The sequence below is a fragment of the Paraburkholderia sp. SIMBA_027 genome (assembly GCF_046535315.1).
GTDB classification, from domain to species: Bacteria; Pseudomonadota; Gammaproteobacteria; order Burkholderiales; family Burkholderiaceae; genus Paraburkholderia; species Paraburkholderia tropica.
In genome coordinates this window covers 286224-343894 of sequence record NZ_JAWRWY010000009.1, presented here as the reverse complement: position 1 = coordinate 343894, position 57671 = coordinate 286224, and the positions used below count along the sequence as shown (strand labels likewise).

At 64.0% G+C, this 57671-nt stretch carries 39 protein-coding genes (1 of these 39 only partly in view); 11 read left to right on the top strand and 28 right to left on the bottom strand.

Annotated features, from left to right (window positions below):
- Nucleotides 1-269 carry the 5' portion of a dTDP-glucose 4,6-dehydratase gene (gene rfbB, locus SB764_RS19300; protein ID WP_410864363.1) on the bottom strand. The gene continues 793 nt to the left of window position 1, outside the view, so 269 of the gene's 1062 nt are visible here — the first part of the coding sequence; it begins with the start codon at nucleotides 267-269; its stop codon lies off the left edge, out of view.
- A 385-nt stretch (nucleotides 270-654) separates the two neighbouring features.
- On the opposite strand from rfbB, the gene SB764_RS19295 reads away from it, so the two are divergent.
- On the top strand, nucleotides 655-1506 hold the full coding sequence (locus SB764_RS19295) for a symmetrical bis(5'-nucleosyl)-tetraphosphatase (protein ID WP_410864361.1): 852 nt from the start codon (nucleotides 655-657) through the stop codon (nucleotides 1504-1506).
- A gap of 45 nt (nucleotides 1507-1551) precedes the next feature.
- Here the strand turns inward: SB764_RS19295 and SB764_RS19290 are convergent, their stop codons facing one another.
- The 9 genes from SB764_RS19290 to SB764_RS19250 form a co-directional block, all read right to left on the bottom strand.
- The gene (locus tag SB764_RS19290) at nucleotides 1552-2367 is read right to left on the bottom strand and encodes a 2OG-Fe(II) oxygenase (protein ID WP_410864359.1); all 816 of its coding nucleotides are present in this window, start codon (nucleotides 2365-2367) and stop codon (nucleotides 1552-1554) included.
- Nucleotides 2368-2427: 60 nt separating this feature from the next.
- Nucleotides 2428-3189: a lysophospholipid acyltransferase family protein gene (locus SB764_RS19285; RefSeq protein ID WP_080180168.1), complete on the bottom strand. Its 762-nt coding sequence runs from the start codon at nucleotides 3187-3189 to the stop codon at nucleotides 2428-2430.
- 10 nt (nucleotides 3190-3199) lie between these two features.
- On the bottom strand, nucleotides 3200-4489 hold the full coding sequence (locus SB764_RS19280) for a dihydroorotase (protein WP_074981697.1): 1290 nt from the start codon (nucleotides 4487-4489) through the stop codon (nucleotides 3200-3202).
- Nucleotides 4490-4524: 35 nt separating this feature from the next.
- On the bottom strand, nucleotides 4525-5544 hold the full coding sequence (locus SB764_RS19275; protein WP_110325568.1) for an aspartate carbamoyltransferase catalytic subunit: 1020 nt from the start codon (nucleotides 5542-5544) through the stop codon (nucleotides 4525-4527).
- Between the two features lie 99 nt (nucleotides 5545-5643).
- The gene (gene pyrR, locus SB764_RS19270; RefSeq protein ID WP_410864356.1) at nucleotides 5644-6186 is read right to left on the bottom strand and encodes a bifunctional pyr operon transcriptional regulator/uracil phosphoribosyltransferase PyrR; all 543 of its coding nucleotides are present in this window, start codon (nucleotides 6184-6186) and stop codon (nucleotides 5644-5646) included.
- Between the two features lie 10 nt (nucleotides 6187-6196).
- On the bottom strand, nucleotides 6197-6640 hold the full coding sequence (gene ruvX, locus SB764_RS19265; protein ID WP_205991955.1) for a Holliday junction resolvase RuvX: 444 nt from the start codon (nucleotides 6638-6640) through the stop codon (nucleotides 6197-6199).
- Nucleotides 6637-7215, bottom strand: a complete 579-nt coding sequence (locus tag SB764_RS19260; protein WP_065057249.1) for a YqgE/AlgH family protein — start codon at nucleotides 7213-7215, stop codon at nucleotides 6637-6639. Before SB764_RS19260 ends, ruvX begins: the two co-directional genes overlap by 4 nt.
- A gap of 299 nt (nucleotides 7216-7514) precedes the next feature.
- Entirely contained in the window at nucleotides 7515-9143 is a 1629-nt protein-coding gene (locus tag SB764_RS19255) for a hypothetical protein (RefSeq protein ID WP_410864354.1), read from the bottom strand.
- Between the two features lie 389 nt (nucleotides 9144-9532).
- Nucleotides 9533-9703: a rubredoxin gene (locus SB764_RS19250; RefSeq protein WP_008342674.1), complete on the bottom strand. Its 171-nt coding sequence runs from the start codon at nucleotides 9701-9703 to the stop codon at nucleotides 9533-9535.
- Nucleotides 9704-10046: 343 nt separating this feature from the next.
- Here SB764_RS19250 and SB764_RS19245 point away from each other — a divergent pair, with 343 nt between their 5' ends.
- Entirely contained in the window at nucleotides 10047-10883 is an 837-nt protein-coding gene (locus SB764_RS19245) for a hydroxymethylpyrimidine/phosphomethylpyrimidine kinase (RefSeq protein WP_410864352.1), read from the top strand.
- A gap of 180 nt (nucleotides 10884-11063) precedes the next feature.
- Here the strand turns inward: SB764_RS19245 and groL are convergent, their stop codons facing one another.
- Together groL and SB764_RS19235 are read right to left on the bottom strand one after the other, a co-directional pair.
- Nucleotides 11064-12704 carry a chaperonin GroEL gene (groL, locus tag SB764_RS19240; RefSeq protein WP_065057246.1) on the bottom strand — a complete coding sequence of 547 codons (1641 nt, stop codon included), beginning with the start codon at nucleotides 12702-12704 and terminating at the stop codon, nucleotides 11064-11066.
- 44 nt (nucleotides 12705-12748) lie between these two features.
- The gene (locus tag SB764_RS19235) at nucleotides 12749-13039 is read right to left on the bottom strand and encodes a co-chaperone GroES (RefSeq protein WP_027816722.1); all 291 of its coding nucleotides are present in this window, start codon (nucleotides 13037-13039) and stop codon (nucleotides 12749-12751) included.
- Between the two features lie 448 nt (nucleotides 13040-13487).
- Here SB764_RS19235 and SB764_RS19230 point away from each other — a divergent pair, with 448 nt between their 5' ends.
- Complete coding sequence (locus SB764_RS19230) at nucleotides 13488-14720, top strand: glycosyltransferase (RefSeq protein ID WP_321871065.1); 1233 nt, start codon at nucleotides 13488-13490, stop codon at nucleotides 14718-14720.
- A 145-nt stretch (nucleotides 14721-14865) separates the two neighbouring features.
- Here the strand turns inward: SB764_RS19230 and SB764_RS19225 are convergent, their stop codons facing one another.
- The 4 genes from SB764_RS19225 to SB764_RS19210 all read right to left on the bottom strand — a co-directional run bounded on the left by SB764_RS19225 (nucleotide 14866) and on the right by SB764_RS19210 (nucleotide 20391).
- Nucleotides 14866-15750, bottom strand: coding sequence for a cupin-like domain-containing protein (locus tag SB764_RS19225; RefSeq protein WP_110325558.1), 885 nt, complete (start codon nucleotides 15748-15750; stop codon nucleotides 14866-14868).
- Nucleotides 15751-15836: 86 nt separating this feature from the next.
- Nucleotides 15837-16823 (bottom strand): cupin-like domain-containing protein, encoded by a 987-nt coding sequence (locus tag SB764_RS19220; protein ID WP_074981686.1) that lies wholly within the window; start codon nucleotides 16821-16823, stop codon nucleotides 15837-15839.
- A gap of 495 nt (nucleotides 16824-17318) precedes the next feature.
- Nucleotides 17319-19193: an HAD-IIIC family phosphatase gene (locus SB764_RS19215; RefSeq protein WP_410864349.1), complete on the bottom strand. Its 1875-nt coding sequence runs from the start codon at nucleotides 19191-19193 to the stop codon at nucleotides 17319-17321.
- 259 nt (nucleotides 19194-19452) lie between these two features.
- A complete protein-coding gene (locus SB764_RS19210; RefSeq protein ID WP_110325552.1) occupies nucleotides 19453-20391 on the bottom strand; it encodes a glycosyltransferase family 2 protein in 939 nt (312 codons plus the stop codon).
- Nucleotides 20392-21051: 660 nt separating this feature from the next.
- Here SB764_RS19210 and SB764_RS19205 point away from each other — a divergent pair.
- The 5 genes from SB764_RS19205 (at nucleotide 21052) to SB764_RS19185 (ending at nucleotide 37078) form a co-directional block, all read left to right on the top strand.
- On the top strand, nucleotides 21052-21768 hold the full coding sequence (locus SB764_RS19205) for a 4'-phosphopantetheinyl transferase family protein (RefSeq protein ID WP_410864347.1): 717 nt from the start codon (nucleotides 21052-21054) through the stop codon (nucleotides 21766-21768).
- Nucleotides 21769-21920: 152 nt separating this feature from the next.
- Nucleotides 21921-23060 carry an acyltransferase gene (locus tag SB764_RS19200; protein WP_336752885.1) on the top strand — a complete coding sequence of 380 codons (1140 nt, stop codon included), beginning with the start codon at nucleotides 21921-21923 and terminating at the stop codon, nucleotides 23058-23060.
- A gap of 300 nt (nucleotides 23061-23360) precedes the next feature.
- A complete protein-coding gene (locus tag SB764_RS19195; RefSeq protein ID WP_410864345.1) occupies nucleotides 23361-33419 on the top strand; it encodes an amino acid adenylation domain-containing protein in 10059 nt (3352 codons plus the stop codon).
- A 51-nt stretch (nucleotides 33420-33470) separates the two neighbouring features.
- A complete protein-coding gene (locus tag SB764_RS19190) occupies nucleotides 33471-35831 on the top strand; it encodes a condensation domain-containing protein (protein ID WP_410864343.1) in 2361 nt (786 codons plus the stop codon).
- A 20-nt stretch (nucleotides 35832-35851) separates the two neighbouring features.
- Nucleotides 35852-37078: an SGNH/GDSL hydrolase family protein gene (locus SB764_RS19185; protein WP_410864341.1), complete on the top strand. Its 1227-nt coding sequence runs from the start codon at nucleotides 35852-35854 to the stop codon at nucleotides 37076-37078.
- A 30-nt stretch (nucleotides 37079-37108) separates the two neighbouring features.
- On the opposite strand, the gene SB764_RS19180 is transcribed toward SB764_RS19185, so the two are convergent.
- Nucleotides 37109-38077 (bottom strand): FkbM family methyltransferase, encoded by a 969-nt coding sequence (locus SB764_RS19180; RefSeq protein ID WP_410864339.1) that lies wholly within the window; start codon nucleotides 38075-38077, stop codon nucleotides 37109-37111.
- 252 nt (nucleotides 38078-38329) lie between these two features.
- Here SB764_RS19180 and SB764_RS19175 point away from each other — a divergent pair, with 252 nt between their 5' ends.
- The gene (locus tag SB764_RS19175) at nucleotides 38330-39589 is read left to right on the top strand and encodes an acyltransferase (protein WP_321892792.1); all 1260 of its coding nucleotides are present in this window, start codon (nucleotides 38330-38332) and stop codon (nucleotides 39587-39589) included.
- A 207-nt stretch (nucleotides 39590-39796) separates the two neighbouring features.
- Here SB764_RS19175 and SB764_RS19170 read toward each other — a convergent pair whose 3' ends face one another.
- From SB764_RS19170 to SB764_RS19140, 7 genes are all read right to left on the bottom strand, one after another.
- Nucleotides 39797-40873 carry a glycosyltransferase gene (locus tag SB764_RS19170; RefSeq protein ID WP_161495532.1) on the bottom strand — a complete coding sequence of 359 codons (1077 nt, stop codon included), beginning with the start codon at nucleotides 40871-40873 and terminating at the stop codon, nucleotides 39797-39799.
- A 23-nt stretch (nucleotides 40874-40896) separates the two neighbouring features.
- Nucleotides 40897-41997 (bottom strand): glycosyltransferase family 4 protein, encoded by a 1101-nt coding sequence (locus SB764_RS19165; RefSeq protein ID WP_410864337.1) that lies wholly within the window; start codon nucleotides 41995-41997, stop codon nucleotides 40897-40899.
- Entirely contained in the window at nucleotides 41994-42890 is an 897-nt protein-coding gene (locus tag SB764_RS19160) for a glycosyltransferase family 2 protein (protein WP_065057235.1), read from the bottom strand. Before SB764_RS19160 ends, SB764_RS19165 begins: the two co-directional genes overlap by 4 nt.
- A 19-nt stretch (nucleotides 42891-42909) precedes the next feature.
- A complete protein-coding gene (locus tag SB764_RS19155) occupies nucleotides 42910-44208 on the bottom strand; it encodes an oligosaccharide flippase family protein (RefSeq protein WP_074981671.1) in 1299 nt (432 codons plus the stop codon).
- Entirely contained in the window at nucleotides 44205-45596 is a 1392-nt protein-coding gene (locus SB764_RS19150; protein ID WP_110325538.1) for a hypothetical protein, read from the bottom strand. The genes SB764_RS19155 and SB764_RS19150 overlap by 4 nt, the downstream gene beginning before the upstream one ends.
- Nucleotides 45597-45712: 116 nt before the next feature.
- Nucleotides 45713-46930 carry a glycosyltransferase family 4 protein gene (locus SB764_RS19145; RefSeq protein WP_065057367.1) on the bottom strand — a complete coding sequence of 406 codons (1218 nt, stop codon included), beginning with the start codon at nucleotides 46928-46930 and terminating at the stop codon, nucleotides 45713-45715.
- A 32-nt stretch (nucleotides 46931-46962) separates the two neighbouring features.
- The gene (locus tag SB764_RS19140; RefSeq protein ID WP_110325537.1) at nucleotides 46963-48066 is read right to left on the bottom strand and encodes a glycosyltransferase family 4 protein; all 1104 of its coding nucleotides are present in this window, start codon (nucleotides 48064-48066) and stop codon (nucleotides 46963-46965) included.
- A 392-nt stretch (nucleotides 48067-48458) separates the two neighbouring features.
- Here SB764_RS19140 and SB764_RS19135 point away from each other — a divergent pair, with 392 nt between their 5' ends.
- Nucleotides 48459-49529: an acyltransferase family protein gene (locus SB764_RS19135; RefSeq protein ID WP_176080418.1), complete on the top strand. Its 1071-nt coding sequence runs from the start codon at nucleotides 48459-48461 to the stop codon at nucleotides 49527-49529.
- A gap of 318 nt (nucleotides 49530-49847) precedes the next feature.
- On the opposite strand, the gene SB764_RS19130 is transcribed toward SB764_RS19135, so the two are convergent.
- The 3 genes from SB764_RS19130 to SB764_RS19120 all read right to left on the bottom strand — a co-directional run bounded on the left by SB764_RS19130 (nucleotide 49848) and on the right by SB764_RS19120 (nucleotide 54609).
- Entirely contained in the window at nucleotides 49848-52088 is a 2241-nt protein-coding gene (locus tag SB764_RS19130; protein ID WP_074981664.1) for a GNVR domain-containing protein, read from the bottom strand.
- A 56-nt stretch (nucleotides 52089-52144) separates the two neighbouring features.
- On the bottom strand, nucleotides 52145-53362 hold the full coding sequence (locus SB764_RS19125) for a polysaccharide biosynthesis/export family protein (protein ID WP_124263307.1): 1218 nt from the start codon (nucleotides 53360-53362) through the stop codon (nucleotides 52145-52147).
- Nucleotides 53363-53493: 131 nt separating this feature from the next.
- Nucleotides 53494-54609: a sugar transferase gene (locus SB764_RS19120; RefSeq protein ID WP_065057229.1), complete on the bottom strand. Its 1116-nt coding sequence runs from the start codon at nucleotides 54607-54609 to the stop codon at nucleotides 53494-53496.
- Between the two features lie 554 nt (nucleotides 54610-55163).
- Between SB764_RS19120 and SB764_RS19115 the strand changes: the two genes are divergently transcribed.
- Nucleotides 55164-56507 carry a calcium-binding protein gene (locus tag SB764_RS19115; protein ID WP_322005726.1) on the top strand — a complete coding sequence of 448 codons (1344 nt, stop codon included), beginning with the start codon at nucleotides 55164-55166 and terminating at the stop codon, nucleotides 56505-56507.
- 68 nt (nucleotides 56508-56575) lie between these two features.
- On the opposite strand, the gene SB764_RS19110 is transcribed toward SB764_RS19115, so the two are convergent.
- Nucleotides 56576-57619: a glycosyltransferase family 2 protein gene (locus SB764_RS19110; protein WP_408583053.1), complete on the bottom strand. Its 1044-nt coding sequence runs from the start codon at nucleotides 57617-57619 to the stop codon at nucleotides 56576-56578.
- Nucleotides 57620-57671: the final 52 nt, after the last annotated feature.

Genomic DNA, 57671 nt, shown 5'->3' with positions numbered 1-57671 from the left:
TGAATTGAGCGGTCGACGTGGCTTTCCGCGGCGAAATGGAGCACGGCGCGCGGCTTGTGCTCGGCGAACAGCGCGTCGAGCGCCTCGCGGTCGCAGATGTCCACATGGGCGAACACGTGCTTCGGGTTGCCCTGCAACGACTTCAACGTCCCAAGATTGCCCGCGTAGGTCAGCTTGTCTACGTTGAGAACGGCTTCGTCGGCCTGGCTCAGCCAGTCAAGCACAAAATTGGCGCCGATAAAGCCGGCACCGCCCGTTACGAGAATCATGGAACTCCTTTCTTGTCGCGTGTTGGATTGCAGGTCTGGCGTTACCACCCCGGCCGCCAGATGCGCGAAAGAATGCTGTAAAAAAGGGACTTTTGACGCCAAAAACGCCAGAAATTACCCACCCAGCATACTCTGGCTCTGATTTTATCCTTGCAATTATAAGGCCAGCGGAAGCGAAAACCATACCGCTAACATCTTGAAACAGCTTGACAAAATTTAATCCGACACTTACCGCGCCTTTTCTACGCTGCCTCGCGGCTCATCTGTCTCGATGATGTCAAATTCAGGTGCGATCACGCGACAAAAGTATTCCTGTGATACCGTCACTCCCTTCTTCGTGCGCACCGCGTTGTACTGCAACTTGTACTGCAACTGATTCCGATTCATGACCAAGCACGCGCCGTCTCCCGCTCCTCTTGCCTTCGGCGATCTCCAGGGTTGCCTCACGCCGTTTCGCGAACTGCTCGCCAAGGCCGCGCCCTCGCCCGACACGCCGCTGTGGTTCGCCGGCGACCTCATCAATCGTGGCCCCGAATCGCTGGCGACGCTGCGCGAGGTGATCGCGCTGGGCGAGCGCGGCGTGGCGGTGCTCGGCAATCACGATCTGCATCTGCTGTCGGTGTCGGCGGGCATCCGCAAGTCGAAAAAAGGCGACACGATCGACGACATTCTCAATGCGCCTGACGCCGACGATCTGCTGCACTGGGTCCGTCATCGCCCGATCGCGCACTACGAGAACGGCATGCTGATGGTGCACGCGGGCGTGCTGCCGCAGTGGGACGTCGATCTGACGATGGAACTCGCGCGCGATCTGGAAAAAGCGCTACGGCGCGACAACTGGAAGGAAACGCTCGCGGGTCTATACGGCAACGAGCCGAGCCGCTGGTCGAAGAATCTCAAAGGGATCGAGCGTCTGCGGGTGACGTGCAGCGCGCTCACCCGCATGCGTTTTTGCGATCGCGACGGCGTGATGGATTTCAGCGCGAGCGGCGGTCTCGATTCCGCGCCGCCGGGCACCCTGCCCTGGTTCGACGTGCCCGGCCGCAAGACGGCCGATATCACGGTGGTGTTCGGCCACTGGGCGGCGCTTGGCCTGACCTTGCGTCAGAACCTCGTCGGGCTCGATTCGGGCTGCGTGTGGGGCGAGCGGCTCTCGGCCGTGCAGCTGGTCGCCGATCCGGTTCAGCGCGTGCTCACCCAGGTGCCCTGCGAAACCTGCCGCGCGGTATCGGGTTGAACCGGCCCCGGCGCGCCTGCATGACGCGCAGCGCGCCGGTCGGCATCAGCGCTTCTTGTTGTACACGTGCGTGGTCGCCGCCACGCCCTTCGGGAATACGCGGCGTACGAGACCCCGCGCGGCGGCGTCGGCCTGCAACACGACATCGCGCACCGGTTCGTCCGGGCGACCGCGAAACGACGTCGGATGAAAATACGCGTCGTCGCCGACCGGATGATCGGAGAAGTAGTAATTCGACACGCAGCAGCGCTGCTCGGCGCTCTGGTTCTTCGACACCGAATGCCACGAGTGCTGGTTCGTCACCATCACGGCGAGGCGATTGAAGCGGCTCACGATCGTGGTCGGTTCGGCCTTCGTGCCCTGCGGCCACACTTCGAGGTTGCCGCCCTTCTCCAGCGCCCAGTCCGGCGACACGTAATACAGCAGATTGAGCACGCGATAGTGCGCGCGATCCTTGTCGTGCGAGTTGTCGAGATGCGGGTTCAGGAAGTGGCCCGGCCCCATCATCGAAATGCCGCCCGCGTAGAGATGCTCGTCCGGATAGAGCGAGCGCAGTCCCGTGATCTCTTTCACCAGATCCACCACGCGCGGCATCTGGAACGCGAAGATGATCTCTTCGAGCAGCGGCGCGTGCGCATCCATTTGCGCCGACACGTACTTCAATTCGCGCAGGCTCTTACGCAGCATCATCTTCGACGCATCCGGAAATGCGGCGCGAATCTCGTGCGCGACGTCGTCCGGCAATACGTCGTCGATATGGAAATGGTTGATAGGCGCCGTCTGCGTCCACTGCTCACGCAGCCGCGCGAGTTCCGCTTCGAGGCGCCGCGCGATGCGCGCGCCCAGTTCCGTACGATCCATGATGTCTGTCCTGCTTTCGCTGCTGGTTCGCTGATTATCGGCGCGCACGCTCATGCGCGCTCACGCCCGCTCCGCCACGTTCTGCCCTTGCGAGCGCATCGTCTCCAGCGCCACACCCACCGCCTCCTGCGCGCGCGCCGCGAGCTTGCGGCGATCGTCGCCGGGTTCCAGCGCGTCGCCGACATAGACGTGCGCGGTCAGCGGCCCCGACTTGAGCATCGCGTCGAGCGAATCCTTGAGCGACAGATCGTCGATATACGCCGGCGCGAGCGACTGACGCCCCTGCGCGTCCTCGTACATGATGCAGATCGGCTGCACCGGCGTGCACGCCGTCACCGGCGCCTGGAACATGTTCGAATGAAACGGCTTGAGCCCGAGACCGTCCGTCGTCGTGCCTTCCGGAAACACGCACATCAGTTCGCCGCGCTGCAGCCGCTCGGCCAGTTCCTGCATGATGCGGCGCGCTTCGCTGCGCTTTTCGCGTTCGATGAACACGGTGTCGAGATTCTGCGCGAACCAGCCGATCAGCGGCCAGCTACGCACCTCGGCCTTCGAGACGAACGGCGTCGGCCGCCACGCGTTGATCACATAGATGTCGATCCACGAAATATGATTGCTGACGACCAGCGCGCCCGCGTCGAGACGCGCGGCGTCGTTGTGCACGACGAGCTGCAAGCCGCACAGCTCGAGCATCCGCAGCGACCAGGCGCGATTGAGCGCGTGACGTTTTTCGGGCGTCGCGCGCGGAAAGCGCATCGCGACGGTCCACGCGCCGCGCAGCAGATGCGAGAGCAGACGGGCTTTGCGAAAGAAGAGACTCATGTCGATGCGCTCAGTTACGTTCGATATGACGTTCGAAGCCGATGCGCCCCGCCACGAGCGTCGCGCGCACCACGGCGGGCAGCTCGTAACCGAGGAACGGCGTGTTGTGGCCCTGGCTCTTGAGCGCACGCGGCTCGACGTGCCAGTGCGTGTTCGCGTCGAACACACACAGGTCCGCACGCGCGCCCACGCTCACACCGCCCGCCTCGTGCGCCATCACGGCGGCCGGCGCGGACGTGATGCGCGCCAGCGCCTTCGCGAGCGGCACGCCCGCTTCCTGCGCCCACTTCACGGTCAGCGAAAGCAGCAGTTCGAGACCCGTCGCGCCCGGCGTCGCTTCGCCGAACGGCAGCAGCTTTTCGTCGTCGTCCACGGGCGTGTGCTGCGAGCAGATCGCGTCGATCGTGCCGTCGGCGAGACCGGCGCGCAGCGCCTCACGGTCGCGTTGCTGGCGCAGCGGCGGATCGAGGCGGAACTGCGCGTCGAAGTAGCCGATGTCCATGTCGATCAGATGCAGATGGTTCGCCGTGACGTCGCAGGTCACCGGCAGCCCTTCGGCCTTCGCCGCGCGCACGAGCGCGACGCCCGCCGCCGACGACAGATGCTGCACATGCACGCGCGCGCCCGTCACGCGCATCATCTCGAACAGCGTGAAAAGCGCGATGGTTTCCGCGCTCTGCGGCACGCCCGACAGCCCGAGCCGCGACGCCAGCGCGCCGCTCGCGGCCACGCCGCCCTTCGAGAGATACGCATCCTGCGGACGCAGCCACACCGCGTAACCGTACGTGCTCGCGTATTGCAGCGCGCGCAGCAGCACCGAGGTATCGACGATCGGCTGATCGGCTTGCGTGAAGCCGATACAGCCCGCCTCGGTCAGCGACACCATCTCGGTGATCACCTGCCCCTTGAGCCCGACCGTCAGCGCGCCGAGCGGATGCACGTGCGCGCGTTCGAGCTTGCCCGCGCGGTACTTGAGCATCTCCACGAGGCCCGCTTCGTCGAGCACCGGGTCGGTGTCCGGCGGACACACGAGGCTCGTCACGCCGCCCGCCAGCGCGGCCGCCATTTCGGAGTCGAGCGTCGCCTTGTGCTCGTAGCCCGGCTCGCGCAGCCGTGCGCTCAGGTCGACGAAACCCGGCGCGACCATGAGTCCGTTCGCGTCGATCGTGCGATCCGCGTGAAAGCCCGCGGGCGCGTCGCCGAGCGCGGCGATCTTGCCCGCTTCGATGAACACGTCCCGACGCGTCTGTTCGCCGCTCGCCGGATCGATCAGCGTGCCGCCTTGAATATGAATCTTCATGCGCTGCCCTGTCTGCCCTGCTGCATTAATCGTTGTCAATCGTTGTTACCGGCGACGATGCCCATCACCGCCATACGCACCGCGATGCCGAAACTCACCTGATCGAGAATCACCGACTGCGGGCCGTCCGCGACCTGCGAGTCGATTTCGACGCCGCGGTTCATCGGACCGGGGTGCATCACGATCGCGTCGGGCGCGGCGAGCGCGAGACGCTCGGGCGTGAGCCCCCAGCTCTTGAAATACTCCTGCGCCGACGGCAGCAGCGCGCCGCTCATGCGCTCGTTCTGCAACCGCAGCATGATGATGACGTCCACATCCTTGAGCCCTTCGTCGAGGTTGTGGAACACGCGCACGCCCATCTGTTCGAGGCCGCCCGGCAGCAGCGTGCGCGGACCGATCGCGCGCACTTCCGGCACGCCGAGCGTGGTGAGCGCGTGAATGTCCGAGCGCGCCACGCGCGAATGCAGGATGTCGCCGACGATCGCCACGCGCAGATTCGTGAAATCGCGCTTGTAGTGGCGGATCGTGTACATGTCGAGCAGACCCTGGGTCGGGTGCGCGTGACGGCCGTCGCCGGCGTTGATGACGTGCACGTGCGGCGCGCAATGCTCGGCGATCAGATACGGCGCGCCGCTCGACGCGTGACGCACGACGAACATGTCGGCGTGCATCGCGGAAAGGTTGCCGATGGTGTCGAGCAGCGATTCGCCCTTGCTCGTCGACGACGCGTTGATGTTCAGGTTCAGCACGTCCGCCGAGAGACGCTTGGCGGCAATCTCGAACGTCGTGCGCGTGCGCGTCGAGTTCTCGAAGAACAGATTGAACACCGACTTGCCGCGCAGCAGCGGGACCTTTTTCACGTCGCGGTCGGTCACGCTGACGAACTGCGTGGCCGTGTCGAGAATGTGCGTGAGAATCTTGCGCGGCAGTCCTTCGATCGAGAGCAGATGCTTGAGCTCGCCGTTTTTCGTGAGCTGCGGATTGCCCTTCAGAAAGCCGTAGCGAAAGCGCGAGTCGCCGCGATCGGGCGAAGCGGGCGTGGGCTGTGTGTTCATCGCGATGCGTCCTGCGGTGAGATCGGAGTCGGGAGAAAGTTGGGGGTGTCTGAGGCGGGCCACGTCGCACGCACTGCGCGGCGCGCGTGGCCTCGCGGATCAGGCGGCGTTCGCGTCGATCCTGAACGCGAAGCGGCCCTGATCGCCATCGTCGCCCACGCGTGCGAGCACGAGCGTCGAGCCTGCGGGCACGGCCAGTTCGGCGCCCACGAAACGCGCCGACACCGGCAATTCGCGGCCGCCGCGATCGGCGAGCACGGCCAGTTCGACAGACGCGGGACGGCCGTAATCGTAGAGTTCGTTGAGCGCGGCGCGCACGGTGCGGCCCGTGTGCAGCACGTCGTCGACGAGCAGGATGCGGCGGTTCTCCACCTCGAACGGCAGGGCGGTCGGGCTCGCCTCGCTGTGCAAGCCCTTTTTCGCGTAGTCGTCGCGATGCAGCGAGACGTTCACCACGCCATGATGCGGCGCGCCGAGATCGCGCGCGAGCCGTTCGGCGAGCCACGCGCCGCCGCTGTGAATGCCGGCGATGGCGATGCCGCCGGCGGCGCTGAAGGCGTTGCTCGCCGCATCGCTGAGATACGCCGCGCGGATCTGGTCGAGAACGGCGCGGTACAGCGCCTCGGCGTCGGGTGGGCTCATCACGGGCGCGTCAGAGGGGTTGCGACGAATGTTCGTCGAGATATTGCTGCAGAATCACGCAGGCGGCTTCGGCGTCGATGTGCTCGGCGCGTTCGCCGCGCTCGCGCAGACGCGCCTCGGCGTCGACCGACGAATAGCGCTCGTCCACCCACACGACGGGCAGATTGAAGCGGCCATTCAGTTGATTGCCGAAGCGCGTGGCGAGCTGCGTCATGGCGTGCGGCGTGCCGTCGGGATGGCGCGGCAGGCCGACCACGAGCATGTCCGGCTGCCACTCGCGCAGCAGCGCGCCGATGGCCTCGAACCGATATTCCCTGCTTTTGTTGGGAATCACGGTGAGCGCGCGGGCGCTGTGCGTGAGCACGTTGCCGAGCGCGACGCCGATGCGCTTTTCGCCGTAATCGAACGCCAGCAAGGTCGCCTCGGCGGCGCCTCGCTTCGCGGCCACGCTCATGCGTGACCCGCTTCGCCCGAGAGCATCGTCGAGGAAATGCCGAGCAGCGCGAGCGCCGCTTCGAAGCGCTCTTCGGCGGGCACGTCGAAGACGATCTTGGGGTCGGCTTCCACGGTCAGCCAGCCGTTCTTCGAGATTTCGTCCTCGAGCTGGCCCGCGCCCCAGCCTGCGTGGCCGAGCGTGAGCAGGAACTGCTCGGGACCGCTGCCGTTCGCGACGGCTTCGAGCACGTCTTTCGACGTGGTCATCTCGAGCCCGCCCGGCACCGCCATCGACGAGGTGTAGTTCGTGCCCGATCGCGGCGCGTGCAGCACGAAGCCGCGCTCGGTCTGCACCGGGCCGCCGAAATAGACGGGCACGTGCAGCAACGGTTCGATTTCGAGCTTGAGGTCGATGCGCGAGAACAGCGCTTCGAGGTCGATGTCGGTGGGACGATTGATCACGAGACCGAGCGCGCCGCGCTCGGAATGATCGCAAAGGTAGACCACCGTTCCTGAAAACGTGGGGTCCGCCATGCTGGGCATGGCGATCAGGAACTGGTTGGTCAGATTGATGCGATCGTTACTCTTGGACATGGTTTGAATTCTAGCAAAGACGATACGGAATGGCGGCGGCCCGGTGCGCCGGACGCGCGAGGTCCCGTGGACCTGCATCGCGCCCTGCTTGCGGCGTGTTCGCGGCCGGTTTCAGGCTCGCTCGAGGCCGCCGCTTTGAGGCCGATCTGCGCCTGGTTTGCAACCTGCTTCCAACCCGCCAGAGACCTGCGCGCACGCGACCCGCGCTCCGTATAGCGGGGAATTGCTCACTCTAACACGCCAGCGCGACGCGCCCGGCAGGCCGACCGGCGCTAACCGCAGTCAAGGGCGCGCACGCCTTAGCGCGGAAGCTCGGCATCCACACCGCCTGGTGCGGATGACACCGCGTCTGGCGAGACGACTGCGGCGCTGCTACCGGTGGTTTCGGCTGCATTTTGACTCGTGCCGCTGCCTGCGGTGTTGCTTGCGTTGTTGCTCGCATGACTACCCGCCCCGCTCGCGATGGCCGCGCCGAGCACGCGCACGGTCGGGGTCGCGTCAGGCTGCGCAACGCCTGCCGCCACTTTGTGCAGCATCGCGCGCAGCGCTTCGTTGGCGTACTCGATCGCCTCGACGGACGGCGCGGGATTCGCCGTGCTCGCGCCATACGCGTCCCGTGCAGCGGGCGTACTGGTCGCGTGCGCGGCGCGCCGCCAGGCCAGCCCGAGCGCATCCGCCAGCAGCGCCACGTGGCCGAGCCCGAGCGCCCAGGCCGCCGCGCCGATGCGGTACGCCGCCTCGGCCGCCAGCAGCGAGGCCGCCGGATCGCCATGCGTCCCATCGGCGCGCAGCGACAGCGCCCGCGCCTGGGTGCCGAGCGCGAGCATCGCGGCATCGGCGGTCTGCAGGAAATCCTCGTAAGCATTGCCGTTGACGACGAGCGCCCCGAGATCGCGCGACGGCGCCACCCGCGCCGCGAGCGCGCCGGCCTGCGCGCTGCCAGCCTCCCAGAGCGCCTCGGACGCCTGCGTACCGGCCACATGCCAGTCGACGGTCAAACCATAGTCATGCAGCAGCTCGACGTCGGCGGTGTCGTCGGCCGACGCGCCGAACAGCGCGTAATCGCGCCACAACAGCGCGAGCGCCGTGCGCACGAACGATTGCGGCACGATGCGCAAGCCGCGTGCGTGCTCGCTGAGCAGCAGATTGCAGCGTGCGTAGAAACGCCGCACGTCCTCGTCGCCCCAATACGTCACGCCGCGCCGCAGCGCGCGTCCGCAGGCGACGGCGAGACGCCAGAAGTCGTAGGGATCGGGGCCGGTCAGTTCGGCGAAACAGGCGTCCATCTCGTCGAAAGCGGCCTCCGCGAGCGCGTTGGCCGCGCGGCTGCCGTTGCCGAGACGCGCCTTGAGCGCGGGCAGCAGGGCCGCCTCGAAGCGCGCACGCGCCTGTGCGAGCCGCTGCGCAGGCTGCGGACTCAGAATCGCGCCGACGATCGGACGGCCATGCAGCGCCACGTCCTCGTAAGCGAGCGAGACGCCCGGCGCGTGCTCCGCGATGATGTCGACAAGCGCGCGCTGATGCGCGTAAAGCGCCGGAGAACAGGCCAGCTCGCGCAGATTGCGGCGCTCCAGCACGGTGGAAAGCTCGATCAGCGCATCGCGAAACGCCGTGCGGATGTGGCTGTCGTCGGGACCGTCGTGTTCGTGCGCGGGACGCGCGGGCAAGCCCGGCGGCGGCGCGACGGCGACGGAAGCCGCCAGCGCGAGCGGCGAAGCGAGCAGCAGCGTATCGGCGAAACGGGCGGCGGCGAGCCAGCCCGCGTCACGCAGCGTGCGCGTGGCCTGGCGCAGCGGACGCGCGACGTCGCGCTGCTCGTCGAGCGCGGCCAGCGCCTGCGCGAGCGCCGCGAGGGCGAACGGCACGCTGCCGCCGCGCGGGTTGGGCAGCGCGTCGAAAGGGGCGACCGACGTTGAACGTAGACTCATGATGCAGCGCCGAGAACAGTTGCAATGCGGTTGCAGTGCGGGTTGCAATGACCGCGGCCCGGCGAGACGGGCGAACGCGGCGCGAGCGGGCCGCACATCGGGCGGCGCGGGGGCGTGGCGGCCTCGACTACGCTCAGGCGGCCCGCGGACGAGCCCTCACTGAGCAATTTGCGCGCCGCACGCCGGTCGTGCGAGTGACGCACGGCGAAGTGCGCGAAGCAGAAGCAGCCGGTGCGCCATTGGCATCATCGTGCGGCATCCGCGAAAACCATGCGGATGAAATCGAAACCGCCGAAGCGCCAGCCTGCGCCGCGACTTGGGTGCCAACTTCGGCGCCAGCTTCGGCACCGATCTTCGGCCAGCCGGAAGCGATGCTCCCGGCCCGTGCCTCAGATCTGGACCATCTCGAAGTCTTCCTTGCGCGCACCGCACTCGGGGCACGTCCAGTTGATCGGCACATCCTCCCAGCGCGTACCGGGCGCGATGCCTTCGTCTGGCAAACCGGCTTCTTCATCGTAGATCCAGCCGCAGATCAGGCACATCCAGCTTCTATATTCCATTCTTATGCCGCGTCGAAAAGTCCAAAAAACCGCACGCCCGCACCCGTCGATGACCCTGCGGGTGCGAGGTGGAGGCGGTTGGGGAAACCTGCCAGGAAACAAGAGCCATGATGGTACCGTGTTGCCGTTTTTATGCCTAGCAACCGTGACGCCGCGCGCCTCGCGTGCGCGCCAACTGCGCGCTGTGCGGCGGCCATGCGAAATTCCCTTGCGCGAGACGGCTCATCCGGCCCCTGTGAGCGCCGCCAGGCGGCATAATTGAACGGACAGCGGCAAACCGGCGTTTCGCCGGTCGCCGCAACCGCCTTGCATTTGCAGCGAGCCAACCTTTCTCGTCACGTTCATGCCCAGCGACACCCCTCCCATCGTCCTTACCTTCGGCCTCTCCGATCCGACCAGCGGCGGCGGCCTGCAAGCCGATCTGCTCACGCTCGCCAGCATGGGCTGCCACGGTGTCACCGCGTTGACGGGTTACACCGTGCGCGATTCCGCCGGCTGCGACGAAGTCACCGGCCTCGATCCCGAAACCGTCGCGAGCCAGGCGCGCATGCTGCTCGAGGACATGCCCGTCGCGGCGTTCAAGATCGGCGCCGGCACGCGCGCGGAAGTGGTGAGCGCGATCGCCGAAGTCGTCGCCGATTATGACGAGGTGCCGCTCGTGCTCGCGCCCGACTTCACGCTCGACGACGAACATGTGCTCGCCGCCGACGAACTGCGCGAAGTGGTCGCCGACCTGCTCGTGCCGCAAACCACGCTGCTGGTCGCCGACGTCTCGGTCCTGCTCGCGCTCGCGCAGCCGGACGGCGACGCCGAAGCGCCCAGCATCGACGCCGTGATCTCGCATCTGCTCGCGACGGGCTGCGAGTACATCCTCGCGATGGAAACCGGCTCGCACCGCGTGGTGAACACGCTCTACAGCGAGGAAGGCCAGTTGCGTCAGGACTTCTGGGACCGCGCGAACAATCCGGTGATGGGCGTGACCGACACGCTCGGCGCAGCCATCGCCGCCCTGCTCGCCAACGGGCAGGAGCCGCCCGAGGCCGTGCGCGAGGCGCAGGAGTATCTCTATCAGACCGTGCAGGGCGCGTTCCGCCCGGGCATGGGCGCGTGGGTGCCGGACCGCTTCTTCTGGGCGCGCAGCAACGACGCCGAAACGCCGGACGAGGAAGGCGAGGCGTAACCGACCTACGCGGATCGACCCGCGCAGCAGCTCCGGCTCCTGCGCGAGACAAAAACGCTGGACGTAAAAAAACCCGCATCGCTGCGGGTTTTTTCTTTTGCGGACGATGGAAACACGCCGCGAGGCGCATTTCCATCGGCACGTCGATGTAAATCGCGGCGGTCTTTCGACCCGCCGAACTTACATGTCCATGCCCATGCCGCCCATGCCGCCGGGCATGCCGCCGGGCATCGGTGCATCTTCCTTCGCGACTTCGACCACTGCTGCGTCCGTCGTCAGGAGCAGGCCGGCGACCGAAGCTGCATTTTGCAGCGCCGTGCGCGTAACCTTCGTCGGGTCGACGACACCGGCTTCGACCATGTCGACGTACTCGCCCGTTGCTGCGTTGTAGCCGTAGTTGCCCGAACCTTGAGCAACCGCTGCCACGACGACCGACGCTTCTTCGCCACCGTTCGTGACGATCTGGCGCAGCGGCTCTTCCATCGCGCGCAGGACGATCTTGATACCTGCATCCTGGTCTGCGTTGACGCCCTTCAGGCCCGTCACAGCAACGCGAGCACGGATCAGCGCAACGCCGCCGCCCGGGACGATGCCTTCTTCAACGGCAGCGCGGGTTGCGTGCAGCGCGTCTTCCACGCGCGCCTTCTTTTCCTTCATTTCGACTTCGGTCGCAGCGCCAACCTTGATCACTGCCACGCCGCCTGCCAGCTTGGCAACGCGCTCTTGCAGCTTTTCACGGTCGTAGTCCGACGTCGCTTCTTCGATCTGCGTGCGGATTTGCTTGACGCGCGCTTCGATGCTTGCGGCTTCGCCTGCACCGTCGATGATCGTCGTGTTTTCCTTGCCCACTTCGATGCGCTTCGCTTGACCGAGTTCGTTCAGCGTTGCCTTTTCGAGCGTCAGGCCGGTTTCTTCCGCGACGACTTGACCGCCGGTCAGGATCGCGATGTCTTCCAGCATGGCCTTGCGGCGGTCGCCGAAGCCCGGAGCCTTGACGGCGACGGTCTTCAGGATGCCACGGATGTTGTTGACGACCAGCGTAGCCAGCGCTTCGCCTTCGACGTCTTCAGCGATGATCAGCAGCGGACGGCCAGCCTTCGCGACTTGTTCCAGGATCGGCAGCAGATCGCGGATGTTCGAGATCTTCTTGTCGAACAGCAGGACAAACGGGTTGTCCAGAACGGCGACTTGCTTGTCCGGGTTGTTGATGAAGTACGGCGACAGGTAGCCGCGGTCGAACTGCATACCTTCGACGACTTCGAGTTCGTCTTGCAGCGACTTGCCGTCTTCGACGGTGATGACGCCTTCCTTGCCGACCTTGTCCATCGCTTCAGCGATACGGTCGCCGATCGACGAATCGCTGTTCGCCGAGATCGAGCCGACTTGCGCGATTTCCTTGTTGGTCGTGCAGGGCTTGCTGATCTTGCGCAGTTCTTCGATCGCGGCTGCAACAGCCTTGTCGATACCGCGCTTCAGGTCCATCGGGTTCATGCCCGATGCGACGTACTTCATGCCTTCGCGAACGATCGATTGCGCGAGGACGGTTGCCGTCGTCGTGCCGTCGCCTGCGTTGTCGCTGGTCTTGGAAGCCACTTCCTTGACCATTTGCGCGCCCATGTTCTGGAGCTTGTCCTTCAGCTCGATTTCCTTCGCGACCGAGACACCGTCCTTGGTGACCGTCGGGCCGCCGAACGAGCGCTCGAGGACGACGTTGCGGCCCTTCGGACCCAGCGTGACCTTCACTGCGTTGGCGAGAATGTTCACGCCTTCAACCATCTTGGAACGGGCGGAATCGCCGAACACGACGTCTTTAGCTGCCATCTTCTAACTCCTTGAATTCTTGATGAATGAGCGGTGGGCTGAGCTTACTTCTGCACCACGGCCATGATGTCTTCTTCGCGCATCACGAGCAGTTCGTTGCCATCGACCTTGACGGTCTGGCCAGCGTACTTGCCGAACAGGACGCGATCGCCGACCTTGACGTCGAGCGCGATCAGGGAGCCCTTGTCGTCGCGCTTGCCCGGGCCCGTGGCCAGGACTTCACCTTGATCCGGCTTTTCTGCCGCTGCGTCCGGGATCACGATGCCCGAAGCGGTCTTGGTTTCTTGATCCAGGCGCTTGACGATCACGCGATCATGCAAAGGACGAAGGTTCATGGATAGATCCTCTCTCTTGATTGGGACTTGAAGAGACTCAAGAAAACCTGGTTGGCGAAGGTGCCAGCCAGAGATATGTGTACACCGAGCGTTGTTAGCACTCTCATGCGGTGAGTGCTAATTATATGGACGGGTAGTGACAAATTCAAGAAGGGGGGCGGATGCGGGATGCAACATGGGCGGGCGCGCACCCGCCAAACTCAAGAAAATCAATGACATAAAGACGTTCACGGCGCGCAGAATGCCGCTTACGCCCCAAAAACCAGGTGTAAACACCGACGATGGCGCGCCTGCGAGGCCGCTCGCCCGCGGCCGAATATGCGCAGTGGATTTCGTGCGGTAGGTAGCAGTGTCGCGCCTGCCCTGCCGCTACGCTGAGGCCGGACACCCTCCCACCCTCTCCTCGTCGCCCGGCCGTGGCCGATCGAACTCGAATTGTCGGAAGAAAATGATGCTGGAAGCTTCGACGCCCGCTCCGGACCTCGCCCATGTCGTGCATCGCAAACTCATCCTGTATTTCAACGGCACCTTCGTCAACAACCGGAATGGCGCGCATGTTCGCGTGACGTCGCTGCTCAATCTGCTGATCAGTTACGGCTGCAAAGTCACCGTCTACAGCTATTCGAACCATGTCGAATGTCCTTGGGGCGACACCGAGCGCGCGATCTTCAGCAAGCAGTATCCAGGCGTGGCACTCGTGCTTGACCGACGTTCACCCGTGCTGCGCTATTGGGGCAAAGCCAAAAAGAAACTGAGCGGCGTGTTTCCGAACCTCATCCCGCAACTGATCGGCGCGCACCTGCCCACTCTGACGCCGAATTACGATCGGCTCCGAAAGCAGTATCCCGACGCGTTATTCATCGTGAACTACGCCAACGGCCTGCTCGAACTCAACGGCATCGATCCCGAGTGCTGCGTGATCGAAACGCACGACATCGACTTCCTGCAATTCAGCAAGCGTTTCGGGCACGCGCTCACCAGCCGGAGAATCGCCGAAAAATTTCGCAGCGAAACCGGCTTGCTGCAAAGCGCGCTTTCATTACTCTCGATTGCGCGAACGGAGGCCGGCATGTTCCGGTTGTTCTTTCCGCACAAGCCCGTATTCTTTTTGCCGAAATACAGCGTCGCGAGCCATCGCACTACGGCAACACCCCACGCTGGCCGCGATATCGACCTGCTGTTCATCGGCTCGCGCAATCCGTTCAACGTGGACGGCATACTCCACTTCATCAACGAGCAGCGCGACCTGCTGCAACGTTTTTCTCTCGCGATCGCCGGCGAGGTCAGCATGAATCCCGAGGTGGTCGAAAAGGCATCGGCAATCGGCACTATCCAGCTACTCGGTTTCGTCGACGATCTGGACGCGCTTTACCGGCGCGCGAAAATCGTAATCGCGCCGGTCGATGGAACGGGACTGAAAATCAAGGTGGTCGAGGCGTTGGCGGCCGGCAAACCGGTGTTCGGCTCGCGTCATTCGCTGGAAGGCTTGCCGCCCGGCAGCGAACGCTGTGCCTTTCTGATCGACGCCGCGCAGATCCGTGCGATGTTGTCCGATGCAGCCAGCCTGAATGCGGCGTCCGAGGCCGCGCTCGCCTATTCGCAATCGCAAACGAGCAATGGCGATATTGTGGAGTTTCGGCAGTTTCTCGACCACGAAGGCGTCTGCCAACCCGCTGCATAGCGCGTGAATCGCTCGATGAATTCTTAAGGAAGCATCGGGCAATCTTCCCGGCCAAAAGTCCTGGCGATGTCATTCGCGGCCGATATGTCGATACATCGATAAGCATTCGCACCCGGTTTTCATCGCGTGCGAATGCCCATACCGCTTATCGCTTGAGCAGCGATCGGATATTGCGCAGGCCATACACGGTGGCCGCTTTCGAGCGGTCCAGCCATTCCGATCCACCCGGCGCACGCGGCTTCAAACCCAGTTTGCGCATGTAGTGATTGGCCCGGTATGCGTCGCCATAACGCTGCGGAAATTCCATATTGAGACTCAGCGAAATCGACACGTTGTCGTGGTTCTTGACCCAGTGTGCACCGTGTGTGGGAATATGCACGGCATCGCCCGGATGGAGCGTGAATTGCCGCGCCACCTCCTCGGCATGGGGTTTATAAGTCCCTGCATTCATCGCGCCACAATAATATTGTTCGAGTTCCTCTTCCGTGGTGACGCTGCGATCCAGGGGATCGCATACCCAGAGATCCTTCGATCCTTGAATCTGCACCAGGAAATTGACTTCCGCATCGAAATGAAAAGGCGTCTTGCGCCACGGCGAAGTAATGAACACCAGCATTTCCGCATTGCTCAACAACCTCGATCCCTCCGGCCCGGCAATCTCGCGCACAAACGCTTCATACTCGTCGAGGAGCGCTTTATAAGCCGGATCTTTTTCAACGTGCTTCATCACGAGCCACGCGCCTGCTGTTTCGATTCGATCGATGATTTCCGGAATCGTCATATTGGGCGTGGGCGTGCTTCCCCACTTGTCCGCCAGCGTGAGATCACCGGCGTCGACATACACATCGCCCTTGCGCTTGCAGGCCGACTCGGCCACTTTCGTCAGCGCCTCGATCGAAAAGAGCGGATGCCCGGCGAGCGGATGGCGCGCCGCGAATGCCGTCTTGTGAAGTTGCTGGCGACATTGCGCGAGCGGATCGACAGTCTGCCAGAGCGGACGGGTCAGGACGGGAGCGTCGTTGATCAACATGAATTTCCCCCACGAACGTAAAGTAATCGCAGAAAAGTCATTTATCGCGCCGCCATCGCCCGATGCGCCGGGCGCGCTGCATTTGCTCAGCGCCTGACCATCCGCCGCGCTGCGTTCAGCGGCGATTTAAACCGGTTCAACGGCTCGTGCACGACTTCCGCAAAGGTCTTCGGATTGCGGTGTTCGAGCGTCGACATGAACAGTCGCTTCAGGTTGTCCCGGATCGGCGACACACCTGGCGAGAGCGGCTTCAATCCAAACTTGCGCAGAATGTAATTCGCCTGGTACACCCTCGCCCGACGCTCGAGTGACTTCATGCAATAGCTGATGCTGATACTCACCGACACGTTGTTGTCGTTTCTCACCCAATGCGGCGCCAGCGACGGGTGGTGCACCACATCGCCGGGTGCGATGCGGAAGATCGTGCCGCGGTCCTGCATTTCCTGACGATAATGCGCGGCTTCGAAATTGCCGCCGTAATAGCGTTCGACTTCCTGATCGGGAACCAGCTCGCGATCGGTCGCAGGGAACAGACAAACATCTTTCGCTCCCTGGATCTGAAACAGAAAGTTGGTCTCGTGATCGATATGAAAAGGCGTGGCGATCTTCGGCGACGCGATGAGTAAAGTCATCGTGCGCCACGTCATGTCCCTGCGCAGCGGAAAGTCCGACAAGCCTTCGAGTTCTTCGGTCACCTGGTCCAGCACCTTCGCGTACTCGGGGTCGTAGTACTGGGCTTGCGTCAGCTTGATCCACGTGGCGGTTTCTCCCACGTGCGCGAAGGCTTCTCTCAACTGGCTGCTGTGCGGCATGTCGCTGAACTTGCTCGCCACGGAGCCATGCCTGAAATTAATGGCGCAGAAATTGCCATTCTTTTTCATCATATTTTCAGCGACTTCCATAATTCGTGGAATCTCAAACAATCCAGATCGATGCAATGAGTGATTGAATTTGAATGGCTTACAATTGAAATTGTTTTTAAATTCCGATTTACAAGCTTGAAGAAGATTGCCGTCTGCGGGAAGCTCGTGCGGATCGAACGCCCACGTAGCGCTAATGTCGGGGGTAGACATGGCAGACCTCACGGGAAGGGGGAGATTTGCCTGTAGGCTACAATCGCCCCTACCCTGCAGATGTGCGCTGACGAACACCCGCCTTCCGACGCTTACCCGGAATTTCCCGCATTTACCATAGTGCTATTAAACACCGGCCACACGAACCCTTTCTGTTCGTAAGCGCACATTCAGATAACAGTCGGGAAAAACAAAAGAATCGCAAAGAATCTATCTGCGATTTGAAAGGCGAAGGTTCACGGACAGCCGGATAGCCGGCGTTCATTCAGTCGCGCCGCATGCGCGTGAACCGCTCGCCGCCGGCCGATGAGAGAGGGAAGTGTAGGACGCGCACCTGCGTGGCACGCACGCGCGCTTCCAGGGAGGGGAAACTGGGAACATATTTCGCGCGGTATCAGCGCAATATCGGCGCGGCATTCTCGTTCTATTTTCTGTTACCGCCGCCGTGTCGGGCATGCACGGCGCCAATCGCTCGCCGTGCGCCCCGCCTCCGCGCTACTGAATCTGCACAGGAGGAAAATCCGACGTCCCCAGATTCTCGATCTGAATGTACGAAGGCCATTCATTCGCCGCGCTGGAGAACAAGCCCGTTTGCGTCTGCGAAAAACCGATGCGCTCGAAGTAGTCGTGACACGTCGCGTTCTTGCCGGTGTCCACCAGTTCCGCGCGAATCTGCGGCTGCGCCTTCAGCGCCAGCCGGGTCGCCACCGCGCCCACCACCAGCTCCGCGCCCAGCCCGAACACGCGGCACGACAGCACCACTTGCACGATGCTTTCGCACTTGATCAGACATACGGAGATGATGCCGTTGTCGATCAGCTTGTCGCGCAGCGAAGAAACAATGCAATAGCCGCCCTTGCTGATGAACTTCTCGAACTCCGACTTCTCCCAGCGCTTGCCCGTGGTATTGAATTGATTCGTCTTGTTGATCAACTCGAATGCGCGCTCGAAGTATTTCGATTTCGGCGTCTTGATCAGATAAAACGACTGCCGAAGCTGCAACGACGCGAGCCATGCCTCGCGCGACGCTCCGCTCTCCACCTCCACACTGGCCTCGCGCTGCGAAATGGCGCGCACGAGTTCCGTGCGCCGCGCCGACTCCTCTGTCACGACCGGCACCTGCGTTTCCGCCGAACGCAAAATGATGCGCCGCCAGTCGTAGTGATTGCCGCCCAGGCAGCGAATCTCGGGGATCGCCGCCTTTACCTCCGACAATTCACGGTCGTTGTCGTCGATAAACACGCAATTGCCCGGCAGCAGATTCACTTCCTTCATGATCTCGCGAATGTTCTGCGACTTCGGCTGCCAGTTGATGCGCACGCTCGCGAAATCGTCGAGCGTGATCGCGCCGCGCCAGATCGCGTTGAAGCGCTCGATGGTCGGCGCTTCGTCGTTCTTGCTGCAAATCGCGAGCAAACCACCGCGCTTCTTGTAGAACAACAACGCTTCGACAAGTCCGATCGGCCAGCCTTCGATTCGCTCGGACGGATTCAGGCCCTCGCCTTCGGCAGCGACGCCGCGCCAAAGCGTGTCGTCCAGATCGACGATAATCAGTTTCACCGGATTACGCTGCGCCACGATCTTGACGATCGCTTCCACGCGCGCGAGCAGCGCAAGCGTGAATTCACGCGAGGCCACTTCATACGTCACCATATTGATCAGCGCTTTCGGCGCATTCAAGCGGCTGGCGTCGAGCTTGAAGTCCCAATCGTTGATAAACGAAGCGTGCGAACTGCTCAGCAGCACGTCGTCCTGCAAATGCCGGCGGCCAACGAAATTCAGAATCTCGTTGGCGTCGAGAAAGTAGCCGTTGCTCGTTTTGCGGACCGCGTCGAACAACAACCGATTGATCTCGCGCACCAGATAGCTGGGCGACGTCAAACTCGATGGATCGATCAGGTCGCCGAGGTAATTGAAACTCGGCTCGAAAAACGACATGAACAGGATCGGCACCGAGGTGATTTTCGCCGTGAGCTGGCCGACCTTCAGCGCGATGAATTCGCCGACGCTGGCCAGCAGCGCGCGCGCCTCGTCGTCGGACTTCAGGCGCGCGAAGAGCATGTCGACAGCGGGCTCGGGCGTGTTCGCGGCCTCGCTCAGAATATGCCGCAACGTCAGGTTCACCACCACCACGTCGTCGTTCGCGGCAGCGACCGGCACCGGCTCGTGACGCTTCGAGCCCATGATGATGTGCCGGATGTTGTGGCCGGTGTTCGCGCTGCGCTTGCCGAGAATCTCGACGCCGCACGTACCCAGCAGCAAAATATTGAGCTTGCGCGCATCGATGGCCAGCGACGTCGGTGGCAGCGGCAAATTCAACTGTTTATCGGCGATGGAGGTATAAAAGAAATCGCGGATAAATTGACGCATTTCGGCCCCCTCGAGTCAAAGCGTTCTGAACCGCACGGAGGCACACCGGTTGCGCAGAACAACGCGCCTGTTCTTGCGGAAGCCTGCGCAATAGCGCAAAAGTGCAATACGCACGCTTCGTCCAAACGTTGCCCGTGTGTGCTCGGCGATTACAGCAGAGACAAGCCGCGGTCTCTGTGCGCCGACATACACAAGCCCGCCCGACCCAAAACAAGCTGCACGCTTTAGATCGCCAAAACCGCCAAACCCGCCAATCCCCTCAAACCGGCAAATTGCCGGGCTGAATTCTTCTGCGCAACTGCTTGATCAGATTCACGCCGCTGCGGCCGATCACGAGCCGCGCGAACAGCGGTACGCGCCCTTTTCCCGGAATCGCGATCTCACCCGCCATGATTCGTCCGACGAAATCGAGCCGCATCACCCAGTTCATATTCTTGTAAATCAGCACGTCGAAGACGAACGAGGAAACATGCCACTTCGACATATGCTTGTGATATTTCCCGAGAAAAACCAGGCTCGGCTCACTGCTCGGCACGCGCGATATTTTGTCCACTCGGCCACTTAGTGAATATTCCACCAGCGCGTCATGTAAATACACAAACGCACAGCCCGCCATTTGCGCATTGATCGCGAAATCCCAATCCTGATGGCGGCGCAACGACCCGTCGAAACTGATGAGCGGGTAATGATGCCGCCACATCATGATCGACGAGGTCTGGATATAGCCGCGCTCCAGCAGAATGAAATCGAGCATCGACTGCCCGCCGTAAGGCGCGGCATTGCCGACCATGCGGCGGTTTCCATCGGTCAGCACCACGTTGCTGAACAGCACTTTCGCTTCGCTCTCCGACGGCCGCGCGCCAAAGGCCGCGAGACACCGTTCGAGCTTGTCGGGTAGCCAGCGGTCGTCCGCGTCCAGAAAGGCAATCAGGTCGCCGGTCGCCGCCTCGATGCCGCGGTTTCGGCACCACGCGGCCCCGCGATTCACGGTCTCGCGAATCAGATGCAACGCAATGTCGTCGCCGCAATGGCTCGGCAAGTCGAACGACATGCCCGACGCATCGTCCACCACGATGATCTCGTGCGGAATAACCGTTTGCGTGGAGATCGATTCGATCGCCATCCACAATAAATCCACACTGTTGTAGTGCGGAATTATCACACTCACGTTATAGCCGGATACACACTCATGCCGCATCCCACACCTCGGATCAAAATTTCGAAAAATCCCTCACGCGAAGAGCAAAGAAGAGCCCATCCCTGCGGCGATACCGGCGGGCGTTGAATGACACCAGGCCAATTTACGAATAACGATTCGCTTTTACGATCCGCCTGACTGCACAAATAGCGGCGACCGTGAAATCGTTTCTTCGGGCCGAGCGCGTTCCCGGTCCTGGAAAATCAACCCGGGACCGATCGATTCAATTCAAAGCCGGCCAATGGACGAACAGACGAGCAAACGCACAGACAAACGCGTGCCACGCGTGGCATACGTCGATCGCGTCCTCGAGCCGCAGCAAACCTTGCGTATTCGTGCCGACGCGCAATCCCCATGCTTTTCGGACCGGGATCGGCATCGCATCTTGTCTGGAACAGCACATGCGCCCGTTCAGCCGTCAGGAGAGGCTGCGTCTAACGGCTCGCCGCCACAGGGGAGCCGGTCGACGTTGGCGTCGAGGCACGCAACGACGCTCTGCATTTTCCCGTCGCCGCGTGCGCTATGCTGTCAAGGATCGTAAGACCGATGCCCGACGGCGTTCCGTGGGATGGCCAACAATTCGGGGGCGAATTCGCTTTCCGGATATCTAACCGAGTCTTACAATCATTTCGCTTACTGTTAACCACCCTTTAGCTTTCAATGGCCGTTTCCCCGCTCACGCCGCCCACCGCACAAGACGTCCACATCTGGCGTTGGGATCTCGATGCAGACGACGCGCAGCTCGACAGCGACTGGCAGACGCTCACCGATCACGAGCGCGAGCGCGCCGGTAAATTCCGTTTCGAACGCCATCGCCGCCGCTTCGTGGCGGGGCGCGGCGAACTGCGCCGCTTGCTCGGCGCCTATCTCGGTCTCCCCGCGCACGCGGTCGCGCTCGACTACGGCGAGCAAGGCAAGCCCTTTTGCGCAAGTCAGCCCGAAAACTGGACGCTCTGCTTCAATCTCAGCCACAGCGAAAACCGCGCGGCGCTCGCCGTGTCGAACGGCATCGAGATCGGCATCGACGTGGAAATCGTGCGGCCGTTCGAAGACAGCCTGCCTGTCGAGGTATTTTCCACGCGCGAGCGCGCGCAATTCATCGCGTTGTCCGACGCGCGTCGGCAAGCGGTGTTCTTCGAAACCTGGGCGCGCAAGGAAGCCTGTCTGAAAGCGCTCGGCACCGGCTTCATCCTGCCGCCCGATCATTTCGAATTCGATATCGCGATCAGCGGCGACACCACGCCCTGCCGCGTCGGCGGCGATGCGCAAGAAGCCGCGCACTGGCGCGTGCACGCGCTCGCGGATCTGCCCGATTGCGCGGGCGCGGTGGCGGCACGCCATGCGGACTGGGCACCCGTCTTCATGAATCGCCGATGAAATAACCCTGCGCGCTCGTCTCATGCGCACGCGCTATGTCTGGCGGCGCACAGAGGCTTCGGCGCCCCTTTGCTCCAATCGCTTCACCCGGACCAGCAGCGTGGCAAAAGACGCGAATTCCTTCGCGCGGCACACGCAAGGGGAGGCGAGCGATGAGCCAAGCCATCACAGGCGAGGACGCCGATAACACGCGCACGATCGAGGCGATGCGAGGTATCGCCGCGATCGCGGTCGCGTTATTCCACTGCCGCCTGATTGCGTGGATCGGCATACGCGCCTACGCATCCGGACAACACCCTGCGTTCTCGCTCGACACCGCGCTCGCCTGGTTGACGATTCCGTTCGTCTGGGGACCGATCGGCGTGCCGGTTTTCTTCGTCATCAGCGGTTACTGCATTCATCGCAGCCAGGCGGCGCGGCTCGCGCGCCATCCACACTACCGGCTCGATACGCACGACTTTCTGTGGCGGCGCTTCGTGCGTATCTATCCTGTGCTGTTCTGCGCGCTCTTGCTGACCTGGGCGCTCGACAATTTCAGCCTTCAGTTTCGCGTGCACGACGCGCAGCTCGGCGACGGCAGTCTGTGGACCTTCGTCGCGAATCTGTTCGCCTTGCAAGGCATCGTCGCGCCGACCTACGGCTCGAATACCGCGCTCTGGACGCTCTCGCTCGAAGTGCAGTTCTATCTGCTCTACCCGCTGCTGTTCGCCGTGCAGCGCCGCCTCGGGCCGAACCGCACGCTCGTCGCGCTGATGGCGCTCGCGGCCGTGTCGTATGCGCTGCTCGACCGCCACGGCGTGCTGATCTTCACGACTTACTGGTCCTGCTGGTATCTCGGCGCGTGGATCGCCGAACGCGACGTGCGCGGCCAGCGGCTCGCACACGGCTGGCTGCTGATTGCGACGCCGCCGTTGCTGGTGCTGGGCGGCGTCATGTCGACGCGCGAGGCGCGCATTCTCTGGTGCCTGCCCTGGGCGCTCGCGTTCACGCCCTGCTTCGATGCGCTGCTGCACGCCCGCCCGCGCCCCGCGTTCGTCATGCGCGCGCTCGAAAAAGTCGGCGATTTCAGCTACTCGCTCTATATCGTGCACATGCCGGTCTGCATCGCGCTGTTTTCCTGGCTGCTGCATTCGACGCGTCAAGTCAGCATCCTCTGGGCCTTCGTCTGTTTCTTCATCGCGCTCGCCAGCGCTTACGTGTTCCATCTGCTGGTCGAGCGCCCCGCCATTGCGGTGCTGCGCCGCGCGTCGGCGCGACGCCGCCTTGCCGCGAGCCAGGCGGGCGCCGCCTGAGCGCCAGCGCACGTTCGTGCGCAACGGCACGCGGTGTTGCGCGCAGGACTCGCCGCGCCTCCGTGTGTGCGACGCCGTACGGACAGTCGCGCCTCAGAAAATTAAATTTGACTTACAGAATATTTCTCGCCTCCAGATGGCCGCTGAACACGCGGCCAGGCGAGAACAAGTCGAGCGGTAACGGGGTTTTTCTTCAGGTCGTGAACTCACCGCGGTGCAACGGGGCATCGCGCAAACGGTGACGAATCGACGATCCAATGATTTCCGATGGCCGATCAAAAGTTATTGGGAGACCGGCAAATGTCACATCGCGATGATTTGTCCGCTGCATCGCCACGCGGCTCAGAGACGGGACCGGGCGTCGTTGCACGTTTCGAAACGATACGCGCGCAATTCGGCGATCGCCTTGCCGCCATCGACGCAACGGGCGACGAGCGCTATGCCGATCTCGGCGACCGTTCGGCGCGGCTCGCAACCGTTTTGCGCGAACGCGGGCTCGCCGCGGGCGAACGCTGCGCGATCATGGTGCCGCGCAGCCGCGACACGCTCGCGCTGATCCTCGCGATCCTGCGCGTGGGCGCGGTCTATGTGCCGCTCGATCCGGCCTATCCGCGCGCGCAGCTCGATTTCATCGTCGCCGATTGCGCGCCCAAACTCGTGATCGCCGATGCGAGCACGCTCGCGAACGCCGGCGATTCGCACGGCGCACACGGCGCGCCCGTCGATCTCGCCGACCTCATCGCCGCCGCGCAACACGCCGCGCCCGCCGCGCCGCACGCGAGCGAACGCGACGACGCGGCCTACATCATGTACACGTCGGGTTCGACCGGCAAGCCGAAGGGCGTGATCGTGCCGCATCGCGCGATCCTGCGTCTCGTGCACGGCCAGACCTTCACCGCGCTCACGCCGGACACGCGCTTCCTCAATCTCGCGCCGCTTGCGTTCGACGCAAGCACGCTGGAAATCTGGGGCCCGCTGCTCAACGGCGGATGCGCCGCGATCATCAACGAAGTCCAGCCTTCGCTCGACGCCATCGCCGCCGACATCGCGCGGCTCGGCGCGACGAGCGCGTGGTTCACGGCGGGCCTCTTCAACGCGCTCGCCGACTATCGGCTCGAAGCGTTCGCGCCGCTCCACGACGTGCTCACGGGCGGCGACGTGCTGTCGCCGCTGCACGTGCGCAAAGTGATGGACGCGCACGCCGGAGTGCAAGTCGTCAACGGTTATGGTCCGACCGAAAACACCACGTTTTCGTGCTGCTTTCGCATTCCGCGCGACGAAGCGCTCGCACATGGCGACGCGATTCCGATCGGCTACGCGATTGCCGGCACGCAGGCGTATATCGTCGATGACAAACTCGCGCCGGTCGCCGATGGCGAGGTGGGCGAACTCGTGGTGGGCGGCGACGGCGTGGCGCTCGGCTATCTGAATCGCCCGGAATTGACGGCCGAAAAATTCGTCGACGATGTCTTTACGCAAGGCGCGAAACTCTATCGCACCGGCGACCTCGTGCGCCGCCGCGCGGACGGCGCGATCGACTTCCTCGGCCGCAACGACCGGCAGATCAAGATCGCGGGCAAGCGCATCGAACTCGATGAAATCGAACACGCGCTGCGCGTCGCGCCGGGCGTCGCCGATGCGGCAGTCGCCGCATTCGAAGGCCGCAACGGCAAAGCGATCGCGGGCTTCGTGAAGGCCGACGCGGCTTCGGCTGCCGCCTTCGTCGACGCGCTGCGCACGCATCTGAAAGCGGCGCTGCCCGATTACATGGTGCCGACCGAACTGCGCGTGCTGCCCGACTTTCCGCTCACGCCGAACGGCAAGATCAATCGCAAGGCGTTGCTCGCGGAACTCGATATCGCCGCCGCGCCTTCGGCAAGCACGCAAACTCAGACGCAATCGCAATCGCAAGAGCACGACCTCGCCGACCCGCTCGCCGCCGTGTTCGAAGGTCTGCTCGGCAAGCCCGTCGATCGCCGCGCGAACTTCTTCGACCTCGGTCTGCGCTCGCTCGATCTGATGCGCGCGCACGCGATCATCGCGCGCGACGTCACGCAAGGGCTTGCGCTCGTCGATCTGTTCCGCCATCCGAACGTCGACGCTTTGGCCGCGCATCTGCGCGCCACGCTCGGCGCGCCGCAAGGCGGCAAGCTCGAAGCGCGCCGCACGCAGACGAGCGGCGCCATCGCCGTGATCGGCATGGCCGGACGCTTTCCGGGCGCGCGCAACGTCGCGCAACTGTGGGCGAATCTGCTCGCGGGCCGCGACTGCGTCACGCATTTCGATGTGTCGGAACTCGAAGACAGTTTCGACGACGCCATGCGCCGCGATCCGAGCTACGTGAAGGCGCGCCCGATTCTGCCCGACGTCGATCGTTTCGACGCGGGCTTCTTCGGCATGCTCGCGCGCGAAGCCGCGCTGACCGATCCGCAGCAGCGCCTGTTCCTCGAAATCGCATGGGAAGCGTTCGAGGACGCGGGCTACGATCCCGCCGCCGTCGCGGGCGCGGTCGGCGTGTTCGCAGGCACGTCGATGAACACGTACTTCCTCAAGCACGTGCTCTCCGACCGCGCCGTGATCGACGAATTCACGAGCCAGTTCCAGATCGGCGAGTATCAGAAGCTGGTCGGCGCAGGCGATTTCGTCGCCACGCGCACGGCGTACAAGCTCGGTCTCAAAGGCCCGGCGATTTCGGTGCAGACGGCCTGCTCGACCTCGCTCACCGCGATCGGCCTCGCCGTCGAAAATCTGCGCGCGGGACGCTGCGACATGGCGCTGGCCGGCGGCGTGTCGATCACCTTCCCGCAAAAGCGCGGCTACTTCTACCAGGAAGGCGGCATGGGCGCGGCCGACGGCGTGTGCCGTCCGTTCGACGCGCACGCGCAAGGCACGGTGTTCGGCAGCGGCGCGGGCGTGGTGCTGCTCAAGCGCCTCGAAGACGCGCTCGCCGATAACGATCCGATCAGCGCCGTGATTCGCGGCGTCGGCATGAACAACGACGGCTCGGACAAGGTCGGCTTCACCGCGCCGAGCGTCGACGCGCAGGCGCGCGCCATCGCCATCGCGCACGCCGAAGCGGGCATCGATCCGGCGACCATCGGCTATGTGGAAGCGCACGGCACGGCCACGCCGCTCGGCGATCCGATCGAATTCGCGGGGCTCGTGCAGGCGTTCCGCCTGGGCGGCGTGGAAGGCGGCCAGTTCTGCGCGCTCGGGTCCGCGAAGGCAAACGTCGGCCATCTCGATGCGGCTGCGGGCGTCACCGGTCTGATCGCGGCGTCGCTCGCGCTGCGCGAGCGCACGCTGCCGCCGCTCTCGCATTTCCAGTCGCCGAATCCGGGCATCGATGCGGCGCGCAGCCCGTTCTACTTCAACACGGCCGCGCGCGCATGGACCGAGGGCTCGACGCCGCGCCGCGCGGGCGTGAGTTCGTTCGGCGTGGGCGGCACGAACGTGCACGTCGTGCTTGAGGAAGCGCCGCTGCGCGAACGCGTCGATGCGCACGCCGATATGCACGCGGAACCCGCGCCGCAGATCCTGCCGATTTCGGCACGCAGCGCGGCCGCGCTCGAACGCGCGAAAGCGAATCTCGCAACTTACCTGGCCAACCCGCTCGCGTCCCCTCCGCCACTCGCACTCGCCGACGTAGCCGCGACGCTGCAAACGGGCCGTCGCGCGTTTTCGCATCGCGCGGTGATCGTCGCCGAAACGCTCGATCAGGCGCAGGCGAAGCTGCAAAAAGGCGCGCTCGAAGCGCAGGCGCCGCAAGCCGCGCCCGCCGTCGTCTTCATGTTCCCCGGTCAGGGCGCGCAGTATCCGGGCATGGGCGCGGCGCTCTATCGCAGCGAGCCGGTGTATCGCGAGTGGATCGACAAGGGTGCGGAAGCGCTCGCGCCGCATCTCGGCCTCGACATCCGCACGATGCTGCTGAGCGACGTGCCCGAAGGCGACGACACCCCGCATCCGATCCGCTCGACGATCTACGCGCAGCCCGCGCTGTTCCTCACCGAATACGCACTGGCGCAGTTGTGGATCTCGCGCGGCGTGCGGCCGACGGCGATGATCGGCCATAGCGTCGGCGAACTGGTTGCGGCCTGTGTGGCCGAAGCGATCGAATTCGAGGACGCGCTGCGGCTGATCGCGCAACGCGGGGCGCTGATGCAGTCGGCCGAACCGGGCGCGATGCTGGTCGTGCGTCTGCCCGAAGCCGAACTGCGCGCCGCGCTGCCCGAAGACGTCGATCTCGCCGCCATCAACGCGCCGACGCTGAGCGTCGTGGCCGGTCCGTTCGCGGCGATCGAAGCGTTCGAGGCCACGCTGAAGGCGCGCGATATCGAACATCGACGCCTGCATACGTCACACGCGTTCCACTCACGCATGATGTCCGGCGTGGTGGAAGAACTGGCCAAGGTCGCGGACCGCCTGACGTTCGCGCCGCCGAAGATTCCGTATGTGTCGTCGGTGACGGGGCAATGGGCGGCGTCCGATCGTCCGGTGTCGGGCCGCTACTGGGCCAGCCATTGCCGCGACGTGGTGCGTTTCGCCGATGCGCTCGCGACCGTTACCGCGCAGGGTAAGCCGCTGCTGCTCGAAATCGGCCCGGGCCGCACGCTCGCGACCTTCGCGACGCAAGGGCTGACGAAGGACCGCTATCAAGCTGCCATCGCCTCGCTGCCCGATTTCGCGCAGCGCGAACGCGAACTGAGCGTGCTTGCCGAAGCGACCGGGCGGCTCTGGCTCAACGGCGCGACGCCGGACTGGCGCGCACTGCATGGCGCGGATGCGCGCCGTATCGCGCTGCCGACGTATCCGTTCGAGCCCGAACGCCACTGGATCGACGCGCCCGCCACGGCCGCCGTTCGACCCGCTGCCGCACAAGAACAAACGCAAATAACGACACAAGCACAACCGCAAGAACAGACGCAAGCGGCGGCGATTGCCACGCCCGCTTCCACTCACGCGATTACCGACCATTCCCAGACCGCCATGGCCCAAACCGCTCAAATCGACCGCAAGCCGCGTCTCGTCGCCGAACTGGCGTCGCTCCTCACCGAAATGTCGGGCGAAGCGCCGGACACGTCCAATCCGGATGTGACCTTCTGGGATCTCGGCTACGACTCGCTGTTCATGGGTCAGGTCTCGCGCCAGTTGCGCCGCCGTTACGACGTGACGATCAGCTTCCGCCAGATCATGAGCGACTACCCGACGCTGCCCGCGCTCGCACAGTTCCTCGACGGCGCGCTGCCGCCCGATCCGGAACCCGTGGCCGCGCCCGCGCCGGTTGAAACGGCTGCGGTGGTTGCACCGGTTGCTGCCGCGCCGGTCGCTGCACCGACTGTCACCGCGCCGGTTGCGACTGCGGTGACCGCCGTGACCGCGCTGCCTGTCACGGGCGACGTGCAATCGGTGATCCGCGATCAGATCGCCGCCATGCAGTCGCTGATGACGCGTCAGCTCGACGTGCTGCAAGGCGTCCCGGTCGCCGTCGCTCAACCGGTTGCGGCGATCGCGGCACCGGCGGCAGTTGCAGCACCGGTTGCAGCAGCAGTTGCAGCGCCCGTAGCGGCAGCACCCGCAGCAGCAGCAGCAGCAGCACCGGCCGCCGGTCCCGAAATCAAGTTCGAGGAAAACCGCCCGACGCGCTTCACCGCCTACAAACCCGGCGCGACGACCTCGGCGCAGATGACCGACGTGCAAAGCGCCTTTATCACCGATCTCGCCACGCGCTACTCGGCCAAAACCGCCACGTCGAAGTCGCGCACGCAGACGTACCGCGCCGTGCTCGCCGACCCGCGCACCGCGAGCGGCTTCCGCGAAGAATGGAAGGAACTCGTCTATCCGATCGTCGCGCAACGCTCGAAGGGCTCGAAGATCTGGGACGTCGACGGCAACGAATACATTGACCTCGTGAACGGCTACGGCCAGACCGCGTTCGGCCACACGCCCGACTTCGTCGTGGACGCCGTCAACGCGCAAATGGCCGAAGGCTTCGCGATCGGACCGCAATCGCCGCTCGCGGGCGAAGTCGCGCAGATGTTCGCCGACATGACCGGCCACGAACGCGTCACGTTCTGCAACACGGGCTCGGAAGCCGTGATGGCCGCGATGCGCCTCGCGCGCACGGTGACGGGCAAGGACAAGGTGGTCTGCTTCGACGGCGACTATCACGGCCAGTTCGACGAAGTGCTCGTCAAGCCGGGCAGCGAAGCCGGCGTGCCGCGCGCGTTCCCGCTCGCCCCCGGCATCCCGAACAGCTCGGTCGGCAACATGGTCGTACTGCCCTACGCGCGCTCGGAAAGCCTGGAGTGGATCAAGGCCAATATCGACGACATCGCCGCCGTGCTGATCGAGCCGGTGCAGTCGCGCCATCCGAATCTGCGTCCGAAGGAGTTCGTGCAGCAACTGCGCGACGTGACGGCCGCGAACGAATCGGCGCTGATCGTCGACGAAGTGGTGACGGGCTTCCGCGTGCACCCGGCCGGCATGCAAGGCTACTGGGGCATCAAGGGCGACATGGCCACGTACGGCAAGGTCGTCGGCGGCGGTCTGCCGGTGGGCGTGCTCGCGGGCAGCGCGCAATACATGGACGCGCTCGACGGCGGCCAATGGCAATTCGGCGATGCCTCGGTGCCCGAAGTGCCGCCGACGTTCTTCGCGGGCACTTTCGTGCGGCATCCGGTCGTGCTGGCCGCGATGAAGGCCGTGCTGCTGCATCTGCAGGCAGCCGGCCCCGCGCTGCAGGAAACGCTCGGCGCGCGCATGGACGGCCTCGTGCAGCGCATCAACACGCACCTGGAAAAGGTGGGCATCGCCACGCGCGCGGAGACCTTCTCGAGCTGGTTCTACATCAGCTTCGCGGGCGAAGATCGCCTGGGCAGCCTGTTCTACGCGTATATGCGCTTCCTCGGCGTGCACATCATGGAAGGCTTCCCGTGCTTCCTGACCACAAGCCATTCCGACGAAGACATCCGCAAGATCGGCGACGCCTTCGTCGAAGCGATCGCCGCGCTGCAAGCCGCGGGCATTCTCGGCGGCACGGCGCAGCCGGTTTCGACGCCTGCTGCGATTCCCGCAGCCGCAACCGCAGCGCCCGCGCCGACGCAAGCGCCGCTGACCGAGCCGCAGAAGGAAATCTGGATGTCGGCGCAGCAAAGCCACGAGGCGTCGCTCGCGTTCAACGAATCGTTCACGCTGGAATTGTCGGGCGATCTGAACGAAGCCGCCTTCGAGCGTGCGTTCGCGGCGACAGTCGCGCGGCACGATGCGCTGCGCGCGCACTTCTCGCGCGTCGGCGACACGATGTTCGCCGATGCCGACGCCCGCGTGCCGCTCGAACAGATCGACCTCTCGACGCAAGCCGACGCGCACGCACAACTCGCCGCGCTCGTCGACGCCGAAGCGCGCGAAGTCTTCGACCTCACGCGTGCGCCGCTGGCCCGCGCCGCGCTCGTGCGTCTCGAAGCGAACAAGTGGGCCTTCGTGTTCACAGCGCATCACATCATCTGCGACGGCTGGTCGATCAACATCATCCTGCGCGATCTGCAGGCGCTCTATGCCGCCGAAGTCTCGGGCACGGCCGCCGAGCTCGATGAAGTGCAGAGCTTCCTCGCTTTCGCGAAGGCGCAGGACGAAGCCGGCGTCGATCAGGAAACGCGCGACTTCTGGATGAATCTGCATCGCGAAGGCGCGCCCCAACTCGACTTGCCCGGCGACCGCGCGCGTCCCGAAGTGAAGAGCTTCAATGGCGCATCGACCACGCGTCTGTTGAGCGCCGATCTGCTCAAGCAGGTCAAGACCACCGCGTCGAAACAAGGCTGCTCGCTGTTCGCCGCGTTGTTCGGCGCAGCGCAAGTGCTGTTCGGCCGCCTCGCAGGCCGCGACGACGTGGTGATCGCCGCGCCGATGGCGGGTCAATCGCAAGCCGGCGAAGCGCTGCTCGCGGGCCACTGCGTGAACTTCCTGCCGCTGCGCGTGAAGTTCGACGGCGCGCAGTCGTTCGCCACGCACATGAAGGCCGTGCGCGATCATCTCTACGATGCGGGCGATCGCCAGAACTACACCTACGGCGCGCTGGTGCGCGACCTCGGCATCAAGCGCGACTTCAGCCGCCTGCCGCTGACCGATCTGCAATTCAATCTGGAGAAGGTCGATTCGCAGCTCGACATGGCGGGCGTGAGCACGCGCTTCGCGCCGAACGCGAAGGCGTATAGCAACTTCGATCTGTTCCTGAACGTGATCGAATCGGCGCAAGGTCTGCGTCTCGATTGCGACTTCAACACCGACGTCTACGACGAATCGACGATCCAGCGCTGGCTCGGTTACTACGAAACGCTGCTGGGCGCGATCGCCCGCGACGCCGACACGTCCATCGCCACGCTGCCGCTGCTCGGCGACGCCGAGATCCGCCATCTGCGCGACGAACTGAACGCCTCGCAGCGCGCCTACGATCTCACGCAGACGACGCCCGCGCTGATCGCCGCGCAGGCGCACAAGACGCCCGATGCCGTCGCCGTCGCCGACGAATTCGCGAGCTTGAGCTACAGCGAACTCGACGCGCGCGCCAATCAGATCGCACGCCGTCTCGTAGCGGCAGGCATCGCCCAGCACGGCCGCGTCGCGATCGCGATGGAACGCACGGCGATGACGGTCGCCGCGATGATCGGCGTGTGGCGCGCGGGCTGCGCCTACGTGCCGCTCGACATGACGATGCCGGCAGCGCGCCTGCGTCAGATTCTCGACGGCGCGGGCATTGCCGCCGTGCTCAGCGACGCGGGCAGCCGCGCCGTGCTGGAGCCGGGCGATCATCGCGTGCTCGAACTGGAAACGCTGCTCGCGCAGCATCAGGACGAGAGCATCGCGCTGCCCCGCGTGCAGGACGCCGATGCGGCCTACGTGATCTTCACCTCGGGTTCGACGGGCCAACCGAAGGGCGTGGAAATTCCCCATCGCGCGCTGAGCAACTTCCTGCTTTCGATGGCGCAGGAGCCGGGCTTCACCGCGCAGGACCGCATCGTCGCCGTGACCACGTTCTCGTTCGATATTTCGGGCCTCGAACTGTTCCTGCCGCTCGTGACCGGCGGCCAGGTGTTCGTCGCGGGCCACGCGGAAGTGCGCACGGGTTACGAGCTGGTGTCGCGACTGAAGGCGCAGGCGTCCACGGTATTGCAAGCCACGCCGTCGCTGTGGCGCATGCTGCTCGAAGCCGGTTTCAAGGCGCCGCAAGGCTTCAAGATTCTCTGCGGCGGCGAACCGCTGCCGCGTGATCTCGCCGATGCGCTGCTCGCCACCGGCGCCGAAGTCTGGAACCTCTACGGCCCGACCGAAACGACGATCTGGTCCGCCGCCGCGCGCGTGCAGCCGACCGGCGCCGTCGTGCTCGGCGCGCCGCTCGCGAACACGCAACTGCATGTGCTGACCGACGATCTGCGTCTCGCGCCGGAAGGCGTGACCGGCGAACTGTGGATCGGCGGCGAAGGACTCGCGACGGGCTACTTCAACCGCCCCGACCTCACCGACGCCGCGTTCCGCACCATCGCCGTCGAAGGCGCGGCGTCCGCGCGTCTCTATCGCACCGGCGACCTCGCGAAGCGTCTGGCCGATGGCGCGCTCCAGCATCTGGGCCGCCGCGATCAGCAGATCAAGCTGCGCGGCTTCCGCATCGAGATCGAGGATATCGAGGCCGCGCTGCGTAAAGCGCCGGGCGTCGCGGCGGCGGCGGTCGCGCTGCATACGGTCAACGATCATCCGCGCCTCGTCGGTTATGTCGTCGAAACGCAGCAAGGCAAGGCCGATCTCGGCGAGATCGCCGCGTACGTGGCGATGGAACTGCCGACCTACATGGTCCCGACGCTGTGGATGGTGCTCGACGCGCTGCCGCAAACGCAGAACGGCAAGCTCGACCGCAAGGCGCTGCCGGTGCCGAGCGCCGACATGGTGGCCGCGCCCGCGCGTCCGGCTCCGGCCGCGCATGCGACGCTCAAGGCCGTGCCGCAGACGGCCGCGCCGGTCGAAGCGCAAGGCGCCGCGAGCACCACGGATGCCGCCAGCGAACCCGCGGCGCTGACGCCCACGCAAGCCACGCTCGTCTCGATCTGGTCGGACGTGCTCGGCGTGCAGCAAATCGGCATCGACCAGCCGTTCTTCAGCCTCGGCGCGGACAGCCTGCAACTGTTCCGCATCGTCGCCCGCATGAACGAGCGCGGTCTCGGCGTCGATGCGCGTCAACTGATGAAGAACGTCTCGATCGCGCAACTCGCGGCGAGTCTCGATGGCGCGCAAGTCGAAGCCGTGGCCGAAGTAGCCGCGGTCGCGCGACCCTCGATCCTCAACTTCAAGCGTCGCAACGCAGGAGGCATGTGAGCGATGAACGGGATAGCGTTGAAGATCGCGCCGACGGAAGCAGCGGATAGCGTGGCAGCGTTGGATAGCGGCTACGCGCTGTTCCCGGCGACCGCCTGCCAGACGCGGTTCTGGCATGAGCAGAAGGCCGCGCCGCACGCGTCGGCGCTGAACATCGCGTTCCGGCTGCAACTGTCGGGGCCGTTGAATGCCGCGAGTCTCGAACAGGTGCTCGCCGATCTGGTCGCGCGCCACGAAATCCTGCGCACCGGTTTTCTGATGACGGGCGCGGGGTTGCGTCAGCAGGTGTGGAGCGACGCGCCCTTCCGTCTCGACGTGATCGATCTGAGCGGTCTCGACGATCAGGCCGCGCTGGCCGAAGCGCAACGCGTGGGCGGCGAGCAGGCGCGCACGCCGTTCGATCTCGCCTCGCGCTCGTACTTCCGCGCCGTGTGGCTGCCGCGTTCGTCGACGCAAGGCGAGCTGCAACTGACCTTCCATTCGCTCGTGATGGACGGCTGGTCGTTTGCGATTGTCGTGCGCGAACTCGTCGAAGGCCTCGCCGCGCTGCATGCGGGCAAGGACGCCGCGTACGCCGACGTCGATCTGCATCACGGCGACTACGCGCTGTGGAAAGAAGAGTTTCTCGCCAGCGGCGCGCTCGATCGTGCGCGCGCGCATTGGCGCAACGAGCTGCGCGATTTCAGCCGCTTCGACGTGCCGGGCGACCGCGCGCGTGGGCAGGAGCGGCGCTTCCAGGGCGCGATCCGCTCGATCCTGCTGCCGCTCGAACTGAGCGAGCATTTGATCGCGGCGGCGAAGGCGCAAGGCGTGACGCTGTTCAGCGTGGCGGCGGCGAGTCTCGCCATGGCGTTGCAGAAGGCCACGGGCAGCTCGAACACGGCGCGCGTCGCCATCGGCACGCAAATGTCGGTGCGCGACCAGCAGGAACTCGAAGGCGTGATCGGACCGCTGATCAACACGGTGATCCTGCGCCTCGACGTCGCGCCGGACAGCACGCTCGCTTCGGTGATCGCGCAATGCGGCGCGAAGCTCAGCGACGCCATCGAACATCTGCACGTGCCGTTCGAGGAGATGCGCGAGATGGCCGGCGAAGCGGCAAGCACGGATCGGCCGCCGCTGTGTTCGGTGAACTTCGCGTTGCAGCAGAGCTTCGTCGGCATGGGCGACGAAGTGCGCCGCGACGCGTTCGCCGCGACCACCTCGCCGTCGTTCAACGCGGGCGCGCTCTACGACCTCAACTTCTTCATGGTGCGCCGTCCGGAAGGCTGGCGCATTTCGTGCGAAGGCGATCTCGATCTTTACGACGTGGCCACCCTCGACGCGCATCTCGCGACGTGGCGCGACGTGCTGCAGAACGTGGAGATCACGGCGCCGGTGGCTGCGCAGAAAGCCGCGCCCGTCCATTCACAGGCTCAAGCACAAACGCAGACGCAAATCGCAGCGGGCGTCGGCAACAGCGCCTTCATCAGCCAGGCCGAGATGGACGCGAAGGTGCAAAGCGTCGTGCGCTTCAACGAGGACGGCACGCAGACGCCCATCATCGTGCTCAACAACGTCGCCGTGTTCTACGAACTCGCGCAGCAGGTGGGCGCGCAACGCGCCATCGTCGACATGCCGATGGTGCCGAAGACGCCGCAGCACTTCCCGCCGCGCGCCTTCGAGGACATCGCCGCCGACGCCGTGCGCCTCATCAAGCGCATTCAGCCCGAAGGCCCGTACATCCTGATGGGTTATTGCGTGCTGGGCGCGATGGCGCTCGAAGCCGCGCATCAGATGCGGCGCGAAGGCGACACGGTGGAACTCGTGATCCTCAACGACTCGTGGCGGCCCGGCTATCGCGAATCGATGCCGTGGTACGACAAGATCCTGCGCAAGATTCAGGTCCGCAGCGACGACATTCCGCGCGACTTCCGCGCGACGAGGCGCGGCGAAATGTCGGCGATCCATTTCCTCCAGCAATTCCGCACGGTGCGCTGGTTCCGCCTGATCCAGATCGGCCTCAAGCTCGGCCTGCTGAAGCAGGATCCCGGCGGCAACGCGGTCGACGAAAACCTCTGGTATGGCCGCAATATCGGCTATCTGCGCGAGCAACAGGCGCGCTACCGTCCCGCGCCTTACGACGGCAACGTGCAGATCTTCCGCAGCGCGCAGGTGCTCAAGGGACGTCTGTTCGCGAACGACATGGGCTGGGGCGACGTGGTGACGGGCAAGCTGGTCGTGACCGAAGTGCCTGGCATGCACAACCAGATGTTCCGCGCAGCGGGCTCGGCGGTGATGGGCGAACAGTTGCGCAACCGCCTGGCGGGCATCGAGACGCAAGGTGTTCGCAGCGATGTCAGCAGCAGCGCGGCGAACAGCGCGGACGACCGCGACGCGCCCGCTCCCTTCACGCGCCCGGCGCACGCCTGACGACACGCAAGGATCGCTTCATGTCGCCTTCGCGCAGAGTGCTGGTGGTGGCGTTTTGCAGCGCGCTGACGCTCGTCGCGCTGTGCGTGAAGCTGGCCGCGCCCGGCCTGTTTCGCCGCGCGCCCGTGGCGATGGCCGCGACGGCGGCGGCGGCGGAACGGCCGGACGCGAAGATCCGTTTCGCCGTGCTCGGCGACTCGGACAGCCAGTCCTACCACGACACGCTGATGCTCGGCGGCCCCGACGTGCGCGGCGGCGCGTGGCGCGCCACCACCTGGCAGTGGACCGAAGTGCTGGCGCGCCTGCGCGGCGATCAGGTCGATCTCGGCGCATGGGGCGCTTGGGGCAGCGGCAAGGTGCGCGCCTACGTGAACGAAGCGTTCGGCGCGTCGGCCCGCACGCCGCGCAAGGACGACTATCGCTACGACTTCGCCGTGAGCGGCGCGAATTGCAGCCAGTTGCTCGGGCATTCGCAGCGCCAGGCCATTCGCCTCGTCGAGTTGATGGACGGCGAATCCGAAGCCTGGCGCGGCGGCGTCGTGCTGATCCGCATCGGCATCAACGACCTCGGCGATCACGCGGTGCTCGACGCGCTGTCGCACGATCGCAACGCGCCGGAGCCGAACGCGCGCATCGACGCCTGCCTCGCCGAGATCGGCAAGACGGTGGCGCTGATCCGCTCGCATCATCCGGATACGCATGTCGTGCTCGTCGGCGTGCTCAGCAATGCGGACTGGTCGATCGAGTTCGACAGCTGGCAGTCCGGCGCGGCGATCGCCAATATCGATGCGGGCCTCGATCGCTACGACAACGGCTTGCGCAAGCTCGCGGCCGCCGATCGACAGCATGTGGTTTTTCTCGACGATCGCGCGTGGTTCCGCGGTCTATGGGGCGCGCGCGACGAGCAGGGCCGCCCGCGCTACAAGACGGTGCGGCTTCCGCCGGGTTGGGCCGTGACCAATACGTCGGGCGACGATCCGCACAATGCGGTGCTCTCGGACGGGCACGCGGGCGTGGTCTGGAATACGCTCTGGACGCAGCATCTGATCGCCGCGCTGAACACCGCGTTCGGCCTGCATATCGAACCGATCACGGACGCGCAGGTGTTGAGCTTCTTGCAGCCGAGCTTTGCCGCGAATTCTGCGGCTTCGACGCATGCGGCGGCGGGTGGGAATGGCGAGACGTCAGGGACGGCCCCAGCACTGAGCGCCCACGAGTATTCCGCATCTGCACGTGGCTCGCCGTAGCGCCGCCCCGCGATCGACGTCCTTTGAAACTCAACAACTGACTGTTTCGACTTCCGGTTCCGGGAGTGCGCCCAACGCACCCAGAAAAAAGTCCGGAACATCACGGCGACATCGCATATCGAAGCTGCTTGGGAACATGCGATGGCAGAGCGTGAACTGATGATCAGCCCGGCGGACGTAAGTCAACTCCATGGTGTCAGGCATCATGACCCCGCCCACGAACCCCACGAACCCGTGGTTATTGGCGTGAACGTGCACCGGTTGGTGCGACCGGTAAAGCTTTTCCAGCACCCGGGCGATACGCGACTGCAGCTTGCTGCCGCCTAACACGAGAGAATGCACTTCCAGAACGATTTGCGAGAATTGACGCAGCGTCTTTTCGCTCATCGCCTCGAACGTTTCCCACTCGAAACCTTCGATATCCATCTTCAGGATCAGATCCGTTCGCCCTGCGTGGCCGTTACATGCAATCAGGCTGTCGAGGCAATCGAATTGCCCATCCGTGCTCGCCGACGCAGCAATGCCCTTTTTGAACCAGTGAAATCGAGGGTGCTCGACCGGGAGCCGGTCAACGGTGTGGTCGTACTGGTAGATCTCGCACCCCAGCGCGGCCATGTCCAGATCCCACGACACATCGTCGTTGATACCTAGCGAATAGGCTACGGCGTTATGGAGTTGGTGATCGACCATCAAATAACCACCGTCATGCGGTCGGCCCTTGCGGACGAAATCCTTGCCCACCGGATCCATGGGGCGTAAGAGCGACCAGATGCGCCTGGCGGTTTCGCCCATGATGGCGTCGACATTGCCGTAGAGAAGTGGATGCTCGCCGGCCACACGCTCCCTGAGCGCTCGCTCAAGTTGCGTGTTCGTCTGCTGCGCGTGTGTCAATTCCGCGTCCGCGAACGTCTGCCGTCTCGTCAATTCGGCGAGTGTATTCCTTAGCTGATCTCGCTCCGCAAGCAAGCGATCGCGTTCGGCAGTCGTCTGGGCAAGCAATTCAAGAACTCGGCGCACTCTCGGGATGCGTCGATGAAGGCCAAATGGGATTCTCATGTGGCTGCCTCTCAGAATTGTATTTTCGATCCTGCTACGGGCTATCCGTTTCCTTCTTGCTCGATGCCGGATGTATCCGGTATTTGACCCCGATAATTGACGCTATCCGTGACCCGGCGAAATCCGCCCGATTAAACACGTAAAGAATTGTTCATAGAGGTTACAATCCCGTCAAAATTCCAAGACGGAGGGGGCATGGCCCTTGAAAAAAAGGAAAGCTACGACTTTCTGGATGGGCTGCGCGGCCTCGCAGCACTGCAAGTTGTGTTTCTGCACTATTTTTCGTGCTTCCTCCCTGTGGCAGCCGACGCGGGATCAGTCAGCCATTTTGGCTGGGAAACGGGGTTTTCGCACAGCATTCTTTCGTACGCCATCGACGGCTATTCCGCTGTCTATCTCTTCTTCGTGATGAGTGGGTTCGTTCTCGCCCAATCGTTCATCAAATCGGAGCTGTCTGTCTGGCGCGCGATCGCCAAGCGCTTCGTGCGCCTGTTCGTTCCCGTGGCCGTGGCCGCGTTGATCGCTGCCGCCTTGTTTCCACTCATCTACCCTGCCAGGGCAGCAGCACATGCGATTTCGGCTTCCCAATGGCTCGCGGGCGTCTATCAGAACCCGATGTCGCTTCGCTCCGTCATGAAAGACGTTTTGCTCAGTTCGATGCTGGTTGGCTATAACGGCGTTTCGCTGATGCAAATGGCGTTCCCGGATGCCGCCAAAATGTTCTCCCCGCAGGGTTTCGCGCTCAACGCGCCGATGTGGACGTTGCACGGCGAGTTCTGGGGCTCCATGCTGGTTCTGTTTCTCGCGGTCACGTACCGGCGCCTGCCGCCCGTCGCCTTCGGCATGCTGCTGGCGGTCACGCTCTATTGGACAGGTACGAGCCAGCTTTCGCTGTTTGTGATTGGTTTCGGCATGTATCTCGGACGGCACCGGTTGCTGGGCCTGCGCGGCAAGATGCGCGTCGCCGCCGCGATCGCGCTGATTGGCGCTGGCGTGTATATCTGTGTTCACCGCGGTCTTCCGCGTGTGCTCGCACTTGACGTCTGGCTTGTCAATCACTCGAACCTGCGCGCGTATAACGACGCACATTTTGAAAGTTCACTCGGCGCGGTGATGGTGCTGCTCGGCGTGATGCTGCTTCCGCTCGCGCGCCGACTCCTGTCCGCCTCCCCGCTGCATACGCTTGGACGCCTCTCGTTCAGCGTCTATCTGCTCCATTTCCCGATCATGCTTTCGCTCGGGTGCGCCGTGTTCGCGCTGCTCGCACCCCACGGATATTTGATGGCCGTAGGTGTCTCGATCGTCACCGGCACCACCGCGACACTTTTCTGTGCGAACTGGTTTGAACGGTTTGTCGACGCGCCGACGATCCAGTTAGCGAGAAAACTCGCCGCAACTGGCGGCCGTGGAAAGATCACGGCCGCCAGTTGCGCGCAGAAAGCGGCGGGCAACTGAATCGAATCGTTGAGATGAAGGGGGTCCACGTATTGACGAGTCGAAATACCGATACGACCTGATCGTGGACTGACGCAAGCACACAGATGCAGACAGACGCCCGGGTCCTTGCCGACGACGACCGTGAAAAACAGAACCCGCGGCGAACATTGAGTTCTCCTCGCCTCCGCCGCCACGCCGTAATTCACTCGACGCGTTAGCCCGCTCTCAGCCCATCCGCTCGATCAATTCCCGCCAGCAGGCAAGAATCGGTTCGCGCGCGAAGATCTGCAAATGGCGGCGAGCCTGGTCGATTCTGCGCTGACGCTCGTCGGCGGGCATGGCGGCGAGCGCCTGCATGCCCATCGCGATCGATTCGAGTTCGAGCGGATCGGCGTCGAGCATCGCGTCGCCGCCCACTTCAGTCAGAATGCTGGAGCGCGACACGAGGCACGGCAAGTCGTGCTCGATCGCCTCGATCACCGGCATGCCGAAACCTTCGAGCAAGCTCATCAGCACGAAGCCGGATGCGTTGCGGTACAGCCAGCGCAATTGCTCGTCCGTCGTATAACCGGGCAGCACGACGCCTGGCGTCTGCCGCGCGAGATTAATGGCCGTGTCGGCGCCCGGCTCGCGGCCACCCACCACGACATACTGCCAGCCTTGCTGCGCGAGTCTGCTCGCCGCGAACGCCTCGATGCAGCGCGCCTGATTCTTGCGATCGCCCACGCTGCCGACCGTCAACAGAAAACGCGCGCCCACACCGTCGACAGCCTTCGCTTCGCCGTCCTTCACGCCGAGCCGCGTGGGAATGTAAATCACCTTCGACGACGCAAAATCACAGCCATACAGCCGGTGAAATTCCTGCTGCGAGGTCTTGCTGACAAACACCATATGCGGCTTCACGCGGCGAATCTGGTCGTACGCACGCAGATACAGATCGTCGACGCCCGGCGCGAAATACTGCGGATGCGTGATCGGCCCGACATCGTGACACAGCACGATATCGCGCGGCTCCAGCCGATGGCGCACCACGCTCAACGGATCGAGATGCAAGGTCGGACGCGGATCGCGTATCACCGGCAACACCGCGGCGAACGGCGAGCGATACACGCGCGCGAGCGTTTCCTTGTGCGTCAGACGGCCCACGACGCGGCGCATCAGATCGCTGTGCGGAAACTCGTGCCACCGTCCGTAACGCACGCGCGAGACCTGCCCGCCCAGCGTCGAAATAATATCCTTGCCGAGAAATAGCTTGCCGGTGCGGTCGTTCAGCGCCAGCGAAAAATCGACATCGATCGACATTGCTTGCTCCACTATGCGTTGCATCAGCGCGTCGCGCCGGTCACGGTTCGCAGCGATTCGACCAGACTGCGGGCCGCCGACTGCCAGGTGAAGCGCGCCGCCTGGCCGTATCCGCTCGCGATCAGCGATTGCCGCGCGGACACGTCGTCGAGCGCCGTGAGAATCTGCGCGCGCCACGCCGGCACGCTGAACGGATCGGCGTAGAGGGCAGCGTCGCCGCACACTTCGGGCAACGCGCCGAGCGGCGCGGCAATCACCGGACAGCCGAGCGCCATCGCTTCCAGCGGCGGCAAGCCGAAGCCTTCGGTCAGCGAAGGAAACGCGAGCGCCCCCGCGCGCTGCATCAGACCGACGAGTTGCGCATCGCTCACGCGGCCCGCGAATCGCGCGTTCGGCGGCACGACATGGCCGAGCGATTCGAAATCCGCGCGCGTCGCGCCGCCGAACAAAACCAGTTCGATGTCGCGCAATGCCGGATCGGCAAATGCTTTTAACAACACGCCGATATTCTTGTGACGCTGCGTATTCGCGAGCGCCAGCACGTAACGCTCGGGCGTGAGTTTCAACGCAGCCAACAGTGTTTCGTCGGGACGCACCTGAAAAACATGATCGCAGCCGTTATGCACCACGACGATCTTGTCCGCGCTCGCAATGCCGTAACGCACCAGTTCCTGTTTCGAGAACTCGGAAACAGTGAAGATGATCTTGTGCCGCTTGCCAATAAAGAAATATTGAAACTTGTACCAGAGGCGGAAAGGCAGCGAATAGGAATCGGGCGACGAATACACCTGCGCGTCGTGAATCATCGTTGCCGAATCACGGTGCAGCAGCGGCCCGAGATTGCAGAGGTTGAGAATGAAATCGCGGCGCCGCGCAAACGGAAAATAGCACTGCTCCCATGCAATGCGATGCATGCGGCGCGCCCAGCGGCTCTCGCGAATGCACGCGATATTGCGGTAACGCGGCACGTTCACGCGATCTCTCACCACCAGCGCGTAATCGACGTCGCCGCCTGCGTGCGCGGCAATCAACGCGTCGGTGGCCGCCACGAGCTGTTCGGCCACCCGATGCACGCCCGTCGGCGCCGCGCCGAAGAATTTGCCGTTGAACGCAATCGTCCTCATAGTTTTTCCGCGCGCTCGGGCGTCAGTCGGCCGCGCACGAAATCGCAGACGCCGATCCAGTTGCCGCGCAAGCGCCCGCGCCGGTCGACCCACGGTTCCGGCACGAAGCTGCGCACGACATTGCTCGATACATTGCGCAGCACATGACGCAGCGCGTCGCGCAGCGGCATGGTTTTCTTCTGCACCAGATACAGCGGATTGATCACCTGCGAATAGCCGAACTTGCGCCCGGATACGCGTCCGCGCTTGACGCCCATATGCACGCCCACCGCCGTATTGATGCGCACGACGCGGCCGCCGCGATTCCAGATCTGGCCGCCGAAATCGCGATCCTCCTGCCAGCCGTACAGCACGAGACGTTCGTCGAAACGCAGCCCCGCAATGCTGCTGCACCGGAACGCCATGTTGCAGCCGTAGGGACCGCCGGTCGGCGCGATGTGCATGTCGCCCGGCAGGTCGTTCGTGTTCGCGACGATCGCGCGCGCTTCCTCGTACGAGTAGCCGGGGCCGTGAATGCCGTCCGCGAGCACGGTGCCCGTCACGCAGGCAATCGAGGCGTCGGTTTCGAGCGCCTTCAATGCCTCGGCGATCCAGCGGCCATGCATGAGGAAATCGTCGTCGAGAATAATGACGACGTCGAAATCGGACGGCACATGATCGAGCGCGCGATTGCGCTGCACCGAACTGCCGGGCCGCCCCTGGATCACGAGCAGGCCGGGCCGCGAGCGCAGGTCGCCGACGTCCGCATCCGACACGCAGGACACGATGATCAGATCGGGTTTGACCGTTTGCAGGTCCACAAAGGCGACGACCTGCTGAAGAATTTCCGCACGCCCCAGCGTCGGGAAGATCACGCAGACTTTCGGCTTCTTGTCGAAAGGAGACGGATTCATTGTTTTACCTGTTGCGAAGTTATTCGCGCCAGCGCGCCAGTCGCGCATTCAAGGACACTGCATTGCCATTGCCGATAAAACCGCGCAGCAAGCCCGCGCGCGAGACGCCGAAGATCAGCATCGCGAGCAAGGCGGTTTCGCCGATCAAGCGTGCTTCGGCCATGCCTTCCGCGCCGCGATAGCTGGCCAGCGGAATCGCCACCAGCAGATTCACCAGCGCGCTCGCGAAGCCCGTCCACAGCAACAGTCGTTCGAGCTTGCGCGGCAAGATGAAATACAGACCCAGCACGCGCGTGCACACGCTGATCGGCAACACGAACACCATCAGGTTGAGAATCGGCACGGCGGGGCGGAATTCCTGACCGAATGCGAGCGGCACGAGCCAGTCCGAGAGGGCTTCGGTGAGAATCACGCCCGCGATCGCGCCCACGAGAAACACGGCAAAAATGCGCCGCGCGAACCAGTTGGCTTTCGCTTCGTCGTGCGCGACCAGATACATGACTTTCGGCGCGAGCACCTGGGCGGCGGGCGCCATCACGCCCAAAGCGGCGGCGATCAGACGCTCGGAGATCCCGAACGCGCCGACTTCGGCGGGCGAGGCCATCAGCGACAAAATGTACGACGACGCGGCAAGCATCAGAATCGCCGTGCCGTTGTAGAGAAAGATCGTGGTGGAACGCTTGATCAGCGCGAACGCGGCACGCAGCGGCACGAGCCAGCCCGTCGACTCCTTGCGGACCAGCCAGTAGGACACGCCGGTTTGCAGCAGCCCGGAAGCGAAGGTCAACGGAAAAACAAGGCCGACGTCCGAAGGCTTGTGAATGAACACGAACAGCATCATGAGCGACAGCGCGAGCCCCATGACTTCGATCGCCATGTTCGTACGCACGCGGCCCGTGCTGGAGAAATACCAGCCGAGATTGAACGCGGCGAGAATGCCGCCCGCGACGATGAAGAACGGCGCGTACGGCACGCTCGAAATCACATCAGAACGAAATGCCGCGATCAGGCCGATCACTACCGCCGGTGCCGCGATCACGAGGCGCGCCGTGAAATGCTCGCGAAAGACCACGTCGTGATGGCCCGCCTGATCGGTTTGCACGAGTTCGCGTCCGCCGACCGTCGACAAGCCGAAGTTCACGAACAGCCAGAGCGAATTCGACAACGACGTACCGGCCAGCACCACGCCGTAGCCGCCCGCGCCCAGCACGCGTCCGTAATAAGGAATCAGGACGAGCGGATAGAGGTAGCGAAACGCGTACGACAGGTAGACGGCGAACAGATCGAGTTTCGACAGCGAGGTGTCGAGCTTTTTCATGATCCCCCCTGCGAAACCCAGCGCGCACGCGCCATCGCGCGACGCGATACGCGCGGCGACAGGGCTCCGGCCGCCGCCGCGAAGATGTAGAACGGCGCGCCCAGTTCGAACACCCCGGCGGAAGCGGAGGCCACGATGAGCGTCGCAATCATGCCGTGACGAGCCGCGTAGCAGATGGCGCGCTCGCTGAAGCCGTACGCGCTGGGGATCGGCGTGAGCAGCGACGTACCGAGAAACATGCCGTAGCACACCACGCCCACCACGCCGAGATTCGCCAGCACGACGATCAGGAAGCTCGACGTGCGAATGCTGCCGAGCCCGACGCCGATGCCATAGGTATCAAGAAAGTTGGTGACGCCCTGCGCGTTCCAGCCCATCCGCTCGACGCCCGACGAACTGCCGGCCTTGCTGAACACGGCCGTGTTGAAGAAGTCGGTGATCGCATTGGCCACGCTCGGCAGGAACAGAATCACGTAAAGCACGACCAGCAGCCCCGCGCAGGCGCCGACCACCCAGAGCCGCTGCTTGCGCGCGATCGCCGAACGCGAGATCACGCCGGGGCGGCTGAACACGAGCACGCCCGCGTAAGCGCCGAGCCCGACATAGGCCGTGCCCGACGTCGACAGCAGCAGCAAAATGCCCGTGGCCAGCGCGAGCGAGCCCGCGATTTTGGTGCGATAACCCACGAGCCAGAGATTCAGGCAGAAGATGAACAGCGGCAGCGTAAAACCCGAGAACGCCGAGGTCTCGCTGAAGGTGCCGCTGATGCGCACGAGGCCGCCCATTTCCTCGCCGGTCAGGTCGGCGAATTGAGCGGTCTTGATCGCGGACATCGCATCGATACCGGCCGCGTGAAAGACGATATCGAGGCAACCGGCAACCACGTCGAGCGCTGCCAGCACGAAGATCGCATTCGCGAGCGTTCGATAGACGCCGCGATATTTGAGGAACGCGTAGGTCGTGCAATAGACAATCACATCGCTGACGCAATAGACCGACTGGGACAGATTGCCGGACACCGGCCCGAGCGGTTTGAGCAGCACTTCCTGGCTGCTGCGGTCGACCGGATACACGAGCGTCGAGCCGAGCAGCAGGCGCGGCAACAGGATCGCGCCCACGACGCCCCATACGCAGGTGCACAGCAGCCAGAAGCCGGGCTTGTCGAGCGAGACCGCATCGGCGAGCGTCTTGCCGCCGGCGAGATTGAACGCCCGGATCGCGAAAAAAGCCAGAAAGAGTTGCGCAGGCAAGATCCCGATGCTGCCGAGGCCCACCGCCTGTGTGCTGCCAAACAGCGCAAACACCATCATCGCGTAGATGGCGCAGCGATGCGAGGTGTACAACGCCACCAGTCCGGTGACGAACACGATCAACCCGTATATCGACACGTCCCTGCCCCCAAGATTCGTTCGCCCGCCGATCACGCGCGCGCGATGTCGCTCATGTCGTCAGGCCTGCTTATGGCGGCTGCTCAAGGCACACTCGAAGCGCGCTCGAACAACCGTCATGCCGACTGCCACCGCCGCACCACTTGTGGCGCATCGGTGAAGCCCTTGCCGGCGTCCATCGCGCGCTCCACCACGCTGAGAAACTCCTGTTTGAAGCGCTCTTCGGTGAAGCGCATCGCATTGCGCCTGCATACCTCGGGCTTGAGCGCGGGCTGACGCTCGAAGCGTTCCACGGCTTCGACGATGGCCTCCACGCTCTGCTCCGCGAAGAAGAGGCCGGTGCCACGTTCCGGGTCCGGCGAATCGATCACGATCTCGCGCGAGCCGCCGCGTCCGAATGCGATCACCGGCGTGCCGCACGCCTGGGCTTCGACCACCGAAATGCCGAAGTCTTCTTCCGCTGCCACGACGAATGCGCGCGCGCGTTGCATGTGATCGACGAGCACCGAGTCGGGCTGATAACCGAGCAAGGTCACGTTCGGCGCGGCGCAGGCTTTCACGCGCTCGAAATCCGCGCCGTCGCCGATCACGACGAGACGTTTGGACGGCATCGCCGCGAACGCTTCGACAATCAGCGGAATGCGCTTATACGGAACCATGCGCGAAGCGATCAGATAGAAGTCCTCGTGCCGATCGCTCAATTCGAAACGCTGCACGTCGACGGGCGGATACACTACCGTCGCTTCGCTGCCGTAGGCCTTGCGAATACGCCGCCCCACGAAGGCGGAATTGGCGACGAAGGTATCGACGCCGTGCGCCGTGCGCTGATCCCAGATGCGCATGTAATGCAGCAGCATGCGCACGATCCAGCTTTTCACGCCGCGCTGCAAACCCGCTTCGGAAAGATATTGATGCTGCAGATCCCACGCATAGCGAATCGGCGAATGCACGTAGCTCACGTGCACCTGATTCGGTCCCGTCAAGATCCCCTTGGCCACGGCGTGGCTCGACGAAATCACGAGATCGTACGAAGAGAGATCGAACTGCTCGATCGCGAGCGGCATCAGCGGCAAATAGCTGCGAAACGACGAACGCGCGCGCGGCAGATGCTGAATGAACGACGTTTTCGCATGACGTCCGCCGAGCTTGCCGCGTTGCGCTTCCGGAAAGAAGTCGACCACGCTGAACAGATCGGCTTGCGGAAACAGCTGGAGAATCTGTTCGACCACCTTCTCCGAGCCCGCATACGTGACCAGCCATTCATGCACGAGCGCGACGCGGCCAAAGCGGCGCGTGTCGTTCGCCGCATTGACCACGTTAGCCACATTGGCCACGTTCGCGAGATTGGCGAGGTTCGAGGCAAGCGTTACATTAGCCACGGCGAAATCTCCTCGATCAGCTTGACGGCGGTGGCGTGCCAAGTCAGCTCCGCCGTGCGTGCGCGGCCACGTTCGCGCAGGGTCGCGCGCAACGCGGCGTCGGCCGTGATGCGTTCGAGCAGTTGCGCGAGTTCCGCTGGGTCGTCCGGCGAGGTGTAGAGCACGGCATCGCCGCACGCTTCCTGCACGGCCGGCAGACGCGAGGCGATCACCGGACAGCCGAGCGCCAGCGCCTCGACCGGCGGCAGCCCAAAACCTTCATAACGCGACGGATACACGAAGCACGCCGCGCGGCGATAGAGCGCGGCCAGTTCGCCGTCGCTCACGTAGCCGAGATGCCTGACGAAGCCGGGCAACGCGTCCTGCCCCGTGCCGTAGACCTTGGCATCGCCGCCGCCCACCACCACGATGTCGAATTGCGCGTCGCGAATCCGGCGCGCCGCATCGGCTACAAGCTGAAAATTCTTGTGACGATTGAGGCTGCCAACGGCGAGCACGAAGGGGCGCTCGCCCAGCGACGCGGCCACCTTGCTCTCGTCCTGTTGCACGCGCAGCATGTGCTCGCCACTCTCGTACACCACGCCGATCTTGCGCGCCGGAATCCGGTACGCGTCGGACAACTCGCGCCGCGAGAATTCCGACACGGTAATCACGCGCTGCGAAACACGGCCGATACGCGGCGCCATCAGCCGATACCACGCGACGAACGAGCGGCTGTAGCTATCGGGCACACGCGCGGGCGCCGCATCGTGCAACACCGTGACCTGACGCCGATACATCAGCGGCCCGGAATTGCAGAGATTGAGCAGCAAGCGCCCACGCGCGGCCTGCGGCAAAGCCAGTTGTTCCCAACGCAAACCGCCGCCCTTGCCGCTCGCACGCAGCCCGACATGCCGGAACGGATTCGCCATGCCCGCCAACGCAGCGGGCACGATGATCTCGCTGCGCAGTCCGGCCACACGCGGATCGCCCGACTCGATCAATTGATCGAGCGCCCGAATGGTCTCGAACGCGAAACGATCGACGCCGGTCGCGCGCCGTCCGAGAAAACGGCCGTTGATCAGCAGATTGGGAGCAAGCGGGTCTTTCATTGGATCGGTCCAGGGCATCGCTCATGACCCGGCGTCATCCGTGCGCGCAAGCACCGCGACACACGACCGGATTCGACGAGCCACACCATGCAATTGGTATGGACCGAAGTGTGGCCGATCTTCCCCGCGTCGAATGTTCGCCTACGCTCATGCCGCGCCATTTCGCGCGGCGCGCGGCGCGAGCGAGGCGCGACCGAAGCGCAAGCAAGGCGCAATGTGCTGCGCACCACGTAGCGAAGCAGTTAATTGGTCCGCTGAAATAAAGACATTTCTATAATTCCTCCGGAACATCCCGCCACGCCGCCGGAGCATCGAGTTGGACGAATGCGTCAGCGCGTCCCGTCTATTCCGGGCGGCGCCTTTCGCCATCGCTGCACTCACCGACGACATCCATGGCACGTCCAACCCGCCTGTACGGCCTCCAGCATTTGCGCTTTTTCGCCGCGTTCGCGGTGCTCGCGCATCACATTCTCGAAGAAGCCGCCGGCAGTTCGCTGGCCATCGTGCCCGCTTCGGCGACGCGCGTCGGCGCGTGCGGCGTCGATATCTTTTTCGTCATCAGCGGACTGGTGATGTGGCATACGACGGGCGGCTTTTCCGCGCAAACGTCGGCACGCCGATTCTTCTCCCGCCGCCTCACGCGCATTTTTCCGTCGTATTGGGCCTGCGTCGCCATCATGGTCGTGCTGGCCGGCAGCGGGCTCGCGTTCAAGCATATGGAACTGGACGCGGTCGGCATCGCCGAATCGGTTTTCCTGCTGCCGCCCACGACGTCGTCCGGTCTGATTCTCGGCGTGGCGTGGACGCTCATCTACGAGCTGTATTTCTATCTCGTCTGCACCGTCGTGCTGTGTTTGCCGTGGCAGCGGCTACGCACGCTGGGCATCGTTGCGCTGCTGGCCGCCGTGCCCTTCGTGCTCGATAAACTCGGCGCAACGGCGCAGGCGCAGTATTACGGCAGTCCGCTCGTGATCGAATTCCTGCTCGGCATTGCGCTCGGTGCGATCGGCACGCATCTGCCCGAGCTGGGGCGGCGCACGTGGCAACTCCTGTTGCTGGTCTGCGTCGCGCTGTTCTGGTGCGCCTCCGCCGCCTCGCCCGACACCGCGACGTTCGGTCTGCCGAATTCGTTCAGATGGTGGGCGTGGGGCCTGCCGTCCATGCTGCTGGTCGCGCTGTTCATGCAGATCCCCGACGATCGAAACCGCATCGGCCGTTCGCTGACGACGCTCGGCAACGCCTCCTATGTGCTGTATCTCACGCACGGTTTCTGGATGAACGCCTTCGCGAAGGCGATCAAAGCGGGCGTGTTTCATTCGACGTTCAGTCTTTATTTCGCCGCCGCGTGCGTGGCCTGTATCGCGGTGGTGTTCGCGCTGGTTGTTCACCGGTATCTGGAGAAACCGCTGCTTTCGAAGCTCGACGGCAAGCGTTCGCGTGTGCGCGGAACGGCCATGAGCTGAGGTTTCAAGCGGACACTGAGGCGCCTGAAAACAAAAGCCCGGCGGTTTTACGTCGGGCTTTTTTACGTCCGGCTTCCGCGTATCGGAGACGATTAAGGTCACTGCGTCGAGCGGCTTTTCATGCGTGTATCGCGCGGTTCAGGATGTTCATCACGGCTTGCATTCCTGTTCGCGCGCGCGGATGTGCGAACCGGAACTAGGCCTTGGCAATTGCTTCTTTGTCGCCATTCACCCGCGCTCGTCCGCATTCATCCGCAGAATGGAAGAAGCCCACCACGTTCACCGTGGTGGGCTTCCTGTTTAACGCTTTCGTGGAATTCAGCGCTGCGCCATGCCCGCGTCTTTCGCGAAACCGTGGCTCGAATAACCGTAAGCGGCATACGCATCGCCGTAACGGCCTGGACGCGAGGTCATATCGTTGAAGATCACGCCGCGAATCGGCACACCGACCTGTTCGAAACGGCGCACCGACTCGCGCAGTTCCGCCACGCTCGTCGTGCCCTGACGCGCGATCACGAACACCGTGCCCGCAAGCTGTCCGATGATGCCGGCGTCCGCGACCGGCAGCACCGGCGGCGCGTCGATCAGCACGAGGTCGTAGGTCTCGTTGGCCCAATCCACGAAATCCTTGAAGCTGTCCTGACGCAACAGTTCGCTCGCGTTGGTCACATAACCGCCCGTGGCCACGAAGTCCACGCCCGGCATCACCTGACGATGCACGACCTGGTCATAGTCCTGCAGATAATCGACCACATCGGTCAGACCCGGGCTGCTCGGCACGCCCGTGTGCAGATTCAGCGAGCCGCGCCGCAGGTCGGCGTCGATCAGCAACACGCGCTTGCCCGATGCGCCGGACACTGCGGCGAGATTCACCGAGACGAACGATTTGCCCACCATCGGCGTCGGCCCCGCGAGCAGCACGACATGATTCGACGCATTCGCCAGCGAATATTCGAGCGCGCTGCGGAAGCTGCGCAGGCTTTCGACCGCGGCGTCGAAGGCCGCCGTATGCGCGAGCACCGTGTTCGTGCCGGGCGTGCCGTTCGGCACGCGGCGCGTGAGCGTATGTTGCAGACGGCTCCGCGGCACGGCAGCGAACACGGCAAGGCCGGTTCCCACTTCGATCTCGTCGACGAGCGACACGCCGCGCTTGAGACGATGACGCACCAGCACGATCGCCGCGCCAACGAACAGCCCCGTGAAGAACGCGGCAATCACCAGCACCGCGCGCTTGGGACGAATCGGCCCTTCCGGCGGCACGGCCGCGTCGATCATGCGCACGTTCGACACGCGCCCGGCCTTGAGCAGACGCATCTGCTCACGGTTGTTCAGCAGGTTCGTGTAGATGTTCGTATCGACGGTGACTTCGCGTTGCAGGCGCACGAGATGCTGTTCGAGCGGCGGCAAGGCGCGCGTCTGTCCCGCGAGTTCGCTCATCGCCTTTTCGGCTTCCGACAATTGACCGTTGATTGCAATCACGGCCGGGTTGTCGTCGGTGAAACGCGCGAGCAACAGCGCGCGTTGCCCACGCAGGTCGGCGAGATGTTGCTGCGCTTGCGCCGAACTCGCCAGCAGCGAGGTCGCTTCGGCGCCCAGATTCACGGCGCCATGTTCGGAACGGAACGTGTTGTATTCGTTCTCGGCCTTTTCGAGCTGATCCTTCAGTTGCGGCAATTGCTTGTCGAGGAAGGCGATCGACTTCTCCGCTTCTTCCTGGGTGCGCTGCGCGTTCTGGCGGATGTACTCGTTGCCGATCGCGTTGAGAATCGTGCTGGTCAGCACTGGATCGCCGCCGTCGAGCGCGACGCCGATCACATCGGATTCCTTGCCCTTTTCCGAAATCGCCAGCGCCGACTGCAACTGCTGGATCGCACTCAGTTCGGAGCTGCGCGAGAGGTTGAACACCACGCCGGGCTCGCCGTCGATGCGGTTCACGAGCAGGTCGATCGTGCCGCCCACCACCGGCGCGTGCAGCGTCTCGCCCACCTTGCCTTCGAGCGTGGTGCCGCCGAACGCGAGCGTGTACGCGCCCTCGCCCTGATACGTCAGCACGAACGGGCGGCCCATCAGGCGCGCCGGCACTTCGAAGCTCGACACCTCGATGGCTTCGTCGCCCCACGCATAACCGCCCCAGCCGGACCAGTTCGAGAGATTCAGATGCTGCGCGGCCCAGCGCCCCACGACCGGAAAATAGCGCGGCGACGCATGAATATAGAGCTTGGTCGCGTTGACGGCCGCCGAAACGACCATGCGCGAACGCAGCACTTCCATTTCCGCCGAGGCCTCGGTCTTGATCGCGAACTGCGAAGACAGATCGGCGAGCGCCGACTTCGCGGCGTTCGGATTTTCCTCCACCTGGATCAGCATGTCCGATTCATACACCGGCGCCGCCAGCAGCGCATACACGCAGCCGACGAGCGTGCACAGCACGGTCGCGACCAGGATCGTCTTGCGGCCGGCATAGAGCGTATCGAGCAGATTGCCCATGTGTCCGCTTTCGGGCGCGACCGGCATCATCGAGTCGGCCGGCCCCTCAAGCAAATATTCGCGCTGATTCATTTTTATCCTCTCCGTGACGAAGGCGCCGAAAGGCGCGCTTCGCGTTCATGCGGACATCAGTAGCCGACCGCGCGGGTTGCTGCCGCGGCCTGCGTCGTCGGCAAAATCAGGCTGATGACACGGCTCCACTTGACGAGAGAAGACGTATCGACAAACACCACATCGTTGGGCTTGAGCTGGAACGAATCGGCCGTGGCCATCGCCGACGCATTGCTCGCATCGAGATGGAATACCGTGGGCTGCGAAGTATCGCGGCCGCGCACGACGTACACCTGCGAAGCGTCGCCCGACGCCTGGCTGATGCCGCCCGCGTTACCGAGCGCTTCGTTGAGCGACATGTGGCCGTTGTTGAACATCACGCCGCCCGGACGCTCCACTTCGCCCACCACGAACACCTTGCTGTCGGCCTGCCCGAAGACGCGCACGAGATCGCCGTCGCGCAGGATGATTCGGTCGGGGTTGAAGCCCTTGCGGATCATCTCCGGCATATCGACGACCACCGTCGTATCGCCGCGCGTGACCGCGACCTGCGAGCGATCGGCGTTGCTCGTGAAGCCGCCCGCGCGGTTGATCGCTTCGGGCAAGGTCATCGGGCGGTCGTTGAGCACTTCGACGCCCGGCGTTTTGACCTCGCCGTCCAGATACACGCGCTTGCTGCGATAGGTCTGGATGCGCACCGTCACCTGCGGCTGACGCACGTATTTCGCAAGCTTGTCGGCGAGCGCGTCGCGCACGCCCATTTCCGAGAGCCCTTCGACTTTCAGCGGCCCGATATAGGCGTACTGGATGAAGCCGTTGGTATCGACCGTATAGCCCGACGACACCGAACTCGCGCCGCTGCCGTCGCCGCCGCCGCCCGACATCGGCAGGTTCAGTTCGGGGTGGTCCCAGACCACGATGCTGAGAATGTCGCCGGGACCGATTTCATACGGCACGGCCTTGGCGAACAGCTTCTGCACGTCGGTGGGAATGCCCGTGGGGCGCGCCGCCGCTTCCTTCGTCACGAGGTCGCGCGTGATCTCGACGAGCGTGCCCGAGGGCGCGCCCGCGAAGCCTTTGGCCACCACGCTGTCCGGCACGTTCGAGCCGGGCGCGCCTGTGCCGGTCGCGCCCGCGTTCGCCTCGCCGGACGTGCCGCCGCCTTTCGCGGGGGCGTACGTCATGCCCGGCGCGAGCGCGCAGCCGCCCAGCCCGGCCATCGCCAGGCACACGACCCACAAGCCGACGCGGCGCTTCGCGCCCGCGCCAATCGATTGATACGCGTTCGTTTCCATTGACCTACCCCCATCCGTTGCCCATGTTCCGCGTCATTCCGTGTGACGCGGATACCTGGTCCGCCCGGCGCAAACGCGCCGCTCATTTCCCCTGCCGAATCCGGTGTTCAAACAAGACGACTCAAGCAATCTCAGTACGCGCCGCTGCCGCGAATCACGACGAAAAACGTCTTGAACAGAATTCCGATGTCGCGACGGAAGGTCCAGTTCATCACGTAGAACACGTCGAGCGAGACGCGCGTAGCGTAGTCGATATCGTTGCGGCCGCTCACCTGCCACAGTCCGGTGATGCCCGGCGTCGCCATCAGGTAATACTTGCGCGCGTCGCCGTAGCGTTCCAGTTCCTGATCGATGATCGGGCGCGGGCCCACGAAGCTCATTTCGCCGCGCAGCACGTTCCAGAGTTGCGGCAGTTCATCGAGACTCGAATGGCGCAGGAAGCGGCCGATGCGCGTCACGCGGATATCGTTTTTAAGCTTGAATTCGCGCTCCCATTCGGCCCGCGCTTCCGGATCGCGGGCGAGCAGGTCCTTGAGCACCTGCTCGGAATTCACCACCATCGAGCGGAATTTCAGGCAACGGAACGGCTTGCCGTGACGGCCCACCCGCGTGTGCCCATAGAACGCCGCGCCGCCATCGCGTTTGACCAGCAGCGCCACGACGAACAACACCGGCGAAAGCAGCACCAGCGCGCTGAGCGCCGCGACGATGTCGAACATGCGCTTGAGCGCGTGACCGACCACGGCGGCGCGCACCGAACCCATCTCCACTTCGATCGGCTCGCGATGCCACCAGGCGCGCGTGAGACGCAGCACGCTGAATTCCGAAAAGAACAGCGTGTGCGAGGCCATCAACGAGATGCCGGTCGTCAGCGTCCAGTAGATGAACCACGGCAGTTGCAGCAGATGATCGTGATGAATCGCGTAAAGCAGCACGAGGCCGCAGAGCTGCACGGCGAGCCACGCGAGCGCCGTGCGTCCCGCGACGCTGAAAATCGAGCGGCTGCCGCGCGAGCCGTAAGTGCCGCACGCCGGAAACACCGAGAGCGCCAGTGCCGCACAAAACGCCACCAGCGTCGGATCGGGATGATGTGCCGCGCCGACCTGCGTGAAATTCAGGTTCAGGTGCACGGCGCACACTGCGCCCAGCACGATCAGCACCACGTCGACCGTGCGTTGCGTCAGTAGCGAACTTCGCGTCAGCTGCGTTCCTTGCGTCAGCTGAGGCCCTTGCGTTAGATCTGACATGTCCTACCCCAGTGCGTGTCGTGTTCATCAGACGTTTTGGGTCTGACGTGGTCGTCCTCGGAGAGCGAACGCACGCTCTCTCTTTGCCTGGGGATGCAGATTCGTACTTCGCCCGCCCCAACAGGCCACAGCGACACATTACGGTGTGGACAACGGGCAAACCGTGCGCAATCCCACCAACGGTTTGTGTTCGTGGCGGCGGCTTCGTGGCGAGGCACGCACACCATGAAGCACGCCATGCGCGGGCGAGGCGATATGTACGGTCTCGCACATTCGCCGTGTCTTTTCGTGGCTTCTTTTTTGTGTGATCTGCGTTTTCTCTTAGCAGCGCGCGCGTGGCGATTTACGCCATTTAATAGGAATCCGTATTATTGGCGACGCAATTTTTTCCGTGATGTGTGCGGCGGGACACACAAAGCGATTCCTCTGCGGAATGCCGCATTCGTTTTCCCCATTCGTTTTCACCATTCGCTCGCCGCGTTCGCCTACGCACACACTCGCGCGCTCACTCCGCCGCAGAATGTCGGCAAACCGCACCACGCGAGGAACCTGCCGTGAAGCTCTCTATAAACGCAGCCCGCCCGCACGCGCCTGGGCGCCTCGTCGATACGATCATCGGCGCTTGCGCCGTCTTCGGCCTGATAGTGGGTCTCGCCGCAACGCCGGCACACGCCGCCGATGCGGTGCGCGCGATGCCCGCCAGCGATTTCATCGACTCGCTCGCGGTCAACACGCACGTGAATTACACCGATGGCGCCTACGTGAACGTCCACAACATCGCCGACGATCTCAACTGGCTCGGCATTCGCCATGTGCGCGACATCGTGCCGAACGGCTCGCCGCCCTTCGACAACTATGTGTACCTCGCGCGTCGCGGCGTCAAATTCAATTTTCTCGTGCGCACCAATATCGACGAATCGATCGCCCAGGCCGTGGCCTTGAATACCGCCGTGCCCGGCAGCGTTGCCGCCATCGAAGGCTTCAACGAGATCGATAACTTTCCGGTGACTTACAACGGGCTCAAAGGCGCCGCCGCCGGGCTCGCCTCGCAGCGCGACATCTATAGTCGCGTGCAGACCACGCCCGCGCTCGCGGGCGTGCGTGTGTACGACGTGACAGGTTATGACCCGAAGGGAGTCGACACGCGCACGAGTTCCGCCGATTATTCGAACACCCACGTCTATCCGCAAAACGGCGAACAGCCGAGCTATAACGCGAACGGCGACCACTGGCTGCCGGCGGCCCTCGGCTCGGTGAAGAAGTTCGAGTTGCCGGTCGTCGTGACCGAATTCGGCTATTTTTCGATGCCGCAATCGGGCTGGTACATGCTGGGCGTGGATGAACCGACCCAGGCCAAAGGCGTGCTCAACGGCTATATGGATGCGGCGGCGGCGGGCGTGAAGCGGCTTTTCGTCTACGAGTTGCTCGACCAGAAACCCGATCCGCAAAACAAGAACGCCGAAATGCATTACGGCATGTTTCGCAATGACAACAGCCCGAAGGTCGTCGCGCACACCATCCGCAATCTGACGACGATTCTGAACACGAACACGCCGCATCGCACCAAAGCGGCCGCGCGCGACACGCTCGCGTACACGCTCTCCGGCATGCCGGTTTCGGCGTACAGCTTATTGCTGAAGAAAAAGGACGGCCGCTTCGTGCTCGCGCTCTGGAACGAAACGCCGATCTGGGATCGGGCGAAAGGCACGCCGCTCGTCAGCCCGCCGGTGCCCGTTCAGGTGGGTCTCGGCGCGAACGCGCGCCGCGTGGATGTGTACGATCCGATGGTGTCCGCCGAGCCGCTCGCGACGCATCGCAATGAAGGCCAGATCAGCGTGGACGTGCCCGATCACCCGATCCTGCTGGAAATCACGCCCGCCGGTACGCCGGGCACCTGATTTCGATTCATTCGGATGACGAATTAAATGGCCGTGCTGAAAAGCCTGATAAAACCCGCCTGTGGGCTTTAACGTTTGACGAGCGCGCGCAGCGCGAAGAATGGCCGATACACCGACGGACACGCCGCGTACAGAAACATGCGGATGCGAAAACCGAGTTTGATGTGCGGCCTGCGCAGCGCGAGCATGAGGCGCTCGCCGAAACCGCGCGCCGCGAACAGATCGCGCACGTAGCACTCGCGCGCGAGCTTGGGCACGAGCAGCGCGCGCATCGCGTCGCCGACACCCGCGATATCGGCATCGCGTTCGAATTGCGCCGACTCCACGAGGCCGAACGCATTGGTCTGCTTCACGCGCGCGATGAACTGCTCGACCGTGCGCAGCCGCTTCTTGCCCGACAAGCCTCCGCGCCGGTAACGCACGAGCGGTTCGCGCAGGCTGACCGCGCCGCCCGACATCACGGCGCGAAACGTCATGATCTGATCTTCGGCCATCGCGCCCGGCAGCATCGGCCCGAAGCGCTCGAACAGCCGCCGCGACCACGCGTGCGACGCGCCCACGAGCCACGGACGCTCGCGCGCCCAGTCGTCGAAATTGCGGTACTGGCCGAGGTCGGTCGGCGCGATGCGGCCCGCCTCGCCGTCTTTGCCTTGCTGCCCCTTCGCGCCTTCGAATTCTTCGAGGTCGGACGCGATCAGGTCGATCTTGCGTCCATGCGCGTTCCAGCATTCGACGAGACGCTCGCAGCGTTCGGGCGACGAAACGTCGTCGCCGGCCGTCACGACCAGCAGGTCGCCCTGGCTTTTCGCCGCGAGCTGGGACAGATGCGCGCTGATGCCCGCGTTTTTCTCGTTGCGGTTGAGCACGACGCGATGCGGTCCGCGATAGTCGCGCACGGCGGCTTCGATGGCGGCGAAGGTGCCGTCGCTCGAACAGTCGTCGGAGATCAGGATTTCGAGCGGCGAATAGCGTTGCGCGAGCGCGCCCGCGACGGCATCGGCGATCACACCGGCCTGGTTGTAGGCGATGAGCAGCATCGAAACCAGCGGGCGCGAGGCGTCGTTCGCGGACACGGCAGGACCTGCCTCAGTGCGTTCGTCTTCCAGGTTCATCGGCGATGGGCGGCCCGTGCAGGCGGGCGAGTGGGACGAGTGGGGTTGGCGC

Bases quoted from the DNA above. Each gene is read 5' to 3' on its own strand.
- SB764_RS19295 (WP_410864361.1), top strand. From the start codon at position 655: ATGACCAAGCACGCGCCGTCTCCCGCTCCTCTTGCCTTCGGCGATCTC.
- SB764_RS19290 (WP_410864359.1), bottom strand. From the start codon at position 2,367: ATGGATCGTACGGAACTGGGCGCGCGCATCGCGCGGCGCCTCGAAGCG.
- SB764_RS19285 (WP_080180168.1), bottom strand. From the start codon at position 3,189: ATGAGTCTCTTCTTTCGCAAAGCCCGTCTGCTCTCGCATCTGCTGCGC.
- SB764_RS19280 (WP_074981697.1), bottom strand. From the start codon at position 4,489: ATGAAGATTCATATTCAAGGCGGCACGCTGATCGATCCGGCGAGCGGC.
- SB764_RS19275 (WP_110325568.1), bottom strand. From the start codon at position 5,544: ATGAACACACAGCCCACGCCCGCTTCGCCCGATCGCGGCGACTCGCGC.
- pyrR (WP_410864356.1), bottom strand. From the start codon at position 6,186: ATGAGCCCACCCGACGCCGAGGCGCTGTACCGCGCCGTTCTCGACCAG.
- ruvX (WP_205991955.1), bottom strand. From the start codon at position 6,640: ATGAGCGTGGCCGCGAAGCGAGGCGCCGCCGAGGCGACCTTGCTGGCG.
- SB764_RS19260 (WP_065057249.1), bottom strand. From the start codon at position 7,215: ATGTCCAAGAGTAACGATCGCATCAATCTGACCAACCAGTTCCTGATC.
- SB764_RS19255 (WP_410864354.1), bottom strand. From the start codon at position 9,143: ATGAGTCTACGTTCAACGTCGGTCGCCCCTTTCGACGCGCTGCCCAAC.
- SB764_RS19250 (WP_008342674.1), bottom strand. From the start codon at position 9,703: ATGGAATATAGAAGCTGGATGTGCCTGATCTGCGGCTGGATCTACGAT.
- SB764_RS19245 (WP_410864352.1), top strand. From the start codon at position 10,047: ATGCCCAGCGACACCCCTCCCATCGTCCTTACCTTCGGCCTCTCCGAT.
- groL (WP_065057246.1), bottom strand. From the start codon at position 12,704: ATGGCAGCTAAAGACGTCGTGTTCGGCGATTCCGCCCGTTCCAAGATG.
- SB764_RS19235 (WP_027816722.1), bottom strand. From the start codon at position 13,039: ATGAACCTTCGTCCTTTGCATGATCGCGTGATCGTCAAGCGCCTGGAT.
- SB764_RS19230 (WP_321871065.1), top strand. From the start codon at position 13,488: ATGATGCTGGAAGCTTCGACGCCCGCTCCGGACCTCGCCCATGTCGTG.
- SB764_RS19225 (WP_110325558.1), bottom strand. From the start codon at position 15,750: ATGTTGATCAACGACGCTCCCGTCCTGACCCGTCCGCTCTGGCAGACT.
- SB764_RS19220 (WP_074981686.1), bottom strand. From the start codon at position 16,823: ATGTCTACCCCCGACATTAGCGCTACGTGGGCGTTCGATCCGCACGAG.
- SB764_RS19215 (WP_410864349.1), bottom strand. From the start codon at position 19,193: ATGCGTCAATTTATCCGCGATTTCTTTTATACCTCCATCGCCGATAAA.
- SB764_RS19210 (WP_110325552.1), bottom strand. From the start codon at position 20,391: ATGCGGCATGAGTGTGTATCCGGCTATAACGTGAGTGTGATAATTCCG.
- SB764_RS19205 (WP_410864347.1), top strand. From the start codon at position 21,052: ATGGCCGTTTCCCCGCTCACGCCGCCCACCGCACAAGACGTCCACATC.
- SB764_RS19200 (WP_336752885.1), top strand. From the start codon at position 21,921: ATGAGCCAAGCCATCACAGGCGAGGACGCCGATAACACGCGCACGATC.
- SB764_RS19195 (WP_410864345.1), top strand. From the start codon at position 23,361: ATGTCACATCGCGATGATTTGTCCGCTGCATCGCCACGCGGCTCAGAG.
- SB764_RS19185 (WP_410864341.1), top strand. From the start codon at position 35,852: ATGTCGCCTTCGCGCAGAGTGCTGGTGGTGGCGTTTTGCAGCGCGCTG.
- SB764_RS19175 (WP_321892792.1), top strand. From the start codon at position 38,330: ATGGCCCTTGAAAAAAAGGAAAGCTACGACTTTCTGGATGGGCTGCGC.
- SB764_RS19170 (WP_161495532.1), bottom strand. From the start codon at position 40,873: ATGTCGATCGATGTCGATTTTTCGCTGGCGCTGAACGACCGCACCGGC.
- SB764_RS19165 (WP_410864337.1), bottom strand. From the start codon at position 41,997: ATGAGGACGATTGCGTTCAACGGCAAATTCTTCGGCGCGGCGCCGACG.
- SB764_RS19160 (WP_065057235.1), bottom strand. From the start codon at position 42,890: ATGAATCCGTCTCCTTTCGACAAGAAGCCGAAAGTCTGCGTGATCTTC.
- SB764_RS19155 (WP_074981671.1), bottom strand. From the start codon at position 44,208: ATGAAAAAGCTCGACACCTCGCTGTCGAAACTCGATCTGTTCGCCGTC.
- SB764_RS19140 (WP_110325537.1), bottom strand. From the start codon at position 48,066: ATGAAAGACCCGCTTGCTCCCAATCTGCTGATCAACGGCCGTTTTCTC.
- SB764_RS19135 (WP_176080418.1), top strand. From the start codon at position 48,459: ATGGCACGTCCAACCCGCCTGTACGGCCTCCAGCATTTGCGCTTTTTC.
- SB764_RS19130 (WP_074981664.1), bottom strand. From the start codon at position 52,088: ATGAATCAGCGCGAATATTTGCTTGAGGGGCCGGCCGACTCGATGATG.
- SB764_RS19125 (WP_124263307.1), bottom strand. From the start codon at position 53,362: ATGGAAACGAACGCGTATCAATCGATTGGCGCGGGCGCGAAGCGCCGC.
- SB764_RS19120 (WP_065057229.1), bottom strand. From the start codon at position 54,609: ATGTCAGATCTAACGCAAGGGCCTCAGCTGACGCAAGGAACGCAGCTG.
- SB764_RS19110 (WP_408583053.1), bottom strand. From the start codon at position 57,619: ATGAACCTGGAAGACGAACGCACTGAGGCAGGTCCTGCCGTGTCCGCG.